This window comes from Kitasatospora sp. NPDC059827, from assembly GCF_042731675.1.
Taxonomy (GTDB): Bacteria; Actinomycetota; Actinomycetes; order Streptomycetales; family Streptomycetaceae; genus Kitasatospora.
Genome location: NZ_JBHWIV010000070.1, coordinates 1 through 41,877 on the forward strand (window position 1 = coordinate 1; position 41,877 = coordinate 41,877).

Genomic DNA, 41,877 nt, shown 5'->3' on the forward strand with positions numbered 1-41,877 from the left:
CGATCAGGGTGACCCAGCGGTTCTCCACGGCGGGCAGCAGCGAGTCCTGCTGGGCCTTGGAGAAGCGGTGGATCTCGTCCAGGAACAGCACCGTCTCCCGGCCGGACATGCCGACCGCCCGCCGGGCGCCGTCGATCACCGCCCGGACCTCCTTGACCCCGGCGGTGATCGCGGACAGCTCGACGAAGCGGCCCTCCACGGCCTGGCTGATCACGTGCGCCAGGGTGGTCTTGCCGGTGCCGGGCGGCCCCCACAGGATCACCGAGCTGGTGGCGGCCGGCCCGCGGGAGCCCGCCACCAGCCGGCGCAGCGGCGAGCCGGGCTTCAACAGCTGCCGCTGCCCGGCCACCTCGTCCAGGGTGCGCGGGCGCATCCGTACGGCCAGCGGGGCCCGGCCGGGCTCCCTGGCCTGGAGTTCCTCGGCGGCGGCGGTGAAGAGGTCCGGTTCGTCCACACCGGAAGCCTAGTTGAGCCCGCCGACAGGCCCGCCCCCGCGCGGTGCCGGCTACCGCGCGGTGCCCGGCTACCGCAGCCCGGCGGCGTGGTCCGGGACGTACTTCTGCAGGTCGCGCGGGGGCCGCTGGTAGCCGTGCGGGGCCGGGCGGGGCGGCAGCTCGATCCGCGGCGGGGCGACCTCGTGGTACGGGACGGTGGAGAGCAGGTGGGCGATCATGTTGATCCGGGCCCGCCGCTTGTCGTCGCTCTCCACCACGTGCCAGGGCGACTGCGGGATGTCGGTGTAGACGAACATCTCGTCCTTGGCCCGCGAGTAGTCCTCCCAGTGGGTGATCGACTCCACGTCCATCGGGGAGAGCTTCCAGCGCTTCATCGGGTCCTCCAGCCGGTCCCGGAACCGCTGCTCCTGCTCGGTGTCACTGACCGAGAACCAGTACTTGCGCAGCAGGATGCCCGCCTCGATCAGCATCTGCTCGAAGGTCGGGCACTGGTGCAGGAACTGCCAGTACTCCTCGTCGCTGCAGAAGCCCATCACCCGCTCGACCCCGGCCCGGTTGTACCAGCTGCGGTCGAACAGCACGATCTCCCCGGCCGCCGGGAGCTGTTCGACGTACCGCTGGAAGTACCACTGGGTCTTCTGCCGCTCGGTCGGGGTGGGCAGCGCCGCGACCCGGGCGATGCGCGGGTTCAGGTACTCCGTCACCCGCTTGATCGCCCCGCCCTTGCCGGCCGCGTCCCGCCCCTCGAAGACCACCACCAGGCGGGCGCCCTCGACCCGCACCCACTCCTGGAGCTTCACCAGCTCCTGCTGCAGCCGCAGCAGTTCCCGCTCGTACGGCTTCTTCGCCAGTCGTTCCGGCTTCGCGGTCCGCTGCTGCCCCTTGGCCACTCTCGGGTCCTCCGTCCGACTACTGCTGATGACCCTTCACCGTAGGCGCAGAACGGTGACCCCGCAGGTCGGACCGGAGGAACGGGCGAACCGGGTCACGGGGCGCCCCCGAGACGGGCCCTAGACCGCGACGAAGGGCTCCGGGTAGCGGCACAGCCCGCGCGGGTCGCCGTCGTACGCCGCCAGCAGCAGCACCTGGAAGTACGCCTCCGGCACCTCGAACGGGCCGGAGACCTCGTGCCGCCCGGCCGGGATGAAGCCGAACCGTCCGTAGTACCCGGGATCGCCGAGCACCACCACCAGCTTCTCCCCCGCCTCCTCGGCGGCCGACAGCGCCGCCCGGACGACGAGTTCGCCGACGCCCCGGCGCTGCCACTCGGGCGCCACCGCCACCGGCGCGAGCGCCAGCGCGTCACCGGCCCCGCCGCCGCCGTCACCGACCCGCAGCCGGGTCAGCAGGGCGTGGCCGATCACCAGCCCGCCGTCGTCGACCGCGACCAGCGACAGCCCGGGCAGCCAGGCCGGGTCGCGGCGCAGCGCATCCACCAGGTCCGCCTCGTCCGGCCCGGGGAACGCGGCCATGAGCACGCGCCTGGTCGCCGGGGCGTCCTGCGGACATTCGACTCTCGTGGTGACCTGCATCGAGTCAACCCTCCCTGTGTCACACCACGTTGTGGACCGGCCCCGGACGGTGGGTGGACCGTCCGGGGCCGTTGCAGGTTAGCGCGTATGACGAGGCGTCAGCTCTTGGGCTGCGCCTCGGGCTTGGCGTCCTCGCGGACCTTGGGCTGGGCGTCCACGCCGGCCTCGCGGCGCTGGGCCGGGGTGATCGGGGTCGGCGCGCCGGTCAGCGGGTCACCACCGGTGGACGTCTTCGGGAAGGCGATGACGTCGCGGATGGTGTCGTAGCCGCCGAGCAGCGTGACGATCCGGTCGAGGCCGAAGGCGACCCCACCGTGCGGCGGCGGGCCGTAGTTGAAGGCGTCCAGCAGGAAGCCGAACTGCGAGGCCGCCTCCTCCTCGGACAGGCCGATCGCGTCGAACGCCCGCTTCTGGACGTCCCGCTGGTGGATACGGATCGAACCGCCGCCCAGCTCCGAGCCGTTGAGGACCAGGTCGTAGGCGTTGGACAGGGCCGCACCCGGGTCGGTGTCGAAGGTGTCCAGCGACTCCGCGGTCGGGGCGGTGAACGGGTGGTGCACCGCGTGCCAGCCCTGGAACTGGCCCTTGTCGTCCTCGATCGGCTCGAACATCGGGAAGTCGACGACCCAGAGGAAGGCCCACTGGGACTCGTCGATCAGCTCGCAGCGGCGGCCGATCTCCAGGCGGGCGGCACCGAGCAGCTCCTGCGAGGGGCGCTCCTTGCCGGCCGCGAAGAAGACCGCGTCGCCGTTCTTGGCACCGGCCGCGGCGGCGAGGCCCGCCAGGTGCTCCGCGGAGAGGTTCTTGGCGACCGGGCCGCGCAGCTCGCCGGTCTCGCCGTCGATCAGCACGTAGGCGAGGCCCTTGGCGCCGCGCGCCTTGGCCCAGTCCTGCCAGGCGTCCAGCTGCTTGCGCGGCTGCGAGGCGCCGCCCGGCATGACCACGGCACCGACGTACGGGGCCTGGAAGACGCGGAACTCGGTGCCCTTGAAGTACTCGGTGAGGTCGGTGAGTTCCTGGCCGAAGCGGACGTCCGGCTTGTCGGAGCCGTAGCGGCCCATGGCGTCCGCGTAGGTCATCCGCGGCAGCGGGTTCGGGATCTCGTAGCCGTGGACCTCGCGCCAGATCGAGCCGACGATCTTCTCGCCGAGGGCCAGGATGTCCTCCTGGTCGACGAAGGAGGCCTCGATGTCCAGCTGGGTGAACTCCGGCTGGCGGTCGGCGCGGAAGTCCTCGTCGCGGAAGCAGCGGGCGATCTGGTAGTACCGCTCCATGCCGGCCACCATCAGCAGCTGCTTGAACAGCTGGGGCGACTGCGGCAGGGCGTACCAGTGGCCGGGCTGCAGGCGGACCGGGACGAGGAAGTCGCGGGCGCCCTCGGGGGTGGAGCGGGTGAGGTACGGCGTCTCGATGTCGAGGAAGTCGTTCTCCTCCATCACCCGGCGGATGATGTTGTTGACCTTCGAGCGCAGCCGCAGGCCCTTGGCCGGGCCCTCGCGGCGCAGGTCCAGGTAGCGGTAGCGCAGCCGGACCTCCTCGTTGACCGTGCCCGGCTCGTACTCGGCGACCGGGAACGGCAGCGGGGCGGCCTCGGAGAGCACCTCGATGTCGCTGACGACGACCTCGACCGCGCCGGTCGGGATGTCCGGGTTCTCGTTGCCCTCGGGGCGGACCCGGACGTCGCCGACGACCTTGACGCAGTACTCGGCGCGCAGGCCGTGCACCGAGTCGAGGTCGCGGACCACGATCTGCACGGTGCCGGAGGCGTCGCGCAGGTCGATGAAGGCGACGCCGCCGTGGTCGCGGCGGCGGGCGACCCAGCCGGCCAGGGTGACGGTGGTGCCTGCGTGCTCCGGGCGGAGCGTGCCCGCGTCGTGCGTGCGGATCACAGCTGCTTCTCCTTCAAGGTGGTGACGAGTGCGTCGAGGGCGACGGGGGACTGCTCGCCGGTGCTCATGTCCTTGAGCTGGACGACGCCCTCGGCGAGGTCCCGGTCACCGGCGATCAGGGCGAAGCGGGCGCCGGACCGGTCGGCGGACTTCATGGCGTTCTTGATGCTCTTGACGCCGAAGGCGAGGTCGGTGGCGACGCCGGCCCGGCGCAGCTCGACCACCTTGGCGAACAGCAGGTTCTTGGCCTCCTCGCCCAGCGCGACGGCGTAGACGGAGGTGGCGGGCGGCAGGTCGAGGGCGACGCCCTCGGCCTCCAGGGCCAGGTAGGTGCGGTCCACGCCGAGCGCCCAGCCGACGGACGGCAGCGCCGGGCCGCCGATCATCTCGGACAGGCCGTCGTAGCGGCCGCCGCCGCCGATCGCGGACTGGGCGCCGAGGCCGTTGTGCACGAACTCGAAGGTGGTGCGGGTGTAGTAGTCCAGGCCGCGGACCAGCTTCGGGTCGTCGACGAAGGCGACGCCGGCGGCGGTGAGCAGCTCGCGCACCTTCTCGTCGTACGCCTTGCACTCCTCGCACAGGAAGTCGCGCAGCATCGGCGCGCCGACCAGCTGCTCCTGCACCGACTCGCGCTTGTCGTCCAGCACGCGCAGCGGGTTGATCTCCGCACGGCGGCGGGTCTCCTCGTCCAGGTCCAGCCCGGAGAGGAACTCGATCAGGGCGGCGCGGTAGACCGGGCGGCACTGCTTGTCGCCGAGGCTGTTGAGCAGCAGCGAGTAGTCGCTCAGGCCCAGCGCGCGGAAGGCGTCGTCGGCCAGGATGATCAGCTCGGCGTCCAGGGCCGGGTCCTCGGCGCCGATCGCCTCCGCGCCGACCTGGGAGAACTGGCGGTAGCGGCCCTTCTGGGCGCGCTCGTAGCGGTAGTACGAGCCGGAGTACCAGAGCTTGACCGGCAGGTTGCCCTGCTTGTGCAGGTTGGCCTGGAGCGCGGCGCGCAGCACCGAGGCGGTGCCCTCGGGGCGCAGCGCGAGCTCGTCGCCGCCCTTGGTGGTGAGGGTGTACATCTCCTTGGAGACGATGTCGGTGGACTCGCCGACACCGCGGGAGAACAGCTTCACGTCCTCGAAGACCGGGGTCTCGACGTAGCCGTAACCGGCCCGGCGGGCGGGCGCGGCGATGCGCTCGCGGATCGCCAGGAAGGTCGCGGAGCTGGGGGGCAGCAGGTCGTAGGTGCCCTTGGGGGCGGTGAAGGTGCTCAACTTCTCTTCCGTCACATTCCTCGTCGCGGGAAAGCCGGGGCGCCGGCCGCCCCCGCTGCCTGTCGGAGGTAGGGGTTGGTGGCGCGCTCGCGGCCGATGGTGGTCTGACCGCCGTGGCCGGAGAGGACCACGGTGGAGTCGTCGAGGGGCAGGCACACCCGGGCCAGCGAGCGCATGATCGCTTCGCCGTCCCCGCCCGGGAGGTCGGTACGCCCGATGGAGCCGGCGAACAGCAGGTCGCCCGAGAAGAGCACCGGGGGGAGGTCCTCGGCACCGGGCGTCCGGAAGGTCACCGACCCCCCGGTATGGCCCGGGGCGTGGTCCACGGTGAGCCGCAGGCCGGCCAGCTCCAGCACGCTGCCGTCGGTGAGCTCGCGCACGTCGTCGGGCTCGCCGACGGTGAGCTCGCCCATCAACTGGGTGCCCAGGGAGCGGCCGAGCGCCTTCTCCGGGTCGGACATCATGTACCGGTCCTCGGGGTGGATCCAGGCCGGGACGCCGCGGGCGCCGCAGACCGGGACCACCGAGGCGACGTGGTCGATGTGGCCGTGGGTGAGCAGGACGGCGACGGGCTTGAGCCGGTGCTCACGGATGAGCTCCTCGACGCCCTGCGCGGCCTGGTGCCCGGGGTCGACGATGACGCACTCCTCGCCCGCCGCCGGCGCGACCAGGTAGCAGTTGGTGCCCCAGGCTCCAGCGGGGAATCCGGCGATGAACACGCGCGTCCTTCGGGTGTGTGCGGCGGTGGGCTGCGGTGGCTACCAGTAGTGATGACGTAAGGGAAGCCTACCGGCGGTCCGGGTCCGGTTGCGAACCAGATAGGCGGTGGCGGGCCGGGGCCATGACAGGTTCACCGCGTCCTTACGGGCCCGGTCCCTACACTTGGCCGCCGATGGGTGCGATGATCCGCTCCGGAACCCATCCACTTTTCCCGCACATGCTCAGGAGACACGGCCGGTGGTCAGCAGCGAACAGCGGCGGCGGCAGCTCGCCCGCGAGAAGTACGAGCGCCAGACGCAGCGCCGGGCCGAGGCGGCCTCCGCCCGGCGGCGCCGCAACACGATCCTGGGCGCCTCGCTCGCGGTGGTGGTGCTGGCCGGCGGCGGCGGGCTCTTCGCCGGCGGCGCGTTCAGCTCCGACAAGGACAAGGGCACCTCGGCCGCCGCCACCCCGCAGGCCGCGCCGAGCCAGAGCGACCCGGCCCAGGCCGACCCGGCCGCCACCCCGACCCGCAAGCCGGTCGAGGGCTGCGCCGCCCCGGCGGCGGGCTCGCCCAACGGCAAGCAGTTCAAGGCCGAGCCGGCCATGTCGGTCGACCAGGGTGCCTCGTACACCATGTCGCTGGACAGCAACTGCGGCAAGGTCACCGTCGCGCTGGACGCGGCCAAGGCCCCGCACACCGTGAACTCGTTCAACTTCCTGGCGGGCGAGCAGTACTTCGACCACACCAAGTGCCACCGGCTCACCACCGACGGTATCTTCGTGCTCCAGTGCGGCGACCCGACCGCCAAGGGTTCGGGCGGCCCCGGCTACCAGTTCGCGGACGAGAACCTGACCGGCGCGACCTACCCGGCGGGCACCGTGGCGATGGCCAACGCGGGCCCGGGCACCAACGGCAGCCAGTTCTTCCTGGTCTACAAGGACACCAAGCTGCCGCCGAACTACACCCCGTTCGGCAAGATCACCGGCGGCCTGGACGTGGTCCAGAAGATCGCCGCCGCGGGCACCCTGGAGGGCGCCGGCGACGGCCACCCGATGGCCGACGTCACCCTCAACTCGGTTACGGTGTCCAAGGGTTGACCGAACCCGGGACCACCGGCGGCGGGCGCGCGGAGCGCCCCCCGCCCGGTCCCGGACCGAAATCGCCCGGCCCGGATGCGGACAGCACCGGTCCTGGTCGCCTATGTTGGCGTTGTATAGGGTGCCCGGACCCGCCTAGCCGTCACCCTCGGCAGCAAGGCACGGCGGACGGGGACGGCGGACTCATCGGTCCGCCGCACATCAACTGTGGACGACGGTCGTGCGCCGCCCCGGAGCGGGCGCGACGTCATGTGGAGGACGCGCTATGAGCAGCGACCCGTGGGGCCGTGTGGACGAGCAGGGCACGGTGTACGTCAGGACGGCCGACGGCGAACGCGTCGTGGGTTCCTGGCAGGCCGGCTCGCCCGAGGAGGCCCTCGCCTACTTCGAGCGCAAGTACCAGGGCATCGAGGTGGAGATCGGCCTGCTGGAGAAGCGGGTGCGCACCACCGACCTGGCCGCCAAGGACGCCCAGACCGCGCTGGAGCACCTCCGCGCCCAGGTGACCGAGGGACACGCGGTCGGCGACCTGGACGCGCTGGCCAAGCGCCTGGACACGCTCACCGGTGAGATCGAGAGCCGGCGGGAGGAGCGCAAGGCCGCCCGCGCCAAGGCCCAGGACGAGACCCGCACCGCCAAGGAGGCGCTGGTCTCCGAGGCCGAGCAGCTCGCCGAGTCCACCCAGTGGCGGGAGGCCGGGGACCGGCTGCGCGCCCTGGTGGACACCTGGAAGGGCCTGCCGCGGCTGGACCGCAAGAGCGACGACGAGCTGTGGCACCGCTTCTCGCACGCCCGCTCGGTCTTCTCCAAGCACCGCAAGGCGCACTTCGCCACCCTGGACGCCGAGCGCGAGCACGCCCGGCAGACCAAGGAGGCGCTGGTCTCCGAGGCCGAGGCGCTCTCCTCGTCCAGCGACTGGGGCAGCACCGCGGCCGCCTACCGCGACCTGATGGCGCGCTGGAAGTCCGCCGGCCGGGCGCAGCGGGACGTGGAGGACGAGCTGTGGGCGCGGTTCCGCGGCGCCCAGGACGTGTTCTTCCAGGCCCGTTCCGCGGTGTTCAGCGAGCGCGACGCCGAGCAGGTGGAGAACCAGAAGCTCAAGGAGGCGCTGGCCACCGAGGCCGAGGCGATCCTGCCGATCACCGACCTCAAGGCCGCCAAGGCCGCGCTGCGCGAGGTCAACGAGCGCTGGGAGGCCATCGGCCACGTCCCGCGCGACATCCGTCCGAAGCTGGACGGCCGGCTGAACGCGGTCGAGCGGGCCATCCGCGAGGCCGAGGACAGCGAGTGGAAGCGCTCCAACCCGGAGGCCAAGGCCCGCGCGGCCGGCATGGTGGGCCTGTTCGAGGCGAAGGCCGACAAGCTCCGGGCCGACCTGGACAAGGCCCGCTCGGCGGGCAACGCCGGCAAGGTCGCCAAGCTGGAGGCCGAGCTCTCCGGTGTGGAGACCCTGCTGGAGCAGGCCCACCGGAGCCAGGAGGAGTTCAGCGGCTGATTCCGGCCCGCTGAGCCCGCTGAGCGCACTTGAGCGCACTTGAGCGCACTGCACGAGGAAGGCCCCCGGGGAGCTCCCCGGGGGCCTTCCTCGTGCGCTGCGGCTACTTGCGGGCCGAGGTGACCCGGTAGACGTCGTACACGCCCTCGACGCCGCGGACCGCCTTGAGCACGTGGCCCAGGTGCTTCGGGTCGCCCATCTCGAAGGTGAAGCGGCTCATCGCCACCCGGTCCCGGGAGGTCTGGACCGCCGCCGACAGGATGTTGACGTGCTGGTCGGAGAGCACCCGGGTGACGTCCGAGAGCAGCCGGGAGCGGTCCAGCGCCTCGACCTGGATGGCCACCAGGAAGACCGAGGACTGGGTGGCCGCCCACTCGACGTCGATCATCCGCTCGGGCTGCTGGCTCAGCGACTCCACGTTGACGCAGTCGGCGCGGTGCACCGAGACGCCGTTGCCGCGGGTGACGAAGCCGACGATCGGGTCGCCCGGCACCGGGGTGCAGCAGCGGGACAGCTTGACCCAGACGTCCTCGACGCCCTTGACGATCACGCCGGGGTCGCCCTTGGCCCGGCGGCGCACGGCCCGCCGGTTGTCGTGGGTCGGGGTGGCCGTCTCGGCGAGGTCCTCGGTGGCCCCCTCCTCGCCGCCGAGCGCCTGGACCAGCTTCTGGACGATGTTCTGCGCGGCGACGTGCCCCTCGCCGATGGCGGCGTAGAGCGAGGAGATGTCGGGGTAGCGCATCTCGTGGGCCAGGGTGACCAGCGAGTCGCCGGTCAGGATCCGCTGGATCGGCAGGCCCTGCTTGCGCATCGCCCGGACGATCGCCTCCTTGCCGTGCTCGATCGCCTCCTCGCGGCGCTCCTTGGAGAACCAGGCGCGGATCTTGTTGCGGGCGCGCGGGGACTTGACGAAGCCCAGCCAGTCCCGGGAGGGTCCGGCGTTCTCCGCCTTGGAGGTGAACACCTCGACGGCGTCGCCGTTCTCCAGGGTCGACTCCAGCGGCACCAGGCGGCCGTTGACCCGGGCCCCTATGGTCCGGTAGCCGACCTCGGTGTGCACCGCGAAGGCGAAGTCGACCGGGGTCGAGCCGGCCGGCAGGGCTATCACGTCACCCTTGGGGGTGAAGACGAAGACCTCGTTGCTGGCCAGGTCGAAGCGCAGCGACTCCAGGAACTCGCCCGGGTCGGCGGTCTCCTTCTGCCAGTCCAGCAGCTGTCGCAGCCAGGCCATCTCGTTGACGGCGCCGGCCTTGTCGTCCTTGCGGACCTGGGTCGGGGTGTCGGTGCGGATCTTGGAGGCCCCGGCGACGGCGCGCTGCTTGTACTTCCAGTGCGCGGCGATGCCGTACTCGGCCCGCCGGTGCATGTCGAAGGTGCGGATCTGGAGTTCGACGGGCTTGCCGCCCGGACCGATCACCGTGGTGTGCAGCGACTGGTACATGTTGAACTTGGGCATCGCGATGTAGTCCTTGAACCGCCCCGGCACCGGGTTCCACCGCGCGTGGATGGTGCCCAGCGCCGCGTAGCAGTCGCGGACGGTGTCGACCAGGACCCGGATGCCCACCAGGTCGTAGATCTCGGCGAAGTCCCGGCCCCGGACGATCATCTTCTGGTAGACCGAGTAGTAGTGCTTCGGCCGGCCGGTGACGGAGGCGGTGATCCGGGCGCCCCGCAGGTCCGCCTGGACCTGGTCGATGACGGTCGCCAGGTACTCGTCCCGCTTGGGGGCGCGCTCGGCGACCAGCCGGACGATCTCGTCGTACATCTTGGGGTAGAGGATCGCGAAGGCGAGGTCCTCCAGCTCCCACTTGATGGTGTTCATGCCCAGCCGGTGCGCCAGCGGGGCGTAGATCTCCAGCGTCTCGCGGGCCTTCTTCTCCTGCTTCTCCCGCTTGAGGTAGCGCATGGTGCGCATGTTGTGCAGGCGGTCGGCGAGCTTGATCACCAGGACCCGGGGGTCCTTGGCCATCGCCACGACCATCTTGCGGACGGTCTCGGCCTGCGCGGCCTCGCCGAACTTGACCCGGTCCAGCTTGGTGACGCCGTCGACCAGCAGGGCCACCGAGTCGCCGAAGTCCTTGCGCAGGGTCTCCAGGCCGTAGTCGGTGTCCTCGACGGTGTCGTGCAGCAGCCCCGCCATCAGGGTCGCGGCGTCCATGCCTAGCTCGGCCAGGATGGTCGCGACCGCCAGCGGGTGGGTGATGTACGGGTCGCCGCTCTTGCGCTTCTGCCCGCGGTGCCACTTCTCGGCGACGGCGTAGGCGCGCTCGATGTCGCGCAGCAGCGCCGGGTCGGCCTTGGGGTCGTTCGCCCGGATCGAGCGGAACAGCGGCTCCAGGACGGGGTTGAGCACGCTGGAGCGCTGGCCGCCGAGGCGGGCCAGCCGGGCGCGCATCCCGCCGCCGCTGCCGGAGCCGCGGCCGAGCGGGGCGAGCTGGCGCGAGGAGGCCGGCGCCGGGCGTGCCGGGGTGGCCCCCGAGGGCGTGGGGTGGTTCTCGGGGGCGGCCGCTGCGGCCGTGGGCACAACCTCGTCGGGCAAGGACACTCCTCGGGGCACCGGGGCCGACCCCCGCCGAGGCCCGTGCGGTCCGGGCACTACCGGGAGGGGATGAATCTTCATGGTACCGAGCCGGGCGGCCCGGTGTTCATCGGGCCGGGCCCGGAAACGGAAGGACGGCGGTCGGATGATCCGACCGCCGTCCTTCCGTCCTGCCTCTCAGACCGTGACCAGCGTCTCCAGCGGGGCGTCGCCCAGGTGCCCGGTCAGCCGCTCGCGGCCGTCCAGGAAGCCCAGCTCCATCAGCACCACGACGCCCGCCAGCTCGGCGCCGGCCTCCTTCACCAGGTCCAGCGAGGCACCGATGGTGCCGCCGGTGGCCAGCACGTCGTCCACCACCAGCACCCGCTCACCGGGCGTGAAGGCGTCGCACTGCACCTCCAGCGTCGCCGAGCCGTACTCCAGCTCGTACGAGCGCCGGAACACCTCGCCGGGCAGCTTCCCGGCCTTGCGGACCGGCACGAAGCCGAGCCCGGCCGCGAAGGCCGCCGGAGCCGCCAGCACGAAGCCGCGCGCCTCCAGGCCCACCACCTTGGTCGCCCCGAGCTCCAGCGCCCGGTCCGCCAGCGCCCGGGTGAGGGCGCCGAAGGCCTCGGCGTCGGCGAGCAGCGGCGCGATGTCCTTGAACAGCACACCCGGCTTCGGGTAGTCCGGGACGTCCCGGATCCGGCTGTTCAGCAGCTCGGCCAGTGCGGTGTCGGCGGTGGTCACGGTGTTCTGTCCTCAGGGTCGGGTGCGGTTCAGCGCTTGGTGGACGGACGGCCCTTGGCACGGGTGGTGCCGGCCGACCGGCCGCGCTGACCGACCATACCCGCAGGCTCGTCGTCCTCCGGACCCTCGTCCGTCGCCGTCGCGTCGGCGCCCTCGCCCTTGGCCGCCGCGGCGGCCCGGTGCTGCAGGACGCGCTTGCGCAGCGCCTTCATCTCCGGCTGCTCCTCCTTGAGCTGCGCCAGCAGCGGGGTGGCGACGCAGATCGAGGAGTAGGCACCGGCCGCGAGGCCGATGAACAGCGCGAGCGAGATGTCGTTCAGGGTGCCGGCGCCCAGCAGGCCGCCACCGATGAACAGCAGCGCGGCGACCGGCAGCAGCGCCACCACGGTGGTGTTGAGCGAGCGCACCAGGGTCTGGTTGAGGCCCGCGTTGGCCGCCTCGCTGTAGGTGAGCTTGTTCTGCTTGGTGATCCCCTTGGCGTTCTCCTTCACGGTGTCGAAGACGACGACCGTGTCGTAGAGCGAGTACCCGAGGATGGTCAGGAAGCCGATCACCGTACCGGGGGTGACCTCGAAGCCCACCAGGGCGTAGACGCCGATGGTGATCAGGAGGTCGTGGATGAGGGCGACCAGGGCGGCCACCGCCATCCGCCACTCGAAGGCGATCGCCAGGTAGACCGTCACCAGGACCATGAAGACGACCAGGCCGGTGAGCGCCTTGTTGGAGATCTGCTTGCCCCAGCTGGGGCCGATCACCTGGGCCTCGACGGTGTCCAGCGGCACGCCGAGCTTCTGCGAGAGCTGCGAACGGATCTCGTCCGAGCTCTTCGTCTCGTCACTGCTGACCTGGATGCGGATCTTGTTGCTGTCCGTCGACTGCACCAGCGGGTGCGAGGAGACGATCCCGTCGGCGGTGTCCTGGGCCTGGGAGACCGTCAGGCCCGGCTTGGTCACGGTGTAGACCGAGCCGCCCTTGAACTCGATGCCCAGGTGCAGGCCCATCGCCAGGCCGATCGCCGCGATCAGCACGATCACGCCGGAGATCGAGTACCAGAGCTTGCGGCGCCCGACGAAGTCGAAGCTGACCTCGCCCTGGTAGAGCCGGTGGCCCAGATTGGAGAAGCGCGACACGGTGTCAGGCCTCCTTCACGGCGGCAGAGGAGGGGTTACGGCGACGGGTGCTGCGCAGCGGCGGGCGGGCGCCCAGCCGCTTCGGGTCCAGGCCGGACCACGGGTGGCCGTCGGAGAAGAACTTCCGCCGGGCCAGCAGCGTGATCATCGGCTTGGTGAAGAGGAAGATCACCACGACGTCCAGCGCGGTGGTCAGACCCAGGGTGAACGCGAAGCCCTGGACCTTGCCGACCGAGACCACGTAGAGCACCGCGGCACAGAGGAAGGAGACGAAGTCCGAGACCAGGATGGTGCGTCGGGCCCGCGGCCAGGCCCGCTGGACGGCCGGGCGCAGCGGGGCGCCGTCGCGGACCTCGTCGCGGATGCGCTCGAAGTACACGATGAAGGAGTCGGCCGTGATACCGATCGCGACGATCGCGCCGCAGACCGCGGGCAGGTTCAGCGCGAAGCCGATCCCGCCGCCGAGCAGGCTCATGATCGAGTAGGTCAGGGCCGCCGAGACGAGCAGACCGGCGATCGAGACCAGGCCGAGGCCACGGTAGTAGACCAGCGAGTAGGCGACCACCAGCAGCATGCCGATCGCGCCGGCGATCAGACCCGCCTTGAGCTGGTCGCTGCCGAGCGCCGGGGAGACGGTGGTGACGTCGCCCTTGCTGAACTCCAGCGGCAGGGCGCCGTAGCTCAGCACGTTGGAGAGGTCCTGCGCCTCGGGCTGGCTGAACTGGCCGGTGATCACGGCGTTGCCGCCGGGGATCGGGCCGTTGACCTGCGGGTGCGAGACGACCTGGTTGTCCAGCACGATCGCGAACTGGTTGTTCGGCGGGGTCTGGGAGGCGAGCTGGCCGGTGACCTTGGTGAAGGCGTCGGTGCCGGTGCCGTTGAACTGCAGCTGGACCTGCCAGCCGGCACCCGTCTGGGTGTCGAGGCTGGGCTGGGCCTTGGAGACGTCCGAGCCCTTGACCGCGACGGGGCCGAGCGCCAGCTTCTCGTAGTAGCCGCCCTTGACGGGCTTCTGCGAGCAGGCGACGACGGCCTTGTCCACGGCGCCGGTCTGGGTCGAGCGCTGCTCCGGCTTGGTGCAGTCGAGGTTGGCGAACGCGGTGGCCAGCTCCGGCGGCACGGTGCCCTGGGTCATCGCCGCGCTCACGTCGGCGGCGCTCGGCTGGGTGGCCTGGGCGCTCGGGGCGGCCGACCCGGTGGCGGGGGCGGACGGGGTGCCGCTGACGCCGGTGGCGGCGGGGCTCGGGGTGGAGCCCTCGGCGGCCAGGGCCTCACCGACGGAGCGGCCCTGCTTGGTGGCGCTCGCGCTGGCGGACGGGGTGGGAGCGTGGCTCGCGGAGCCGCTCGCGCCGGCCGTGGGGGTCGCGCTGCCCGACGGGGCGGCGCTCGGGGTGCCCGAGGCGCCCGCGGACGGGGTGCCGGTGGGCGGCGCGGGCGGCGTGAAGCCGCTCGGCGCGACCGCCAGGACCGGACGGAAGAACAGCTGGGCGGTGGTACCGACCTGGTCCGCCGCGTTCTGCTTGTCGCCGCCCTTGGGGATGTTCACGATGATCGTGTCCGAGCCCTGGGTCTGGACCTCCGCCTCGGAGACACCCATCCCGTTGACGCGGCGCTCCATGATCCCGACGGCGATGTCCATGTTCGCCTTGGTGATCGCCTTGGGATCCTTCGACTTCGCGGTCAGCGTGATGCTGGTGCCGCCTGCGAGGTCGATACCGAGCCGGGGCTTGGTGTTGCCCGTCCCGAACATGAGGGCGACCAGTCCGACGGTGACGACCAGGATGAGGGCCAGCGCCCGCCCTGGGTAGCCGTCGCGCGGGCGCGACTTGGGTGTTGCCACCTTGCTCGTTTCTCCCTGTCCATGCCACGTCGCCGACCGGACCCCCGTCCGGCTCGTGGCGGGACGGGGGCATGGCGGGTCTGCGGCCCTGAGGTCCTGTGGGCTCGCGGCACTGCGCCGCGCGACCGGGCGGGTTGCCCGGCCGTACTACTTGCTCGCGGGAGCCCCGCCCTCGACATCCCCCTTGACATCGCCCTTCTCGGCGCTGTCCTTGGTGAGCGTCAGCGGCTTGTCCTCGACCGGCGCGGCGTCGGTGTCCTCGGCCTCCGGCTCGGACAGCTCGTCGTCGGCGGGGCGACCGTTGATGATCGCGTCGTACTCCTGGGGGTCCAGGACGGCCGCGATGGCGCTCTTGGTGAAGTGGGTGACCACGCCGGGCGCGATCTCCAGCTCGACGGTCTCGTCGTTGACCGCCTTCACCTGGGCGTACAGGCCGCCGATGGTGCGCACTCCCGCCCCGGGCTCCAGCGAGGTCTGCATGCTCTGCTGCTGCTGCTGGCGCTTCTTCTGCGACCGGAACATGAGCACGATCGCGATGATCGGGAGGAGAAGGATGATGAGGTTCACTGCAGCCAGGGTCCTTTACGGGCCGCCGGCCGGCGGCCTGTGTGGTATGGGTCGGCCCGTCAGGTGAGAGGGGCGGTCCGGCGGAGTCTAGGCGACCCCGAACTGATCGGACAACGCCAAGCATCGCATCCTGCCACCGAAAGTGGCGACCCTCCGCCTGCACGGATTCCCGGGACTTCGCCCCCGTCTCCTCCCCGGGGCACAGCGCCGGGCGGGGGCGGGAACCGACGGCCGGGTCTCACCCGTTCGGCCGAGAGCGGTCAGTTTCCGTCCGGCCGGAACAGCTCCGGCTGGGGCGGCACGCTGCCCCGCGTGGTCTGGACCGGCGGGGTCAGGCCCAGGTGCTGCCAGGCCGCGGCGGTGGCGATCCGGCCGCGCGGGGTGCGGGCGAGCAGGCCCTCCCGGACCAGGAACGGCTCGGCCACCTCCTCGACCGTCTCGGCCTCCTCCCCCACCGCGACGGCGAGGGTCGAGAGGCCGACCGGGCCGCCGCCGAACAGCCGCAGCAGCGCGCTCAGCACCGCGCGGTCCAGCCGGTCCAGGCCGCGGGCGTCCACCTCGTAGACGTCCAGCGCCCGGGCGGCGATCGCGGGGGTGACCACGCCGTCGTGCCGGACCTGGGCGTAGTCGCGGACCCGGCGCAGCAGCCGGTTGGCGATGCGGGGGGTGCCGCGCGAGCGCCCGGCGATCTCGGCCGCGCCGGCCGGGTCTATCTCGACGTCCAGCAGCGTGGCCGAGCGGTGCACCACCCGCTGGAGCTCGGCCGGGGCGTAGAACTCCATGTGCCCGGTGAAGCCGAAGCGGTCGCGCAGCGGCGGCGGCAGCAGTCCGGCCCGGGTGGTGGCGCCGACCAGGGTGAAGGGCGGCAGCTCCAGCGGGATCGCGGTGGCGCCCGGGCCCTTGCCGACGATCACGTCGACCCGGAAGTCCTCCATCGCCATGTAGAGCATCTCCTCGGCCGGCCGGGACATCCGGTGGATCTCGTCGAGGAAGAGCACCTCGCCCTCGGTGAGCGAGGAGAGGATCGCCGCGAGGTCCCCCGCGTGCTGGATGGCCGGGCCGGAGGTGATCCGGATCGGGGCGCCCAGCTCGGCGGCGATGATCATGGAGAGGGTGGTCTTGCCCAGTCCGGGCGGGCCGCTCAGCAGCACGTGGTCCGGCGCGCTGCCGCGCTGGCGGGCCGCCTGGAGCACCAGGGAGAGCTGCTCGCGCACCCGCTCCTGGCCGATGAACTCGTCCAGCAGCTTGGGGCGCAGCGCGGCCTCGACCGCCTGGTCCTCGCCGTCGGCGGCGGCGGTCACCAGCCGGTCGGCGGGTTCCGAGTCGTACATCCTCGCGGGCTCCAGGGTCTCCGGTGTCGGTGTCGACGGACGGTCAGGTCGTCGGGTGGTTTCAGCGGGCGCGGTTGAGGCCGCGCAGGGCCAGCCGCAGCAGGGCGCCGACGTCCGGCGACTGCTGGGCCTCCGCCTCCGGGGTGACGGCGGCGACCGCGTCGTCCGCCTCGCGCGGGGCGTAGCCGAGGCCGGTCAGCGCGGAGTGCAGCTGCTCGCTCCACGGCGCGGGGCCGGTGGCGATCGGCTTCTGCGCGGGCACCGCGCCGTGCGGGGCGCCCAGCTTGTCCTTGTACTCCAGCAGCAGCTTGGCCGCCTTCGCCTTGCCGATGCCCGGCACCGCGACCAGCGCCTTCTCGTCCCCGCCAGCCACCGCGGCGCGCAGCGCGTCGGGGCTGTGCACGCCCAGGATCGCCTGCGCCAGCTTGGGGCCCACGCCCGGCGCGGCCTGGAGGATCTCGAACACGGCCCGCTCGTCGTCGTCGGCGAAGCCGAACAGGGTCAGCGAGTCCTCCCGGACCACCAGCGAGGTGGCCAGCCGGGCGGGCTCACCGAGCCGCAGGCCGGCCAGGGTGTTCGGGGTGCACTGGACGGCCATGCCGACCCCACCGACCTCGACCACCGCGATGCCGGAGGCGATGGCCGCCACCGGTCCTTGCACGAAGGCGATCACCGACTACTGCCTTTCACGGAGAAGGGGCCCCGGGCGGGCCCGGAGCGGGCGGCCTCGGCTGCGGCCTGGGCCGCGGCCTGCAGCCGGTTGGTCGTCCCGCCGCGCCAGATGTGGCAGATCGCCAGCGCCAGCGCGTCGGCCGCGTCCGCGGGCTTGGGCGGCGCGTCCAGTCGCAGCAGGCGCTGCACCATGGCCGTGACCTGGGCCTTGTCGGCCCGGCCGGAGCCGGTGACGGCGGCCTTGACCTCACTGGGGGTGTGCAGGGTGACCGGGATGCCGCGCCGGGTGGCACAGAGCATCGCGACCGCGCTCGCCTGGGCCGTGCCCATCACGGTGCGGACGTTGTGCTGGGCGAAGACCCGCTCGACCGCGACCAGGTCGGGCCGGTGCTCGTCCAGCCAGCTCTCCAGCCCCTGTTCCACCAGCAGCAGCCGCTGCCCGATCTCGGCGTCGGCCGGCGTGCGCACCACGCCCACCCCGGCCATCCGCAACGGGCGGCCCGGCATGCCCTCGACCACGCCGACCCCGCACCTGGTCAGCCCCGGGTCAACACCCAGCACCCGCACGCCACGCCCCGTCCCTCGCCGATCCGCCGCTCACGGCGAGCGGCCTTCGCGAAGGCTACCGCCCGGGTCCGACAACCCCGCCGACGACACCGGCCCGGCGGTCCTGGGACCACCGGGCCGGGCCGTGAGAACGATCACTCACCGTGGCACGGACGACGCCGTGTCACTCGGAGTCGAGCTGCGCGCCGACCTCGTCGGAGATGTCGAAGTTGGCGAAGACGTTCTGCACGTCGTCGCTGTCCTCCAGCGCGTCGATCAGCTTGAAGATCTTGCGGGCGCCGTCGACGTCCAGCTCGACCTGCATGCTCGGGAGGAAGTTGGCCTCGGCCGAGTCGTAGTCGACACCGGCGTCCACCAGCGCGGTGCGCACGGCGACCATCTTGGAGGCCTCGGAGACGATCTCGAAGGACTCGCCGAGGTCGTTGATCTCCTCCGGCTCCTGGTCGAGGACGACCTCGAACAGCTTGTCCTCGTCCACGCCGTCCGCCTTGGGGACGATCACGACGCCCTTGCGGTTGAACAGGTACGACACCGAGCCCGGGTCGGCCATCGAGCCGCCGTTGCGGGTCATCGCGACGCGCACGTCGGAGGCCGCACGGTTGCGGTTGTCGGTGAGGCACTCGATCAGGACGGCGACACCGTTCGGACCGTAGCCCTCGTACATGATGGTCTGGTAGTCGGCGCCGCCGGCCTCCAGACCGCCACCGCGCTTGACGGCGCGGTTGATGTTGTCGATCGGGACCGAGTTCTTCTTCGCCTTCTGGATGGCGTCGTAGAGGGTCGGGTTACCCGCCGGGTCGGGACCGCCCGTGCGCGCCGCCACCTCGATGTTCTTGATCATCTTGGCGAAGAGCTTGCCGCGCTTGGCGTCGATCACGGCCTTCTTGTGCTTGGTGGTAGCCCACTTAGAGTGGCCGGACATCGCCAGCTCCTTTACGTCGCCAAAGGGAAATGAAACAGGAGAGATCTTACCGGTGTCGTCACGGGTAAGGCGCACACGGCTACCGGAGCCCTACCGGGCGGCGAGGTGCTCCTCGACCATCTTCACGAAGTAGGCGTGCACGCGGTGGTCGCCGGTGAGCTCCGGGTGGAACGAGGTGGCCAGCAGGTTGCCCTGGCGCACGGCCACGATCCGGCTCTCCGGACCGTCCGCACCGGGCAGCTCGGCCAGCACCTCGACGCCCGCGCCGACCGCCTCGACCCAGGGGGCGCGGATGAAGACGCCGTGCACCGGCTCCTCCTCCAGGCCCTTGAAGGCGAGGCCGGACTCGAAGGACTCGTTCTGCCGGCCGAAGGCGTTGCGGCGCACCGTCATGTCGATGCCGCCGACGCTCTCCTGGTCCTCCCGGCCGTCGAGGATCTTGTCGGCCAGCATGATCATGCCCGCGCAGGTGCCGTACACCGGCATGCCGGCCGCGACCCGCGCGCGCAGCGGGTCCATCACGCCGAACAGCAGGGCCAGCTTGGACATGGTGGTGGACTCCCCGCCGGGGATCACCAGTGCGTCGACCTCGGCCAGCTCCTCGGCGCGGCGCACCGGACGGGCCAGCGCGTCGGCCTCGGCCAGCGCCACCAGGTGCTCGCGGACGTCGCCCTGGAGGGCGAGGACGCCGATGACTGGAGTGCTCACGGTCTTCAACCTCTATCGATCGTTACTACGGAAGGACGCGGCGCGGCCCGCCGCACACCGAAGCGCTGCGGCGGGCCGGGCGAAGGGCGGAGTGACTACCAGCCGCGGTTGGCGTAGCGCTCGGTCTCCGGCAGGGTGTCGCAGTTGATGCCGACCATGGCCTCGCCCAGGTTGCGGGAGGCGTCCGCGATGATCTTCGGGTCGTCGAAGAAGGTGGTGGCCTTCACGATGGCGGCGGCACGCTTGGCCGGGTCGCCCGACTTGAAGATGCCGGAGCCGACGAAGACGCCCTCGGCGCCCAGCTGGCGCATCAGCGCGGCGTCGGCCGGGGTGGCCACGCCACCGGCGGAGAACAGCACGACCGGCAGCTTGCCGAGCTCGGCGACCTCCTTGACCAGCTCGTACGGGGCGCGCAGCTCCTTGGCGGCGGCGTACAGCTCGTTGTGGTCCAGCGCCCGCAGCTGGCCGATCTCGTTCTTGATCTGGCGCAGGTGGCGGACGGCCTCGACGACGTTGCCGGTGCCGGCCTCGCCCTTCGAGCGGATCATGGCCGCACCCTCGGCGATGCGGCGCAGGGCCTCGCCCAGGTTGGTGGCGCCGCAGACGAAGGGGGTGGTGAAGGCGAACTTGTCGGAGTGGTTGACCTCGTCGGCCGGGGTCAGCACCTCGGACTCGTCGATGTAGTCGACACCCAGCGACTGCAGGACCTGGGCCTCCACGAAGTGCCCGATGCGGGACTTGGCCATCACCGGGATGGAGACCGCCTCGATGATCTCCTCGATCATGTTCGGGTCGGACATGCGGGCCACGCCGCCGTCCTTGCGGATGTCGGCCGGAACCCGCTCCAGCGCCATGACGGCCACCGCGCCGGCGTCCTCGGCGATCTTCGCCTGCTCGGCGTTGACCACATCCATGATCACACCGCCCTTGAGCTGCTCGGCCATGCCGCGCTTGACCCGGGCGGTACCGATCTGCGGCTGGTCTGCGGTGGTGGGGGTGGTGGACACGTGAGACCTCACTCGAAGATTAACCAGTGCTATCGCCCTATGGTAGGCAGATCAGGTGGCCCAACCATGCGCCACCAAGTCCAGCCCGGACGACGGGATGCGACAAACGGGCCGTATCCGAGGACAGCCTAAGCAGGCGCTCCCTCGGGCGTAAGGGCGGGCGGCGGGGCGTCGTCCATCTCGAAGGCCATCGGGAACGGCGCCTTGCCCGCCAACCGGAAGTACCGCACCAGCCGGTGCTCCCGCACCGCCCGCGCCGCCCGCACCGCGTCGTTGTGGAACCGGCGGGCCATCGGCACCCGCCGCACCGCGGCCGTCAGATCACGAACCGCCTCGTCGCCGCCCGGCTCCGCGACCAGCGCCGCCACCTGCTCCGACTCCTCGAACACCGCCCGCAGCGCCAGGCTCAACTGACTCTCCGCCACCTCGCGGTGCTCGTCCTCGGCCTGCCGGGCCGCGTGCGCCGCGTCCAGCAGCAGCAGCGAGGCCGCCGGGTCCAGCAACGAGGACGTCGCCAGCTCCATCGCCACCGAGGCCCGCCGGACCAGCTGCGCGTCCAGCGCCGCCCGCGCGGCGTCGATCCGGGCGTGCAGCCGGTCCAGCCGGCCGGCCGTCCAACTCAGGTACATGCCGAACAGCACCACGGCCACGCCGGCCCAGATCCAGGTAGTCACGGACCGCTACGTTACCGGGTGTCACCGGCCGCCCCGCCCGCCGTCAGCCCTGCACGACGCCGCTGCGGTAGCTCTCCCGGTCGATGTCCTCGACGTTCACCGCGGTGAACAGCCGCGTCCCCGGCGCCGGCCGCACGTGCTGCGCCAGCAGCGCCAGCACGCCCTCGCTCAGCGCCGCCTTCGCCTCCGGCGTACGGCCCGGGAACACCTGGAACTCGACGTACACCTGGGCGTCCACCCCGGCGTCGCCCACCGACCCGTCGGAGCCCACCACCAGGTCCTCGCTCGGCCGGAACACCGTCTTGCAGGACCCCGGCTTGGCGTCGATCGTCTCCTCCGCCAGCCGGTTGATCGCCAGGCCCAGCGCCCGGCGCTCGAAGGCCCCGGCCAGGCTGGACGAGTAGTCGACGGAGATCTGCGGCATCGTTCCCCCAGGGGTCACAGTGGTGCGGTCGGCCCGACCCTAACCCCACCGGCACCGGGCGCCACGCAAGCCCCGGCCGTCGACCCCGGGCCGGACCGAACCGCCCGCGCCCCCGCTCCCGTCACCGGCGCGTCCTTCGGCTCGGGGCGCTGCGCTCGTCCTCCTCGACCACCGCCGCGGCCCCGGCCGTCACCGTCTCGTACACCGCCAGGATGTCCGCGCCGACCGTCGACCAGTCGAACCGCCGCACGTGCCGCGAAGCCGCCTTGCGCAGCTCCTCCAGCCGCCCCGGATCCCCCAGCAGCCGCAGCGCCGTACGGGCCAGCGCGTCCGCGTCCTCCACCGGGAACAGCTCCCCGGCGTCCCCGCCGTCCAGCACCTGCTTGAACGCGTCCAGGTCGCTGGCCAGCACCGGGGCGCCCGCCGACATCGCCTCGACCAGGATGATCCCGAAGCTCTCGCCACCCGTGTTCGGGGCCACGTACAGGTCCACGCTGCGCAGCAGCCGGGCCTTCTCCCGGTCCGAGACCATGCCCAGGAACTCCACCTGCGCGCGCACCTCGGGCGCCAGGCCGGCCACCGCCTCCTCCTCGTCGCCCTTGCCCGCGACCAGCAGCCGCACCCCCGGCCGCTCCGCCAGGATCCGCGGCAGCGCCGCCAGCAGCGTCGGCAGGCCCTTGCGCGGCTCGTTGATCCGGCCGATGAAGCCGATCGTGCCCGGCTCCCCCGCCGCCGCACCGCCCGTCCACCGCTCGTCCGCCTCGGCCCCCGCGAAGAACTCCACGTCCACCCCGTTGGGGATCACCACCGCGTCCCCGCCCAGGTGCTCCACCAGGGTCCGCCGGGCGTACTCCGACACCGCGATCCGGGCCCGCATCTTCTCCAGCCCCGGCTGCAGGATCGGCGAGGCCGCGATCATCGCCCGCGAGCGCGGGTTCGAGGTGTGGAAGGTGCCCACCATCGGCCCGGTCGCCGACCAGGCCGCCAGCATCGACAGGCTCGGCGAGGCCGGCTCGTGCACGTGCAGGATGTCGAAACGCCCCTCGCGCAGCCACCGCCGCACCCGGGCCGCCGACAGGATGCCGAAGCTCAGCCGGGCCACCGACCCGTTGTACGGCACCGCCACCGCCCGCCCCGCCGAGACCACGTACGGCGGCAGCGCCTCGTCGTCCTCGGCCGGCGCCAGCACCGACACCTCGTGCCCCAGACCGATCAGGTGCTCGGCGAGGTCCCGGATGTGGAACTGCACCCCACCGGGGACGTCCCAGTCGTACGGGCAGACGATGCCGATCTTCACGGGTTCCTCAAGCTCCTTCGGGCAGTCGTACGGGCCGGGCCGGGGACAGGCCCTAGGTGCCGGAGGCCCCGGCGGCGGGCTCCTTCGCCGCGTCGGCGCGCCCGGCCGCGGACCCGCCCCCCACCGTCTCACGGGCCGGCAGGTCGGCCGGCCAGAACTTCTGCAGCATGTGCCAGTCCTGCGGGTGCTCGCTGATGCCCTGCTGCCACACGTCCGCGATCGCCTGGGTCATCGCCAGCGTCCGCGCCTTGCGGTCGCCCTCCTCCGGGACCGGCACCTCGGGGTGGATCATCCCCCGCAGCACCGGACCGTCGTACCAGAGCGTCGCCGGCAGCAGCGCCGCGCCGGTGCGCTGGGCCAGCGCCGCCGGCCCGGCCGGCATCCGGGTCACCTCACCGAAGAAGGACACCTCGATACCGGCCTCCGAGAGGTCCCGGTCGCCCACCAGGCACACCAGCTTGCCCGCCCGCAGCCGCCGCGCCAGCGTGCCGATCACGTTCGCTCCGCCACCGGACAGCGCCAGGACCTCCATGCCCTGGCCCTCCCGGAACTCCACGAACCGGTCGAACAGCCGCTCCGGCTTCAACCGCTCCGCGACCGTCGTGAAGGGGTGGCCCAGCTGCGCTATCCAGGTGCCCGCCAAGTCCCAGTTGCCCATGTGCGGCAGCGCCACCACGACACCCCGCCCGGAGTCCAGCGCCTCCCTTATGCGCTCGTAGCCGCCCACCTGGACGTCCCGCAGGACCCGCTCCCGGCTCCACACCGGCAGCCGGAAGGACTCCATCCAGTACCGCAGGTAGGAACGCATCCCGGCCCGCGACAACCGCCGCAGCGCCGCCTCGTGCAGGCCCGGACGCACCCGGCGCAGGTTCGCCTCCAGCTGCCGCACCCGCGGCCCGCGACGACGCCAGGCGTAGTCCGCCAGCCGGTCGAACAGCCACCGCGCCACCGGCTCCGGCAGGTGCTTCAACACCGCCCAGCCCAGCGCGTACGCCCAGTACACCAGTCGGTCCTTCACCGCAGGACGCCCCCCATCAGCTCCCGGCCGCCGCTCGGTCGGCCTCGAACGCCTCACGGCGCACGGTCAGCACCCGCTGGACCACCGTCACCAGACTGCCCGCCGCCACCAGCCACAGCGCCACCGGCAGCAGCCACTCCACGTACGGCACCCCGAACACGTGCAGACCGGCCACCCCGGCCGCCACCAGGCTGATCACCAGCCGCTCGGCCCGCTCCACCAGCCCCGACACGTCGCACGGCAGGCCCTGGCTCTCCGCCCGCGCCTTCGTGTACGACACCACCAGGCCACTGGCCAGGCAGAAGATCGCCACCGCGCAGAGCAGGTTGTCGTCGCCCTTGCCCGCGTACCACATGGCCAGACCGCCGAAGATCGCCGCGTCCGCGACCCGGTCCAGCGTGGAGTCCAGGAAGGCGCCCCACTTGCTGGTCCGGCCCAGCTGGCGGGCCATGTTCCCGTCCACCAGGTCCGAGAAGATGAACAGCGTGATCGTGATGGTGCCCCAGAAGAACTCCCCGCGCGGGAAGAACACCAGCGCACCGGCCACCGAACCGGCCGTCCCGATCAGCGTCACGGCGTCCGGACTCACGCCCAGCCGGATCAGGAACGCGGCGAACGGGGTCAGAACACGTGTGAAGAAGGCACGCGCGTATTTGTTGAGCATGGCCTTCCCAGCCGCTCCGATTCTCCCGGGTACCCGCCTGGCGCAACCCGCGCGGCAGACGGCCGGACGAATGAGCCCGCCCGGCGCACCCATCGTAGCCACGCCCGGGACACGCTCCGACGCACGCACCGCCGGACGGCCCCCGGCCACAGCCCCCGCACGACACGCGCCCGACAGGACCCGACCACAGGCGTGCCGCCCGGATCATCCCGGGGCTACGACGCCGGGGCACGCACCTCGCCGCGTTGTCGTCGGTCGCCGATGCTCCGCATGGACTCCCTCCTCCGCCTTGCGATGCACGCACCCCAACGCCGCAGCCTCATCCGGCCTGATCCGGGCGGCACGCCTAAACTGCCAAGGACAGCTTCGGCGCCACGGGAGGAGACCCCGATGCCCGACCGCAGCACCGCACGAGCCGGCCAGGCACCCGCCGTCACCGGCCCCACGGACCTGCGCAACGTCGTCCTCGTCGGCTCCAGCGGTGTGGGCAAGACCACCCTCGCCGAATCCCTCGCCCTCGCCGCCGGCGCCACCGCCCGGCCCGGCCGCGTCGCCGACGGCACCACCGTCTCCGACCACGAGGACATCGAGCACCAGCAGCAGCGCTCCGTCCAGCTCTCGCTGCTCCCCCTCGAATGGAAGGGCGTCAAGATCAACCTGATCGACCCGCCCGGCCACCCCGACTTCGCCGCCGACCTGCGCGCCGCCCTGCACGCCGCCGACGCCGCCGTCTTCGTCGTCTCCGCCACCGACCCGGTCACCGCCCCCACCCGCGCCCTCTGGCGCGAGTGCGCCGCCGAGGGCATCCCGCGCGCCATCGCCGTCGCCAAACTCGACCTCGCCCGCACCGGCTTCGACGACATCCTCACCAGCTGCCACGACGCCTTCGAGCTCGGCCCGGACACCCTGCGCCCGCTCTTCCTGCCCGTCCTCCACGACGGACACCCCGACGGCAGCGTCGACCTCCTCACCGGCGACACCTACGGCGACGCCGACCCCCTCCCCGACACCGGCCCCGCCCACGACAGCCTCGTCGAAGCCATCTCCGGCCAGGACGACACCCTCATGGAGCGCTACCTCTCCGGCGACCCCCTCGACGCCGACTCCCTCGAAGCCGGGCTGCGCCGCGAAGTCCTCGACTGCACGCTCCACCCCGCCGTCCCCACCAGCGACAACGGCCTCGGCGCCGCCGAACTCCTCGACCTGATCACCCACGCCTTCCCGAACCCCACCGAACGCACCCGCCCCGCCCCCGCCTGCGACCCCGACGCCCCGCTCGCCGCCCAGGTCGTCCGCGTCACCGGCGACGCCTACGTCGGCCGGATCAGCCTGCTGCGCGTCTACGCCGGCACCCTGCGCCCCGACAGCCGGATCCACCTCGTCGGCCCCGCCCACACCGCCGACCAGAACGGCGACGAACGCGTCACCGGCCTCACCAGCCCCTTCGGCAAACTCCAGCGCCCCGTCCCGCACGCCGTCGCCGGAGACCTCGTCTGCGCCGCCAAACTCACCACCGCCCGGGCCGGCGACACCGTCCACGACCCCGGCCACCCCGTCGAACTCGACGGCTGGACCCTCCCCGAACCCCTGCTCCCGATCGCCGTCGAAGCCCACAGCAAGGCCGACGACGACAAGCTCTCCCAGGCCCTCACCCGGCTCACCGCCGAGGACCCGGCCCTACGGCTCGAACAGAACCCCGACACCCACCAGCTCGTCCTCTGGTGCACCGGCGAAGCCCACGCCGAGGTCGTCCTCGACCGGCTGCGCACCCGCCACGGCGTCCACGTCGACACCGTCGAACCCAAGGTCGCCCTGCGCGAGACCTTCGGCACCGCCGCCGCCGGCCACGGACGCCTCGTCAAACAGTCCGGCGGCCACGGCCAGTACGCCATCTGCGACCTGGAGGTCGAACCCCTCCCGGCCGGCTCCGGCTTCGAGTTCCAGGAACACGTCGTCGGCGGCGCCGTCCCCAAGCACTTCATCCCCTCCGTCGAGAAGGGCGTCCGCGCCCAGCTCGCCAAGGGCGTCGCCACCGGCTTCCCGCTCGTCGACGTCCGGGTCACCCTCACCGACGGCAAGGCGCACTCCGTCGACTCCTCCGACGCCTCCTTCCAGAACGCCGCCGCCCTCGCCCTGCGCGACGCCGCCGAACACGCCGTCATCCGGCTGCTCGAACCCGTCGCCGCCGTCAGCGTCCTGCTGCCCGACGAGTACCTCGGCGCCGTCCTCGGCGACCTCTCCGCACGCCGCGGCCGCGTCCTCGGCACCGAAACCGGCGGCCAGGGGCTGACCCTGCTGCGCGCGGAGGTCCCCGAACTCGAACTCGTCCGCTACCCGGTCGACCTGCGCTCCCTCACCCACGGCACCGCCGAGTTCTCCCGCGCCTACCTGCGCCACGAACCCATGCCCGCCGCCCTGGCCGGGCGCTACACCGACTGAGCGGGCTTCCGGTTCGGCAGCGCGCACGCCGCCGTACCCCCCGGCATCCGGTGCCGGTTCCGCGACACCCAGCGGTACACCGCACCCGCCACCGGCCGCACCGGCGCCAAGGTCAACAGCGCGCCCAGGTACGCCCACGCGCCCCCGGTGCGCAGCAGCAGCCGCGCCACCGCCTGCGCGCCCCCGTACACCCGGCCGGCCGGCGTCACCCACAGCACCTCGCGCTCGGCCCGCTCGGCCGACACCTCACCGCGGCCGCCCGCCACCGCGTCCAGCTCCGCCAGGTCCGCGAACTGGAACGGCACCGGCTCCCAGCCACCCGAGGCCAGCGTCTGCCGCAGGTACCGCTCCCCCCAGCGCACGCAGGACGAACAGAACGCGCAGTCCCCGTCGAAGACCAGCACCGGATCCTTCACCACGACAACCCCCTTCATCGCCTTCACCTCCATCCTCCTCCACCCTCACGCCGTCGGCCCGGGCGGGTATCGACCTGGCCGAAGCTGGGCATCATGCCCCTCAGGCCCCGGTGCGGCCGGAACGCACCGCTTCGTGACGGTAGTTCAGACGATCATCCGCGCAGGGGTGCCACGGCACGGTAACCTGCCGCTGACAAGGGGAGGAGCAGACGCCACCGTGGCCACACTCGACATGACCCCGGGTGCGCAGATACCCCGGACCGACACCGGCCCGCAGACGGCCGTCACCCAGGCGCTCTCCTCCGCCGCCTACCGCGACGGCGAGATCGGCAAGTTCGTCACCGACGTCACCGACGCCAAGGAGAAGAAGGGCCGCTTCGCGCTCTTCCGCCCCAACCTCGGCGAGGCCTTCAGCAAGGCCCTGGTCTCGCGCGCCCTCGGCGGCGACCGCAAGCCCCTCGTCCCCTCCTTCGGCGTCGACACCCGCCAGGTCGTCGAGCACTGCCTGGCCGCCGAGGAACTCCGGCACGCCCGCGACCGGCAGCTCAGCACCGTCACCGTCGTCACCGGCCTGCTCTTCCTCCCCGGCACCCTGATCTGGCTCGGCGCCTTCCAACTGCGCGCCTGGCTCAAGCGGGACAGCGCCCGGGGGGCCGACACCTACGGCGCCCTCGCCCTGATCGCGGTCGCCGTCCTGGCCGGCTACCTGGCGCTGTTCCCGCCGGCGGCGGGCATCCTCGGCATCTACCTGCGGATCACCATGCTCGCGCCGGTGCTCGGCTGGTACCTCGCCCGCCGGATCGTCGAACGCTCCGCCACCGACCTCCGCGCCCGCTGGCAGGCCCTGGTCGAGGGCAGCGCCGTCGCCGCCACCGTCGCCAAGGCCGTCCCCCGCGACGACCTGGACAAGAAGGCCAACGACCTGCGCGACAAGCTCGGCCGGCTGGACGCCGAGCAGGAGACCAACGTCCACCACTACGCCGGCCCCAAGGGCATCCTCGGCGCCGGCCGCCGCTGGGGCGAGTGGCGCCTGGCCGACACCCTGCACCCCGCCGAGGGCCACGCCGACTTCCGGGCCTTCCACCCCTGGGACCTGGTCCGCCGGATCTCCGCCCACCTCAAGGGCCTCGGGGTCAGCCACGTCGCCAACAGCGGCATCCCCAACGTGGCCATCAAGCAGTGGGCGGTCTTCGACATCGGCGAGGGCGCGGACGAGATCAGCCGCCCCGGCGGCGCCGACATGGACGGCGAGCGGATGCGCGACTTCGCCGTACAGAGCCTCGCCGACAAGCAGACCTTCTCCGGCGGCCCCCGGCACTACCTGGCCACCCAGTTCATCACCCACGACGGCAAGTTGATCATCACCTTCACCGTCACGGTGACCCTGCTCGCCAACGTGCTGAACATCTCGGTGGCCGGCTACGCGCTCGGCCCGGTCAAGGGCGTCTTCTTCGACAAGCCCAAGGACAAGGAGAAGTCGGTCGCCAAGACCGTGCGGTTCTGGGAGGAGCGCACCGTCAAGCTCCCCTTGATCGACAACGACGAGGTGGTCCGCCAGGCCGTCCGCGCACCGTTCCACAAGATGCCCGGCCTGCTCGGCTGGCTCGGCGGCGGCCTCGGCCTGCCCGAGCCGTTCGGACTCCGGCACTCCTGGGTCGGCACCGCCTGGAACAACCGCTCCATGGTCGACAACGCCATGAACGCCTCCGTGCCGGTGCTCAGCGCGGTGCACACCGCCACTCTGGAGTTCCTCCAGGAGCACGACCTCGACGCGGACCGCTTCTTCAAGACCCGCACCTCGATCATCAAGTCCGAGGCGCAGAGCCCCCGCCCGTACAAGGTCGACGAGTTCAGCGCCGACTGACCGGGACCGACGCGTGAAGAGGGGCCCGCCACCGAGGAGTTCGGTGGCAGGCCCCTCTTCGCGCGTCCGGCCGGCTCAGCCCTGCGGCCAGGCCTCGGCCAGCATCTTGCGGGTGTCCGCCAGCAGCTGCGGCAGCACCTTGGTGTGGCCGACCACCGGCATGAAGTTGGTGTCCCCGCCCCAGCGCGGCACCACGTGCTGGTGCAGGTGCGCCGCGATCCCGGCCCCGGCCGCCGCGCCCTGGTTCATCCCGATGTTGAACCCGTGCGCCCCCGAGGCGGCGCGCAGCGCGGTCATCGCCTTCTTGGTGAAGTCCGCCAGCTCGGCCGTCTCCGCCCCGTCCAGGTCGGTGTAGTCGGCCACGTGCCGGTACGGGACCACCATCAGGTGCCCGCCGTTGTACGGGTACAGGTTCAGCACCGCGAACACGGCACTCCCCCGGGCGATGACCAGCCCCTCCTCGTCGCTCAGCGACGGGATCGAGCAGAACGGACAACCGTCGTCCGGAGCCGGGCCGGTGGGCTTGTTCTCACCCTGGATGTACGCCATCCGATGGGGGGTCCACAGGCGGCGGAAGCCGTCCGGCTCACCGACACCCCGCTGCAGTTCCGGCTCAGTCGTCATGCTGATCAGCATATTCGCCCGGGGGTGCTTGCAAAGCCGCGCGGGGCAGACTCTTGAAGAGCCTGCCCCGCGCATCCCCGCCAGGGCGGGGCCGACGTCCACATCTGCCACGTCCGACCGATCGCGTCCGGGCCACCCCCGCTCGTGCGGGGACTACGTCACACCTGGATGCGGCGCTCCACGGCGTCCACGATCTCGGCAATCGCCTCGTCGAGCGGCACACCGTTCTTCTGCTCGCCGTTGCGGTAGCGGAAGGACACCGCGCCCGCCTCGACGTCGTCGTTGCCCGCGATCAGCATGAACGGGGTCTTGGCCCGCTGTGCGTTGCGGATCTTCTTCTGCATGCGGTCGTCCGAGGTGTCCACCTCGACACGGATCCCGCGCTTCTTCAGCTTCGCCGCGACCTCCAGCAGGTACGGCACGTGCTCGTCGGTGATCGGGATGCCGGTCACGGTGACCGGGGCCAGCCACGGCGGCATGGCGCCGGCGTAGTGCTCCAGCAGCACCGCGAAGAACCGCTCGATCGAACCGAACAGCGCACGGTGGATCATGACCGGCCGCTGACGCGAACCGTCCGCAGCGGTGTACTCCAGGTCGAAGCGCTCCGGCAGGTTGAAGTCCAGCTGGATGGTCGACATCTGCCAGGTACGGCCGATGGCGTCCCGCGCCTGCACCGAGATCTTCGGGCCGTAGAAGGCCGCGCCGCCCGGGTCCGGGACCAGCGGCAGGCCCTGCTTCTCGGCCACGCTCGCCAGGACGCGGGTGGCCTCCTCCCAGGTCTCGTCCGAACCGACGTACTTGACCGGGTCCTTGGTCGACAGCTCCAGGTAGAAGTCGGTCAGACCGTAGTCACGGAGGAGGTTGAGCACGAAGGTCAGCGTGGAGTCGAGCTCCTCCGCCATCTGCTCGCGGGTGCAGTAGATGTGGGCGTCGTCCTGCGTGAAGCCGCGGGCCCGGGTCAGGCCGTGCACCACACCCGACTTCTCGTAGCGGTACACCGTCCCGAACTCGAAGAGGCGCAGCGGCAGTTCACGGTACGAGCGGCCGCGCGCGTCGAAGATCAGGTTGTGCATCGGGCAGTTCATCGGCTTGAGGTAGTAGTCCACGCCCTCGTCGAGCTGCATGGGCGGGTACATACCGTCCGCGTACCAGTCGAGGTGGCCGCTCTTCTCGAAGAGCTTCCCCTTGGTGGCGTGCGGGGTGTAGACGAACTCGTAGCCCTCTTCCTCGTGCCGCTTGCGCGAGTAGTCCTCCATCGCGCGGCGGATGATGCCGCCCTTGGGGTGGAAGACGGCGAGGCCGGAGCCGATCTCCTCGGGGATGGAGAAGAGGTCGAGCTCGTTGCCGAGCTTGCGGTGGTCGCGCTTCTCGGCCTCGACGAGGAAGTCGAGGTGGGCCTTGAGCTCGTCCTTGGTCGGCCAGGCGGTCCCGTAGATGCGCTGCAGCATGGGGTTGCGCTCGCTGCCGCGCCAGTACGCGGCGGCGTTGCGCATCAGCTTGAACGCCGGGATGTGCCGGGTGCTGGGCAGGTGCGGGCCGCGGCAGAGGTCGCCCCAGCACTGCTCGCCGCTCTTGGCGTCCAGGTTGTCGTAGATGGTGAGCTCGCCGGCGCCGACCTCGACGTCGGCGCCCTCGCCGGCGGTGGCGGCGGAGCCCTTGAGGCCGATCAGCTCCAGCTTGTACGGCTCGGCGGCCAGCTCCTCGGCGGCGGCCTCGTCGGTGACCACGCGGCGGGAGAACCTCTGCCCGCGCTTGATGATCTCCTGCATCCGCTTCTCGATGGCCTTGAGGTCATCGGGGTGGAAGGGCTTCTCGACGTCGAAGTCGTAGTAGAAGCCGTCCTTGACCGGCGGGCCGATGCCGAGCTTGGCCTCGGGGTAGAGCTGCTGCACGGCCTGGGCCATGACGTGGGCGGTGGAGTGGCGCAGGATGTCCAGGCCGTCCTTGCTGCCGATCGCGACCGGCTCGACCTCGTCGCCGTCCTGGACGGCGTACGCGAGGTCCTTGAGCTGGCCGCCGACGCGGGCGGCGATGATCGAGCGGTCGTCGGCGAAGAGCTCGGCGGCCGTAGTGCCCGTGGTCACCACGCGCTCTTCCCGATCGGGTTCGCGGTTGATGATTACCCGGACGTCCGTCACCGGTCTCTCCTGACGTGCTGGATTCAGAGGACGCAACACTGCGCTGCGCGTGACGATGGTACCGAGAGCACCAGCCGCACCGCGCACTCAGGACCTCTCCCCTCTCTCCTGGAGCCCCTTGAGCAGCCGCTCGCGGTCGTCGTCCGCCCAACCGCACAGCTCCAGGCCGTGCGGGCGGGTCAGCCGGCGGAAGCCGTCGCGGCGTTCCAGGCGGCCGGAGACCCGGACCGGGACGCCGGTGAGGTGGGCCTCGGCGGCGAGCCGGTAGTCGGGGTCGGGCAGTCCGACCTTGAGTTCGCGGACCTCGGCGCCGCCGAGCACCCGGAGCCGTATCGAGCCCGGTCCGGCGGGGTCGGCGCGCTTGAGGCGGACGACCACGCCGACGACGGTGACGTCGACGGCGGGTTCGATCCGCTCCAGCAGTTCGGCGGCCTCGGCGAGGGCGGGCAGGTCCCCGGGGGAGAAGTCGAGCTCGATCCGGCGGTCGCCGAATCCGCCCGGGGTGCCGGCGGCGGGCGACCAGGCGACGGTGAGCCGGGCGGCGGTCGCGCCGCGGACGAGGTCCTCGACGGACCGGACGAGTTCCCGGCTGACCCCGGAGCGGACGGCGTTCTCGAAGGCCTCGGGCCCGCCGCTGACCCGGCGGTAGTCGACCGCGTCGCGCAGCGCCTCCAGCGCGCGGACCAGGGTGGTGACGGCGGTGCGGCCCTCGGGGGCGGGGGTGTAGGCGGTGAGGGCGGCGCCCTGGTCGACGGCGCCCTGTTCGACCAGGAGGACGCGGTCCAGGAACTCCCCGGCGAGGCCGTCCAACCGGGCACCGAAGTAGCCGGCGGTGGTCCGGCCGGCCTTGGCCCCGGCGGCGAGCATCGAGCGCGCGGCCCGCTGGAGCCGTTCGGCGTCGTCCCAGGGGGTGGCGTCGGCGGGGCCGGGCAGTTCGCGGCGCCAGTTGAGTTCGTCGCCGGGGACGACGAGGGCGAGGAGGATCGAGCGGGCGGAGGGGGTGCGGGAGCGGGAGAGCGCGGTGACGGCGTCGGTGAGGAGGTCGACGGCGTCGTCGAAGCCGTCGGCGGTGGGGAGGAGGAGGCTGGTGCCGGGTTCGCCGTCCGGCGGGGTCCAGCGGCCGTACCGGGCGGCGGGGCCGCCGCGCCGGACCCAGCCGTGCCGGGCGAGCAGGGTGGCGAGCACCGCGGGGTCGACCGTGGCCGGGTCGGGCAGGGCCCGGCCCTCCGGTCCGTTCGGCAGGGTCATGGGCGTGCTTCCTCGCTGCCGGGGCCGGGCGGTCACGGGCTGCCGCCCGCGCCGACCCGGGCCATGATGTCGCAGAGCGCGCGGTCGTCGAAGACCTTGTCGGTGGGCACCCGGACGTTGGTGCGCCGCTTCCCGGTGACGGGGTGGCCGGCCAGGTTGACCCAGTAGCAGCAGTGCCGCAGTTCGAGGGCGTCCGGGCGGGCCCGGAGCCAGTGGTCGACCCGGCGCGGCAGCAGCATCACGACCAGGATCCGCGGGACGGCGACCCGGGCGCGGGCGAGCTTGCGCAGGTGGTCGTTGTCCAGGGTGAAGCTGAAGAACGGCCCGGCCGGACCGGGCGCGATCTGCTGGGTCGCCTTGAGCTGGATCTTGATGGTGACCTCGTCGTCCACGTCGTGCTCCCGGGAGCCGTGGCTGACCTGCCAGTCGATGCCGTTGTCCGGGAACGGCTGGGAGAGCGAGCAGCCGGCCGCCGCGGCGACCGCGTGCAGGTAGCCGACCTGCAGCGTCTCCATGCAGGCGGTGACCGCGAGGTTCCCCCTGAGTGTGGTCGCCGCGCCGTCGGGCTGCGGCTGTGTCAGTGCCATCGCCCCGTGGCCTCCCCCGGCTCCGGGCCCGTCCGGGCCGAGCGGCCCAGTGGCAGGATCCCCGGTCGGAGCTGGGCCAAACGGGTTGAGCGACCGTCAGAACCGGGTATCACCAGGGCGCGGAACGCACGCCTGAGGGGCAGTCATGCAGCAGCACTGGTACACCGGCCCGCTCGCTTCCTTCGACACCGAGACGACCGGCGTGGACGTGGAGTCCGACCGCATCGTCTCCGCCGCCCTGGTCGTCCAACTCACCCCGGGCGCACCGGCGCAGACCACCACCTGGCTCGCCGATCCGGGTGTCCCGATCCCGGACGGGGCGCGGGCGGTGCACGGCATCACCGACGATCAGGTCCGCACGTACGGGCGCCCGGCCCGCACGGTGGTGGCCGAGGTCACCCGCGCGCTGGCGGCCCAGGCGCGGGCCGGCCGCCCGGTGGTGGTGATGAACGCCCCCTACGACCTGACCCTGCTGGACCGGGAGTTGCGGCGCCACCACGGCCTGCCGTTGAGCACCGGGCTGGACGGGGCGGGGCTGGTGGTGCTGGATCCGCGGGTGCTGGACAAGCACGTGGACCGCTACCGCAAGGGCCGGCGGACGCTGACCGACCTGTGCGCCCACTACGGGGTGGACCTCGCCGGGGCGCACGACGCGGCGGCGGACGCGACGGCGGCCCTGTCGTTGATCCGGCGAATAGGCGCCCGCTATCCGGCGGCGCTCGGCGGGCTGACGGCGGCGGAGCTGCACCTGCGGCAGGCGGTCTGGCACGCGGCGCAGGCCCGGGGGCTGCAGGCCTGGTTCGACCGCTCGGGAACGCCGGAGCGGGTGGACCTGTCGTGGCCGCTGCGGCCGGCCCGGTGCGTCTGCGGTCGTCGGCTGGAGCCGGAGCACGGGTGCCGGGCGGCGGCATAGCCCTTCACCGGCACGACGGCCCGGAACGCGCCGCAGGCCCCGACCGGTTTCCTGGTCAGGGCCTGCGTGCTGTCCGGGTGGGCGATACTGGGATCGAACCAGTGACCCCTTCGGTGTGAACGAAGTGCTCTCCCGCTGAGCTAATCGCCCGGGCAACGAGAAGAACTCTAGCACCATTCGGGGGCGGTCGTACAACTCGCTCTTCCGGGGTACGGCCGACGCATCCACAGAACTCGCGCCCCGCACGGAAGATGACTGGCCCTCAGCCGGATTCGATACCGGCTCTTCGGATGGATTTCCGGAAATACATGTGAGGCCCAGCCGATAATCGACTGGGCCTCACATATCACAATGCATTCCGGTGGGCGATACTGGGATCGAACCAGTGACCCCTTCGGTGTGAACGAAGTGCTCTCCCGCTGAGCTAATCGCCCGGGTGCAGGGAAAACATTACCGCATCCAGGAGGGTGCTCCGAACACCCCGCCCGCCGGCGACCCCGCCCCGGCGCCCGGGGCCGGGGCCTCCCCGCCGCCCGTCCCGTCCCTCCCGCCCGCGCGCACGACTCGTCGGGCCCGGTCGCACCACCCGCTCCCCTGTTCCCGGCCCGCCCGGCACTCCGACGGACCGCCCGCACGCCGATCCGGAATCCGACCGAGAAGAACCGCCGGTAATGCCCCGGGCGGGTACTCCGGGGCGATTCCGCAATGCGCCGTAAGGGGTACGACTCGCGCCCGAATCGGGACAGAGGGGTTTACATCGGTCTTGGGGGTGGGATGGTCCGTTCGCCGACGTGCGATTCCCCGAGCGCACACTGAGCGAAAGGCCATGGCGCTTATGAACACCACGGTCAGCTGCGAGCTGCACCTGCGCCTCATCGTGTCCAGCGAGTCATCACTGCCCGTCCCCGCGGGCCTGCGCTACGACACCGCCGACCCCTACGCCGTGCACGCCACGTTCCACACGGGCGCCGACGAGACCGTGGAGTGGGTGTTCGCCCGAGATCTCCTCGCGGAGGGGCTGCACCGACCCACCGGTACCGGCGACGTCCGGGTGTGGCCGTCGCGCAGCCACGGGCAAGGGGTGGTCTGCATCGCCCTGAGCTCTCCGGAAGGAGAAGCCCTGCTGGAAGCCCCGGCCCGCGCGCTTGAGTCGTTCCTCAAGCGGACGGACGCCGCGGTGCCCCCCGGCACCGAACACCGTCACTTCGACCTCGACCGGGAGCTGTCCCACATCCTCGCCGAAAGCTGACCCCGACCGGAGGCGGTCCAGCCCCGCTGTCGGCGGGGCCGTACTTCCTGCCGTCATCGCTGCCGTCCTACTCGGGGGCACGGCAGCGGACTCAGCCGCGCACCACGCGGTCTCGGGGCCGGTGAAACGGCCCGCTCCCACCGGAGCGGGGCCACAGCACCGCAGGCGCCCGGCATCGGAGCCGGCCATCCGTCACGGGTGGCCGGCCTCGCTGCCGGGCGCCACCGTCGTTTCCGGGGGCCGCGGCGGCTCCTCCCGGGCCACGGGGCGAGGGGCTCGGCAGGGCCGCCGACACCCGGGCCGCGCCCAGACCGGGACACTCCGCCGGAATCCGTACAGGCCTTCGAACGAAGGCGCCGCCCTTATGCCGCAAGGGCCGGTATGGTCTGGGGTAACCGTGGACGCGGGGTACCGGAGTCCCCCTGCGCGAGGAGTCCCAACGTGCTGATCACCCATGACACCGAGTGCGCGCTGAGCATCCTCGTGGATCTGCTCAACACCGCGCCCGAGGTGTGCGGCGACGAGCGACTGCCGGACGTCGCCGCGCTGGACGCCTTCGTGGGCCGCCAGGAGATCAGCGAGATCGACTCGCTGACCGAGGATGACCTGCGCCAGGTGCAGGAGCTGCGCACCCGGCTGCGCGAGGTGTTCTGGACGGAGTCCACCGAAGCGGCCGCCGAGCTGGTCAACGCGATCGTCGCGGCCGCCGGGACGACGCCCCGGCTGGTCAACCACGACCACCACGACTGGCACATCCACTACTTCGCCCCGCACGCCGCGCTCGGGCCCCACCTCGCGGCGGAACTCGGCATGGCGCTGGCCTTCATCCTCATGGCGGGCGAGCGGGAGCGGCTGCGCCGCTGCGAGGCGCCGGACTGCGCGCGGGTCTTCGTGGACCTCTCCCGAAACCGCTCCCGGCGCTACTGCGACAGCCGCACCTGCGGGAACCGGCTGCACGTCGCCGCCTACCGGGCGCGCCAGCGGTCGGCGGAGGCCGTCGCCCCCGCCTGACCGGCGCCGCACCTCCCGCCCGGCTCAGATGCCGCGCTTGCGGAGGATCTCCTCGATGTCGGCGAAGTCGCCGAGGCCGTCGTCCCGCTTACCCGCCTGCGGCTTGCCGGACGCCTTGGGGTCCTTCGACGTCTTGGGCGCCTGGGGCGCCCGGGCCACCGCCGGGCGCTCCGGAGCCGCTCCGGCCGCGGCCGGACGCTCCGCGGAGGACTCCACCTCACCGCGGCGGCCCGGCCGGCGGCTGGCGAACAGCAACGCGGCGGAGACCCCGAGCAGCACCAGGCCCGTCCACACCCGGGGGTCGAAGACCAGCCTGGTTGCCCAGTCGGCGAACTCCCGGCCGATCGTGCTCGCCAGCGGGAACAGTCCGGTCAGGTAGAGCCCGGCGGGCAGCAGGGCGACCGCGAACCAGCGGGTCGCCGAGCGGAAGCGCCGCCGCCGGGCCCGCAGGCCCGCGACGGCCACGCCGCCGGCCGTGAGGAGGAAACTGATCGCCGCGGTCAGCACGGGTGCGCCCCTTCGCTTCCGGTGGTCCTGGACATCGGTGCCTCCCTCTCGGTCCGCCCTCGGGCGCACCGCCGGGCGGGGGCGGGCACCCACTAGTGGAACACTGGGGGAATGATCGATGGTTCCCTCCCCCGCCTCGAGTTCTGGTGCGACCTCCAGTGCCCGGACTGCCGCACCGCCCTGGACGACGTACGGGCGCTGCGCGCGCAGTACGGCGACGCGCTCTCCGTCGAGCTGCGGCACTTCCCGCTGGAGAAGCACAAGCACGCCTACGCCGCGGCGGAGGCGGCCGAGGAGGCGTTCGCCCAGGGGCTGGGGTGGCCGTTCGTGGAGGCGCTGCTGGCCCGGGTCGAGGAGTTGGACGCCCGGGGGCAGAAGCTGCTGCTGGAGGTGGCCCGGGAGGTCGGGGTGGACGCCGAGGAGGTCGACACCGCGCTGGTCGACGGCCGACACATGCTGATCGTGGACTCCGACCAGGCCGAGGGCAAGGCGATCGGGGTCACCGGGACGCCGACGTACGTGATCGGCCGCGAGCGGTTGGACGGCGGGAAGAGCCAGGACGGGCTGCGCGAGCGGATCGTCGCGGCCATCGAAGCGGCGAAGGCCTCCTGACGCACCTGACGCCCCGTCGGGCTGACGTTGCGTCAACCGCTCACAGCGGCTTGCCGTAACAGCGGTTGACGACCCGGTAGCCGAGCGAGGCGTAGAGCCGGAGGGCGGCCCGGTTGCCGGAGAAGACGTTCAGGCCGAGTTCGCGCACTCCGGCGGCCAGGCACTCCCGCTCGGCGAGCAGCATCAGGGTGCGGCCGTGGCCCCGGCCGCGGTGGGCCCGGTCCACCTCGACCACCATGACCCAGGCGAGCGGGGTGCCGTCCGGCAGGTCGCGCAGGTGGAGGTTCACCCAGAGCGAGCCGAGCGGCTCGGGGGCGCCGCCCGGGCCGTGGAGGCGGCGCAAGGCGACGCCGGGGGTCTCGACCCCCTGCTGGAGGACGTTGCGGTGGTCCAGGCGCGACTTGGCGCGGGCCTGCGCCTCGGTGAGGCCGGAGTCCCGCAGGGACTGGACGTACTCCCGCGCGGCCCGGTCGATCCAGGCGGGGAACTCGGCGGCGTCGATCGGGCGGGCGGTGACACCGGCGGGCAGCGGCGGGGCGGTGGCCAGGCTCTTGCCCAGGTTCCGCATCCGCTCGGTGTAGCCGAGGGCGGCGACGAGCCCCCGGGCGATCGGGGCGGACTCGGGGACGACGACGTCGACCCGGGTGCAGCCCCAGGCGCGCAGCACCTCCTCCGCGGCCAGGGCGCCGAAGGTGCCGCGGCCCCGACCGCGGCCCTCCGTGATCTCCAACTCCGCTATCTCACCCCAGAGTTCACTGTCGTGACGGGCTGAGCTGGTGCGCAGGGCGCCGACCTGGTGGCCGTTCGCGAGGATCCGCCAGCGTCTGGTGCGGCCGCCGGCCGTGGTGGGTGTCTCCGGGCCCTCGGGGCGCAGCGTGGTGGTCATGTGGTGGTCCCTTCCCCTCGCCGGGAAGGTTATCCGCGCTGCCCGGGGCGTCTGCCCGGCCGTTTCCCCGGGGTCAGGGGTCGAGGTCGTCGCCGCTGCGCTCGGCGAAGACGGCCATGGCCTTGGCGGTGACCGGGCCGGTGCCGGGCAGTCGGCGGTCGTCGACGCGGGTGACGGCCTGGACGTCGCGGGTGGTGGAGGTCAGGAAGATCTCCTCGGCCTCCTCGAGGGCGCCGAGCGGGAGGTCGGCCTCCTCGGCGCCGCACCAGTCGATGACCAGCTGCCGGGTGATCCCGGCCAGGCAGCCGGAGGCGAGGGGCGGGGTGAGCAGGCGGCCGCCGAGGACCACGAAGACGTTGGAGCCGGTGCCCTCGCAGAGTCGGCCCGCGGTGTTGGCGAGCAGGGCCTCGGAGGCGCCGGTGCGGTGGGCGGCCGCGAGGGCGACCACGTTCTCGGCGTACGAGGTGGTCTTGAGGCCGGCGACGGCGCTGTGCTCGTTTCGGCGCCAGGGGACGACGGCGACGGCGGTCTCGTCGGGGCGGGGGCCGATGGCGTTGAAGCCGACCACCAGGGTGGGGCCGGTGGTGCCGCGCTCCGAGCTGAGGGGGGCGTCGCCGCCGGTGTAGGTGACGCGCAGGCGGCCGAGCGGGGCCGGGTTGGCGGCGAGGACCTGGGCGCAGGCCTCGCGGACCACGGCGTGGTCCGGGTCGGGCAGGCCGAGGCCGCGGGCGGAGCGGGTGAGCCGGTCGAGGTGGCGGGTGACCGCGAAGGCCCGGCCGTCGACGGACTTCATGGTCTCGAAGACGCCGTCGCCGGTGGTGAGGCCGTGGTCGAGCACCGAGACGGCGGCGTGGGCGGAGTCGACCAGGGTTCCGTTGACCCAGCTCGTGGTGCGGGTGTTCATCGAGGGCTGCTCCTAGACACGGTTCCTAGACACGGTGCGGCTCGGGGGCGGTGTCGATGCCGGGCTCGCTGCCCGACGCTATCGCGACGAGTCGGGCGGCCTTGAGCTCGGTTTCCGCCCACTCGCGTTCGGGGTCGGAGCCCCAGGTGATGCCGGCGCCGGTGCCGAAGCGCAGGACCGGTACCCGCGGGTCCTGCCGGTCGAGCCAGAAGGTGCGGATGCCGACGGCGAGTTCGCCCTCGCCGCGGTCGGCGTCGACCCAGCCGACCGCGCCGCAGTAGGGGCCGCGGGGGGCGGTCTCCAGGGCGTCGATGATCCGCAGGGCACTGGACTTGGGGGCGCCGGTGACCGAGCCGGGCGGGAAGGTCGCGTCGAGCAGTTCGGGCCAGCCGGCGCCGTCGCGCAGGGTGCCCTCGACGGTGGAGACCAGGTGGACCAGGCCGGGGTGCTTCTCGACGACGCAGAGGTCGGGCACGGTGACGGTACCGGTCCCGCAGACCCGGCCGAGGTCGTTGCGGACCAGGTCGACGATCATCACGTTCTCGGCGTGGTCCTTGTCGAGGAGGTCGCCCTCGGTGCGGCCGGTGCCCTTGATCGGGCCGGACGAGACGGTGCGCCCGGTGCGGTGCAGGTAGAGCTCCGGGGAGGCGGTGGCGATCTCGACGCCGTGGTCGGGCAGTAGGACGGTCCCGGCGTAGGGGGCGGGGTTGCCGCGGGCGAGGAGGCCGGTGAGGGCGTCGATGTCGCTGCGGTCGGGGTCGGGCAGCGGCGCGGAGAGCACCCGGCAGAGGTTGGCCTGGTAGACCTCGCCGGCGGCTATGTGCGCGCGGATGCGGCGTACGCCCGCGGTGTAGGCGGCGCGGTCCAGGGAGCTGCGCCAGCTGCCGGCGTCCGGGCCGTGCCAGCCCGCGCCGGAGGGCGGGGCGGGCGCAGGGCGGACCTCGTCGAAGCGGGCGCAGGTCAGCCGGCCCTCGAAGTCGTAGGCGACGGCCCAGTAGCCGGAGGAGTCGAGCGCGGCCGGGTCCGAGGTGACGTCGCGCAGTCCGGTGGCCAGGCGGCCGCCGAAGCGGGCGAGCGGGGTGCGGGGGTCGGGATGGCCGGACACGGTTCTCCTGCGCGGTGGTGCTGGGGGTGGCGGTGCTTGAAGTGTAGGTCGGGGGCGTGCCCCGGGTCTGGCCCGAGCCCTCCGCGCCCCCCGCGTACGAGCAGCTGAGTGCGTAGCGCCGGTGTGCGCCGGGTGGCCTGCGGATGATCGTCCGGGAGCGCCGCAGGTGGTGGCCGGTGACCGGCCGGAGGGGCTGACGGAACGGCACTCCGTCGGCATCCCCTCGGCACGCTGCGGGAACGGATTTTTAGCTGGCCCGGGAATCCGCTAGAGTTCAACACGTCGCCAGGGAGCGCAGCCGAGGAAAAGCGGTGAAGGTCCCGGGGAGACAGGCGGACGTAGCTCAGTTGGTAGAGCATCACCTTGCCAAGGTGAGGGTCGCGAGTTCGAATCTCGTCGTCCGCTCGATGGAGAACAGTGTAAGGTCGTTCTTCATGTGTTGCCTGGTGGAGTGGCCGAGAGGCGAGGCAACGGCCTGCAAAGCCGTGTACACGGGTTCAAATCCCGTCTCCACCTCCAAGGGGTTCTCCCGGTTCGACCGGGAGACCTCCCCGCGCGATTAGCTCAGCGGGAGAGCACTACCTTGACACGGTAGGGGTCACTGGTTCAATCCCAGTATCGCGCACGTCGGACCTCACGAGGTCCGCTGCACAACCGCCTCACCAGGCGCGATTAGCTCAGCGGGAGAGCACTACCTTGACACGGTAGGGGTCACTGGTTCAATCCCAGTATCGCGCACAGTAACGAGCCCATCGGGGCTCGCTGCACAACCGCCACACCAGGCGCGATTAGCTCAGCGGGAGAGCACTACCTTGACACGGTAGGGGTCACTGGTTCAATCCCAGTATCGCGCAC

The 41,877-nt window shown here is 72.2% G+C and carries 39 protein-coding genes and 7 tRNA genes; 13 read left to right on the forward strand and 33 right to left on the reverse strand.

The features are described 5' to 3' along the window. The 6 genes from ACFV8H_RS31540 to ACFV8H_RS31565 all read right to left on the reverse strand — a co-directional run. A partial coding sequence (locus ACFV8H_RS31540) for an AAA family ATPase (RefSeq protein WP_380406848.1) occupies nucleotides 1-454 on the reverse strand: 454 nt, incomplete at its 3' end. Nucleotides 455-523: 69 nt separating this feature from the next. Then, nucleotides 524-1,345: a polyphosphate kinase 2 gene (ppk2, locus tag ACFV8H_RS31545; protein ID WP_375889991.1), complete on the reverse strand. Its 822-nt coding sequence runs from the start codon at nucleotides 1,343-1,345 to the stop codon at nucleotides 524-526. 120 nt (nucleotides 1,346-1,465) lie between these two features. Next, nucleotides 1,466-1,987 (reverse strand): GNAT family N-acetyltransferase, encoded by a 522-nt coding sequence (locus tag ACFV8H_RS31550; RefSeq protein WP_380406850.1) that lies wholly within the window; start codon nucleotides 1,985-1,987, stop codon nucleotides 1,466-1,468. A gap of 98 nt (nucleotides 1,988-2,085) precedes the next feature. Further along, a complete protein-coding gene (gene aspS / locus ACFV8H_RS31555) occupies nucleotides 2,086-3,876 on the reverse strand; it encodes an aspartate--tRNA ligase (protein ID WP_375889994.1) in 1,791 nt (596 codons plus the stop codon). After that, nucleotides 3,873-5,135 carry a histidine--tRNA ligase gene (gene hisS / locus ACFV8H_RS31560; RefSeq protein WP_380406852.1) on the reverse strand — a complete coding sequence of 421 codons (1,263 nt, stop codon included), beginning with the start codon at nucleotides 5,133-5,135 and terminating at the stop codon, nucleotides 3,873-3,875. Before hisS ends, aspS begins: the two co-directional genes overlap by 4 nt. A gap of 11 nt (nucleotides 5,136-5,146) precedes the next feature. Continuing rightward, entirely contained in the window at nucleotides 5,147-5,854 is a 708-nt protein-coding gene (locus ACFV8H_RS31565; RefSeq protein WP_360230103.1) for an MBL fold metallo-hydrolase, read from the reverse strand. Between the two features lie 238 nt (nucleotides 5,855-6,092). Here ACFV8H_RS31565 and ACFV8H_RS31570 point away from each other — a divergent pair, with 238 nt between their 5' ends. Then, nucleotides 6,093-6,935, forward strand: a complete 843-nt coding sequence (locus ACFV8H_RS31570) for a peptidylprolyl isomerase (protein ID WP_380406854.1) — start codon at nucleotides 6,093-6,095, stop codon at nucleotides 6,933-6,935. 265 nt (nucleotides 6,936-7,200) lie between these two features. After that, nucleotides 7,201-8,430 (forward strand): DUF349 domain-containing protein, encoded by a 1,230-nt coding sequence (locus tag ACFV8H_RS31575; RefSeq protein ID WP_375890000.1) that lies wholly within the window; start codon nucleotides 7,201-7,203, stop codon nucleotides 8,428-8,430. Between the two features lie 103 nt (nucleotides 8,431-8,533). Here ACFV8H_RS31575 and ACFV8H_RS31580 read toward each other — a convergent pair whose 3' ends face one another. From ACFV8H_RS31580 to pgsA, 16 genes are all read right to left on the reverse strand, one after another. Then, the gene (locus ACFV8H_RS31580) at nucleotides 8,534-11,050 is read right to left on the reverse strand and encodes a RelA/SpoT family protein (protein ID WP_375890002.1); all 2,517 of its coding nucleotides are present in this window, start codon (nucleotides 11,048-11,050) and stop codon (nucleotides 8,534-8,536) included. 96 nt (nucleotides 11,051-11,146) lie between these two features. Further along, nucleotides 11,147-11,698 carry an adenine phosphoribosyltransferase gene (locus tag ACFV8H_RS31585; RefSeq protein ID WP_380406857.1) on the reverse strand — a complete coding sequence of 184 codons (552 nt, stop codon included), beginning with the start codon at nucleotides 11,696-11,698 and terminating at the stop codon, nucleotides 11,147-11,149. 29 nt (nucleotides 11,699-11,727) lie between these two features. Further along, entirely contained in the window at nucleotides 11,728-12,828 is a 1,101-nt protein-coding gene (gene secF / locus ACFV8H_RS31590) for a protein translocase subunit SecF (RefSeq protein ID WP_380406859.1), read from the reverse strand. 4 nt (nucleotides 12,829-12,832) lie between these two features. Then, nucleotides 12,833-14,668 carry a protein translocase subunit SecD gene (gene secD, locus ACFV8H_RS31595; protein ID WP_380406861.1) on the reverse strand — a complete coding sequence of 612 codons (1,836 nt, stop codon included), beginning with the start codon at nucleotides 14,666-14,668 and terminating at the stop codon, nucleotides 12,833-12,835. 147 nt (nucleotides 14,669-14,815) lie between these two features. Then, entirely contained in the window at nucleotides 14,816-15,235 is a 420-nt protein-coding gene (gene yajC, locus ACFV8H_RS31600; RefSeq protein ID WP_375890010.1) for a preprotein translocase subunit YajC, read from the reverse strand. A gap of 260 nt (nucleotides 15,236-15,495) precedes the next feature. Beyond that, on the reverse strand, nucleotides 15,496-16,566 hold the full coding sequence (ruvB, locus tag ACFV8H_RS31605) for a Holliday junction branch migration DNA helicase RuvB (protein ID WP_380406863.1): 1,071 nt from the start codon (nucleotides 16,564-16,566) through the stop codon (nucleotides 15,496-15,498). Nucleotides 16,567-16,627: 61 nt separating this feature from the next. Further along, a complete protein-coding gene (ruvA, locus tag ACFV8H_RS31610; RefSeq protein ID WP_380406865.1) occupies nucleotides 16,628-17,239 on the reverse strand; it encodes a Holliday junction branch migration protein RuvA in 612 nt (203 codons plus the stop codon). After that, the gene (gene ruvC, locus ACFV8H_RS31615) at nucleotides 17,236-17,805 is read right to left on the reverse strand and encodes a crossover junction endodeoxyribonuclease RuvC (protein WP_375890016.1); all 570 of its coding nucleotides are present in this window, start codon (nucleotides 17,803-17,805) and stop codon (nucleotides 17,236-17,238) included. The genes ruvA and ruvC overlap by 4 nt, the downstream gene beginning before the upstream one ends. A 163-nt stretch (nucleotides 17,806-17,968) precedes the next feature. After that, nucleotides 17,969-18,727: a YebC/PmpR family DNA-binding transcriptional regulator gene (locus tag ACFV8H_RS31620; RefSeq protein WP_375890018.1), complete on the reverse strand. Its 759-nt coding sequence runs from the start codon at nucleotides 18,725-18,727 to the stop codon at nucleotides 17,969-17,971. Nucleotides 18,728-18,817: 90 nt separating this feature from the next. After that, nucleotides 18,818-19,435: a pyridoxal 5'-phosphate synthase glutaminase subunit PdxT gene (pdxT, locus tag ACFV8H_RS31625; protein WP_375890020.1), complete on the reverse strand. Its 618-nt coding sequence runs from the start codon at nucleotides 19,433-19,435 to the stop codon at nucleotides 18,818-18,820. A 95-nt stretch (nucleotides 19,436-19,530) separates the two neighbouring features. Continuing rightward, entirely contained in the window at nucleotides 19,531-20,442 is a 912-nt protein-coding gene (pdxS, locus tag ACFV8H_RS31630) for a pyridoxal 5'-phosphate synthase lyase subunit PdxS (RefSeq protein ID WP_375890021.1), read from the reverse strand. A 128-nt stretch (nucleotides 20,443-20,570) separates the two neighbouring features. Beyond that, complete coding sequence (locus tag ACFV8H_RS31635; RefSeq protein WP_375890023.1) at nucleotides 20,571-21,116, reverse strand: hypothetical protein; 546 nt, start codon at nucleotides 21,114-21,116, stop codon at nucleotides 20,571-20,573. Between the two features lie 43 nt (nucleotides 21,117-21,159). Next, the gene (locus ACFV8H_RS31640; RefSeq protein ID WP_380406868.1) at nucleotides 21,160-21,540 is read right to left on the reverse strand and encodes a 5-carboxymethyl-2-hydroxymuconate Delta-isomerase; all 381 of its coding nucleotides are present in this window, start codon (nucleotides 21,538-21,540) and stop codon (nucleotides 21,160-21,162) included. A gap of 121 nt (nucleotides 21,541-21,661) precedes the next feature. Next, nucleotides 21,662-22,837 (reverse strand): glycosyltransferase family 4 protein, encoded by a 1,176-nt coding sequence (locus tag ACFV8H_RS31645; protein ID WP_380406870.1) that lies wholly within the window; start codon nucleotides 22,835-22,837, stop codon nucleotides 21,662-21,664. A 52-nt stretch (nucleotides 22,838-22,889) separates the two neighbouring features. After that, complete coding sequence (locus tag ACFV8H_RS31650; RefSeq protein WP_380406872.1) at nucleotides 22,890-23,855, reverse strand: phosphatidylinositol mannoside acyltransferase; 966 nt, start codon at nucleotides 23,853-23,855, stop codon at nucleotides 22,890-22,892. Between the two features lie 16 nt (nucleotides 23,856-23,871). Beyond that, complete coding sequence (gene pgsA, locus ACFV8H_RS31655) at nucleotides 23,872-24,519, reverse strand: phosphatidylinositol phosphate synthase (protein ID WP_375890030.1); 648 nt, start codon at nucleotides 24,517-24,519, stop codon at nucleotides 23,872-23,874. 390 nt (nucleotides 24,520-24,909) lie between these two features. On the opposite strand from pgsA, the gene ACFV8H_RS31660 reads away from it, so the two are divergent. After that, nucleotides 24,910-26,958: an elongation factor G-like protein EF-G2 gene (locus ACFV8H_RS31660; protein WP_380406874.1), complete on the forward strand. Its 2,049-nt coding sequence runs from the start codon at nucleotides 24,910-24,912 to the stop codon at nucleotides 26,956-26,958. Here the strand turns inward: ACFV8H_RS31660 and ACFV8H_RS31665 are convergent. Beyond that, nucleotides 26,946-27,392, reverse strand: a complete 447-nt coding sequence (locus tag ACFV8H_RS31665; protein ID WP_380406876.1) for a thiol-disulfide oxidoreductase DCC family protein — start codon at nucleotides 27,390-27,392, stop codon at nucleotides 26,946-26,948. The genes ACFV8H_RS31660 and ACFV8H_RS31665 overlap by 13 nt on opposite strands. A 199-nt stretch (nucleotides 27,393-27,591) precedes the next feature. Between ACFV8H_RS31665 and ACFV8H_RS31670 the strand changes: the two genes are divergently transcribed. After that, complete coding sequence (locus ACFV8H_RS31670) at nucleotides 27,592-29,238, forward strand: hypothetical protein (RefSeq protein ID WP_380406878.1); 1,647 nt, start codon at nucleotides 27,592-27,594, stop codon at nucleotides 29,236-29,238. Nucleotides 29,239-29,313: 75 nt separating this feature from the next. Here the strand turns inward: ACFV8H_RS31670 and ACFV8H_RS31675 are convergent, their stop codons facing one another. The 4 genes from ACFV8H_RS31675 to ACFV8H_RS31690 form a co-directional block, all read right to left on the reverse strand. Further along, nucleotides 29,314-29,874 carry an HIT family protein gene (locus ACFV8H_RS31675; protein ID WP_380406880.1) on the reverse strand — a complete coding sequence of 187 codons (561 nt, stop codon included), beginning with the start codon at nucleotides 29,872-29,874 and terminating at the stop codon, nucleotides 29,314-29,316. 146 nt (nucleotides 29,875-30,020) lie between these two features. After that, nucleotides 30,021-32,000 carry a threonine--tRNA ligase gene (thrS, locus tag ACFV8H_RS31680; protein ID WP_380406882.1) on the reverse strand — a complete coding sequence of 660 codons (1,980 nt, stop codon included), beginning with the start codon at nucleotides 31,998-32,000 and terminating at the stop codon, nucleotides 30,021-30,023. Nucleotides 32,001-32,087: 87 nt separating this feature from the next. Continuing rightward, complete coding sequence (locus tag ACFV8H_RS31685; protein WP_380406884.1) at nucleotides 32,088-33,248, reverse strand: hypothetical protein; 1,161 nt, start codon at nucleotides 33,246-33,248, stop codon at nucleotides 32,088-32,090. A gap of 32 nt (nucleotides 33,249-33,280) precedes the next feature. Beyond that, complete coding sequence (locus tag ACFV8H_RS31690) at nucleotides 33,281-33,835, reverse strand: DUF4365 domain-containing protein (protein WP_360230145.1); 555 nt, start codon at nucleotides 33,833-33,835, stop codon at nucleotides 33,281-33,283. 145 nt (nucleotides 33,836-33,980) lie between these two features. Between ACFV8H_RS31690 and ACFV8H_RS31695 the strand changes: the two genes are divergently transcribed. Beyond that, a complete protein-coding gene (locus ACFV8H_RS31695; protein ID WP_375890042.1) occupies nucleotides 33,981-34,748 on the forward strand; it encodes an exonuclease domain-containing protein in 768 nt (255 codons plus the stop codon). 78 nt (nucleotides 34,749-34,826) lie between these two features. Here ACFV8H_RS31695 and ACFV8H_RS31700 read toward each other — a convergent pair. Beyond that, nucleotides 34,827-34,898, reverse strand: a tRNA-Val gene (locus ACFV8H_RS31700). A gap of 212 nt (nucleotides 34,899-35,110) precedes the next feature. Then, nucleotides 35,111-35,182: transfer RNA gene (locus ACFV8H_RS31705), tRNA-Val, on the reverse strand. Between the two features lie 401 nt (nucleotides 35,183-35,583). On the opposite strand from ACFV8H_RS31705, the gene ACFV8H_RS31710 reads away from it, so the two are divergent. Both ACFV8H_RS31710 and ACFV8H_RS31715 read left to right on the forward strand, forming a co-directional pair. Beyond that, nucleotides 35,584-35,997 (forward strand): SsgA family sporulation/cell division regulator, encoded by a 414-nt coding sequence (locus ACFV8H_RS31710; RefSeq protein ID WP_030056266.1) that lies wholly within the window; start codon nucleotides 35,584-35,586, stop codon nucleotides 35,995-35,997. 441 nt (nucleotides 35,998-36,438) lie between these two features. Next, the gene (locus ACFV8H_RS31715; RefSeq protein WP_360230149.1) at nucleotides 36,439-37,008 is read left to right on the forward strand and encodes a CGNR zinc finger domain-containing protein; all 570 of its coding nucleotides are present in this window, start codon (nucleotides 36,439-36,441) and stop codon (nucleotides 37,006-37,008) included. Nucleotides 37,009-37,032: 24 nt separating this feature from the next. Here ACFV8H_RS31715 and ACFV8H_RS31720 read toward each other — a convergent pair whose 3' ends face one another. Continuing rightward, nucleotides 37,033-37,515 (reverse strand): hypothetical protein, encoded by a 483-nt coding sequence (locus ACFV8H_RS31720; protein WP_380406886.1) that lies wholly within the window; start codon nucleotides 37,513-37,515, stop codon nucleotides 37,033-37,035. Nucleotides 37,516-37,626: 111 nt separating this feature from the next. Between ACFV8H_RS31720 and ACFV8H_RS31725 the strand changes: the two genes are divergently transcribed. Beyond that, nucleotides 37,627-38,127 (forward strand): DsbA family protein, encoded by a 501-nt coding sequence (locus ACFV8H_RS31725; protein ID WP_380406888.1) that lies wholly within the window; start codon nucleotides 37,627-37,629, stop codon nucleotides 38,125-38,127. 40 nt (nucleotides 38,128-38,167) lie between these two features. Here the strand turns inward: ACFV8H_RS31725 and ACFV8H_RS31730 are convergent, their stop codons facing one another. From ACFV8H_RS31730 to ACFV8H_RS31740, 3 genes are all read right to left on the reverse strand, one after another. Next, a complete protein-coding gene (locus ACFV8H_RS31730) occupies nucleotides 38,168-39,013 on the reverse strand; it encodes a GNAT family N-acetyltransferase (protein ID WP_380406890.1) in 846 nt (281 codons plus the stop codon). A 73-nt stretch (nucleotides 39,014-39,086) separates the two neighbouring features. Continuing rightward, entirely contained in the window at nucleotides 39,087-39,917 is an 831-nt protein-coding gene (locus tag ACFV8H_RS31735; protein ID WP_380406892.1) for an aminotransferase class IV, read from the reverse strand. Between the two features lie 25 nt (nucleotides 39,918-39,942). Continuing rightward, a complete protein-coding gene (locus ACFV8H_RS31740) occupies nucleotides 39,943-41,022 on the reverse strand; it encodes a chorismate-binding protein (RefSeq protein ID WP_380406893.1) in 1,080 nt (359 codons plus the stop codon). A 332-nt stretch (nucleotides 41,023-41,354) separates the two neighbouring features. Here ACFV8H_RS31740 and ACFV8H_RS31745 point away from each other — a divergent pair. From ACFV8H_RS31745 to ACFV8H_RS31765, 5 genes are all read left to right on the forward strand, one after another. Next, nucleotides 41,355-41,427 (forward strand) — tRNA-Gly (locus ACFV8H_RS31745). A 40-nt stretch (nucleotides 41,428-41,467) separates the two neighbouring features. Beyond that, nucleotides 41,468-41,541: transfer RNA gene (locus tag ACFV8H_RS31750), tRNA-Cys, on the forward strand. Nucleotides 41,542-41,575: 34 nt separating this feature from the next. Continuing rightward, nucleotides 41,576-41,647: transfer RNA gene (locus ACFV8H_RS31755), tRNA-Val, on the forward strand. Between the two features lie 41 nt (nucleotides 41,648-41,688). Next, nucleotides 41,689-41,760 (forward strand) — tRNA-Val (locus tag ACFV8H_RS31760). 44 nt (nucleotides 41,761-41,804) lie between these two features. Continuing rightward, nucleotides 41,805-41,876: transfer RNA gene (locus ACFV8H_RS31765), tRNA-Val, on the forward strand. Nucleotide 41,877 lies beyond the last annotated feature (1 nt).

Excerpts from the sequence above, each read along its gene's own strand:
- ACFV8H_RS31575 (WP_375890000.1), top strand. The coding sequence starts at position 7,201 with ATGAGCAGCGACCCGTGGGGCCGTGTGGACGAGCAGGGCACGGTGTAC.
- ACFV8H_RS31665 (WP_380406876.1), bottom strand. The coding sequence starts at position 27,392 with ATGAAGGGGGTTGTCGTGGTGAAGGATCCGGTGCTGGTCTTCGACGGG.
- ACFV8H_RS31675 (WP_380406880.1), bottom strand. The coding sequence starts at position 29,874 with ATGCTGATCAGCATGACGACTGAGCCGGAACTGCAGCGGGGTGTCGGT.
- ACFV8H_RS31580 (WP_375890002.1), bottom strand. The coding sequence starts at position 11,050 with ATGAAGATTCATCCCCTCCCGGTAGTGCCCGGACCGCACGGGCCTCGG.
- ACFV8H_RS31730 (WP_380406890.1), bottom strand. The coding sequence starts at position 39,013 with ATGACCACCACGCTGCGCCCCGAGGGCCCGGAGACACCCACCACGGCC.
- ACFV8H_RS31620 (WP_375890018.1), bottom strand. The coding sequence starts at position 18,727 with ATGTCCGGCCACTCTAAGTGGGCTACCACCAAGCACAAGAAGGCCGTG.
- ACFV8H_RS31725 (WP_380406888.1), top strand. The coding sequence starts at position 37,627 with ATGATCGATGGTTCCCTCCCCCGCCTCGAGTTCTGGTGCGACCTCCAG.
- ruvB (WP_380406863.1), bottom strand. The coding sequence starts at position 16,566 with ATGTACGACTCGGAACCCGCCGACCGGCTGGTGACCGCCGCCGCCGAC.
- ACFV8H_RS31660 (WP_380406874.1), top strand. The coding sequence starts at position 24,910 with ATGCCCGACCGCAGCACCGCACGAGCCGGCCAGGCACCCGCCGTCACC.
- ACFV8H_RS31690 (WP_360230145.1), bottom strand. The coding sequence starts at position 33,835 with ATGGCACTGACACAGCCGCAGCCCGACGGCGCGGCGACCACACTCAGG.
- ACFV8H_RS31735 (WP_380406892.1), bottom strand. The coding sequence starts at position 39,917 with ATGAACACCCGCACCACGAGCTGGGTCAACGGAACCCTGGTCGACTCC.
- ACFV8H_RS31685 (WP_380406884.1), bottom strand. The coding sequence starts at position 33,248 with ATGACCCTGCCGAACGGACCGGAGGGCCGGGCCCTGCCCGACCCGGCC.
- ACFV8H_RS31640 (WP_380406868.1), bottom strand. The coding sequence starts at position 21,540 with ATGCCGCAGATCTCCGTCGACTACTCGTCCAGCCTGGCCGGGGCCTTC.
- ACFV8H_RS31695 (WP_375890042.1), top strand. The coding sequence starts at position 33,981 with ATGCAGCAGCACTGGTACACCGGCCCGCTCGCTTCCTTCGACACCGAG.
- pgsA (WP_375890030.1), bottom strand. The coding sequence starts at position 24,519 with ATGCTCAACAAATACGCGCGTGCCTTCTTCACACGTGTTCTGACCCCG.
- ACFV8H_RS31710 (WP_030056266.1), top strand. The coding sequence starts at position 35,584 with ATGAACACCACGGTCAGCTGCGAGCTGCACCTGCGCCTCATCGTGTCC.
- ACFV8H_RS31550 (WP_380406850.1), bottom strand. The coding sequence starts at position 1,987 with ATGCAGGTCACCACGAGAGTCGAATGTCCGCAGGACGCCCCGGCGACC.